Origin of the sequence: Pseudomonas sp. BBP2017 (assembly GCF_003024385.1) — a bacterium.
Lineage (GTDB): Bacteria > Pseudomonadota > Gammaproteobacteria > Pseudomonadales > Pseudomonadaceae > Aquipseudomonas.
This window is the reverse complement of sequence record NZ_PVZN01000026.1, coordinates 1-44,271: the sequence shown is the minus strand read 5'-3', so window position 1 is coordinate 44,271 and position 44,271 is coordinate 1. Positions and strand designations below refer to the sequence as shown.

42 protein-coding genes are annotated in these 44,271 nt (G+C 60.4%); 22 read left to right on the top strand and 20 right to left on the bottom strand.

Annotation, left to right across the window (positions count from 1 at the left end):
- Positions 1 to 290: 290 nt before the first annotated feature.
- Positions 291 to 1,490: a tyrosine--tRNA ligase gene (gene tyrS, locus C6382_RS22650; protein ID WP_107026546.1), complete on the bottom strand. Its 1,200-nt coding sequence runs from the start codon at positions 1,488 to 1,490 to the stop codon at positions 291 to 293.
- A gap of 209 nt (positions 1,491 to 1,699) precedes the next feature.
- Between tyrS and C6382_RS22640 the strand changes: the two genes are divergently transcribed.
- Both C6382_RS22640 and C6382_RS22635 read left to right on the top strand, forming a co-directional pair.
- Positions 1,700 to 3,124 carry a peptidoglycan DD-metalloendopeptidase family protein gene (locus C6382_RS22640; RefSeq protein ID WP_107026545.1) on the top strand — a complete coding sequence of 475 codons (1,425 nt, stop codon included), beginning with the start codon at positions 1,700 to 1,702 and terminating at the stop codon, positions 3,122 to 3,124.
- 3 nt (positions 3,125 to 3,127) lie between these two features.
- Positions 3,128 to 4,219, top strand: a complete 1,092-nt coding sequence (locus tag C6382_RS22635; RefSeq protein ID WP_107026544.1) for an anhydro-N-acetylmuramic acid kinase — start codon at positions 3,128 to 3,130, stop codon at positions 4,217 to 4,219.
- Positions 4,220 to 4,279: 60 nt separating this feature from the next.
- Here C6382_RS22635 and erpA read toward each other — a convergent pair whose 3' ends face one another.
- The gene (erpA, locus tag C6382_RS22630; protein ID WP_028942121.1) at positions 4,280 to 4,630 is read right to left on the bottom strand and encodes an iron-sulfur cluster insertion protein ErpA; all 351 of its coding nucleotides are present in this window, start codon (positions 4,628 to 4,630) and stop codon (positions 4,280 to 4,282) included.
- 165 nt (positions 4,631 to 4,795) lie between these two features.
- Positions 4,796 to 5,830 (bottom strand): N-acetyl-gamma-glutamyl-phosphate reductase, encoded by a 1,035-nt coding sequence (argC, locus tag C6382_RS22625; RefSeq protein WP_107026543.1) that lies wholly within the window; start codon positions 5,828 to 5,830, stop codon positions 4,796 to 4,798.
- 142 nt (positions 5,831 to 5,972) lie between these two features.
- Between argC and hemJ the strand changes: the two genes are divergently transcribed.
- From hemJ to C6382_RS22590, 7 genes are all read left to right on the top strand, one after another.
- Positions 5,973 to 6,398 carry a protoporphyrinogen oxidase HemJ gene (hemJ, locus tag C6382_RS22620; protein ID WP_107026542.1) on the top strand — a complete coding sequence of 142 codons (426 nt, stop codon included), beginning with the start codon at positions 5,973 to 5,975 and terminating at the stop codon, positions 6,396 to 6,398.
- A 33-nt stretch (positions 6,399 to 6,431) separates the two neighbouring features.
- Positions 6,432 to 7,388, top strand: a complete 957-nt coding sequence (locus tag C6382_RS22615; RefSeq protein WP_107026541.1) for a nitronate monooxygenase family protein — start codon at positions 6,432 to 6,434, stop codon at positions 7,386 to 7,388.
- A 31-nt stretch (positions 7,389 to 7,419) separates the two neighbouring features.
- Positions 7,420 to 7,869 carry a DUF805 domain-containing protein gene (locus C6382_RS22610; protein WP_107026540.1) on the top strand — a complete coding sequence of 150 codons (450 nt, stop codon included), beginning with the start codon at positions 7,420 to 7,422 and terminating at the stop codon, positions 7,867 to 7,869.
- An 87-nt stretch (positions 7,870 to 7,956) separates the two neighbouring features.
- The gene (locus C6382_RS22605) at positions 7,957 to 8,730 is read left to right on the top strand and encodes an SDR family oxidoreductase (RefSeq protein ID WP_107026539.1); all 774 of its coding nucleotides are present in this window, start codon (positions 7,957 to 7,959) and stop codon (positions 8,728 to 8,730) included.
- Positions 8,731 to 8,801: 71 nt separating this feature from the next.
- Complete coding sequence (locus C6382_RS22600; protein WP_107026538.1) at positions 8,802 to 9,140, top strand: histidine triad nucleotide-binding protein; 339 nt, start codon at positions 8,802 to 8,804, stop codon at positions 9,138 to 9,140.
- A 65-nt stretch (positions 9,141 to 9,205) separates the two neighbouring features.
- Positions 9,206 to 9,853 carry a 2-polyprenyl-3-methyl-6-methoxy-1,4-benzoquinone monooxygenase gene (gene coq7 / locus C6382_RS22595; protein WP_107026537.1) on the top strand — a complete coding sequence of 216 codons (648 nt, stop codon included), beginning with the start codon at positions 9,206 to 9,208 and terminating at the stop codon, positions 9,851 to 9,853.
- Positions 9,854 to 9,861: 8 nt separating this feature from the next.
- Positions 9,862 to 10,902: a DUF2157 domain-containing protein gene (locus tag C6382_RS22590; protein ID WP_107026536.1), complete on the top strand. Its 1,041-nt coding sequence runs from the start codon at positions 9,862 to 9,864 to the stop codon at positions 10,900 to 10,902.
- Between the two features lie 78 nt (positions 10,903 to 10,980).
- On the opposite strand, the gene C6382_RS22585 is transcribed toward C6382_RS22590, so the two are convergent.
- Entirely contained in the window at positions 10,981 to 11,403 is a 423-nt protein-coding gene (locus C6382_RS22585) for an OsmC family protein (RefSeq protein ID WP_107026548.1), read from the bottom strand.
- 189 nt (positions 11,404 to 11,592) lie between these two features.
- Here C6382_RS22585 and crp point away from each other — a divergent pair, with 189 nt between their 5' ends.
- Positions 11,593 to 12,237: a cAMP-activated global transcriptional regulator CRP gene (gene crp / locus C6382_RS22580; protein ID WP_107026535.1), complete on the top strand. Its 645-nt coding sequence runs from the start codon at positions 11,593 to 11,595 to the stop codon at positions 12,235 to 12,237.
- Here the strand turns inward: crp and C6382_RS22575 are convergent.
- The 13 genes from C6382_RS22575 to C6382_RS22515 all read right to left on the bottom strand — a co-directional run bounded on the left by C6382_RS22575 (position 12,234) and on the right by C6382_RS22515 (position 26,397).
- Positions 12,234 to 12,938 carry a lipoate--protein ligase family protein gene (locus C6382_RS22575; RefSeq protein WP_107026534.1) on the bottom strand — a complete coding sequence of 235 codons (705 nt, stop codon included), beginning with the start codon at positions 12,936 to 12,938 and terminating at the stop codon, positions 12,234 to 12,236. The genes crp and C6382_RS22575 overlap by 4 nt on opposite strands.
- A gap of 53 nt (positions 12,939 to 12,991) precedes the next feature.
- Positions 12,992 to 13,828, bottom strand: a complete 837-nt coding sequence (gene trpC / locus C6382_RS22570) for an indole-3-glycerol phosphate synthase TrpC (protein ID WP_107026533.1) — start codon at positions 13,826 to 13,828, stop codon at positions 12,992 to 12,994.
- Positions 13,825 to 14,874, bottom strand: a complete 1,050-nt coding sequence (gene trpD / locus C6382_RS22565; RefSeq protein ID WP_107026532.1) for an anthranilate phosphoribosyltransferase — start codon at positions 14,872 to 14,874, stop codon at positions 13,825 to 13,827. Before trpD ends, trpC begins: the two co-directional genes overlap by 4 nt.
- Positions 14,875 to 14,883: 9 nt before the next feature.
- Positions 14,884 to 15,477, bottom strand: coding sequence for an aminodeoxychorismate/anthranilate synthase component II (locus C6382_RS22560; RefSeq protein ID WP_107026531.1), 594 nt, complete (start codon positions 15,475 to 15,477; stop codon positions 14,884 to 14,886).
- A 77-nt stretch (positions 15,478 to 15,554) separates the two neighbouring features.
- Positions 15,555 to 17,036, bottom strand: coding sequence for an anthranilate synthase component I (gene trpE, locus C6382_RS22555; protein ID WP_107026530.1), 1,482 nt, complete (start codon positions 17,034 to 17,036; stop codon positions 15,555 to 15,557).
- Positions 17,037 to 17,105: 69 nt separating this feature from the next.
- A complete protein-coding gene (locus C6382_RS22550) occupies positions 17,106 to 17,924 on the bottom strand; it encodes a phosphoglycolate phosphatase (protein ID WP_107026529.1) in 819 nt (272 codons plus the stop codon).
- Positions 17,921 to 18,595, bottom strand: coding sequence for a ribulose-phosphate 3-epimerase (gene rpe / locus C6382_RS22545; RefSeq protein ID WP_107026547.1), 675 nt, complete (start codon positions 18,593 to 18,595; stop codon positions 17,921 to 17,923). Before rpe ends, C6382_RS22550 begins: the two co-directional genes overlap by 4 nt.
- Before the next feature lie 160 nt (positions 18,596 to 18,755).
- The gene (locus C6382_RS22540; RefSeq protein WP_107026528.1) at positions 18,756 to 19,583 is read right to left on the bottom strand and encodes an ABC transporter permease; all 828 of its coding nucleotides are present in this window, start codon (positions 19,581 to 19,583) and stop codon (positions 18,756 to 18,758) included.
- Positions 19,584 to 19,594: 11 nt separating this feature from the next.
- Positions 19,595 to 20,842 carry an ABC transporter permease gene (locus C6382_RS22535; protein WP_107026527.1) on the bottom strand — a complete coding sequence of 416 codons (1,248 nt, stop codon included), beginning with the start codon at positions 20,840 to 20,842 and terminating at the stop codon, positions 19,595 to 19,597.
- Positions 20,843 to 20,906: 64 nt separating this feature from the next.
- Positions 20,907 to 21,941, bottom strand: coding sequence for an ABC transporter substrate-binding protein (locus C6382_RS22530; RefSeq protein ID WP_107026526.1), 1,035 nt, complete (start codon positions 21,939 to 21,941; stop codon positions 20,907 to 20,909).
- Between the two features lie 40 nt (positions 21,942 to 21,981).
- On the bottom strand, positions 21,982 to 23,106 hold the full coding sequence (locus tag C6382_RS22525) for an ABC transporter ATP-binding protein (protein ID WP_107026525.1): 1,125 nt from the start codon (positions 23,104 to 23,106) through the stop codon (positions 21,982 to 21,984).
- Positions 23,107 to 23,366: 260 nt separating this feature from the next.
- Positions 23,367 to 23,999: a response regulator transcription factor gene (locus C6382_RS22520; protein WP_178082826.1), complete on the bottom strand. Its 633-nt coding sequence runs from the start codon at positions 23,997 to 23,999 to the stop codon at positions 23,367 to 23,369.
- 7 nt (positions 24,000 to 24,006) lie between these two features.
- The gene (locus tag C6382_RS22515; protein ID WP_107026523.1) at positions 24,007 to 26,397 is read right to left on the bottom strand and encodes a PAS domain S-box protein; all 2,391 of its coding nucleotides are present in this window, start codon (positions 26,395 to 26,397) and stop codon (positions 24,007 to 24,009) included.
- A gap of 94 nt (positions 26,398 to 26,491) precedes the next feature.
- Here C6382_RS22515 and C6382_RS22510 point away from each other — a divergent pair, with 94 nt between their 5' ends.
- Positions 26,492 to 27,496, top strand: a complete 1,005-nt coding sequence (locus C6382_RS22510) for an alpha/beta hydrolase family protein (RefSeq protein WP_107026522.1) — start codon at positions 26,492 to 26,494, stop codon at positions 27,494 to 27,496.
- Here the strand turns inward: C6382_RS22510 and C6382_RS22505 are convergent.
- The 3 genes from C6382_RS22505 to C6382_RS22495 are packed head-to-tail and all read right to left on the bottom strand — an operon-like array spanning position 27,493 to position 29,952.
- Entirely contained in the window at positions 27,493 to 28,257 is a 765-nt protein-coding gene (locus C6382_RS22505) for a TerB family tellurite resistance protein (RefSeq protein ID WP_107026521.1), read from the bottom strand. The genes C6382_RS22510 and C6382_RS22505 overlap by 4 nt on opposite strands.
- Before the next feature lies 1 nt (position 28,258).
- Positions 28,259 to 28,930 carry an N-acetylmuramate alpha-1-phosphate uridylyltransferase MurU gene (murU, locus tag C6382_RS22500; RefSeq protein WP_107026520.1) on the bottom strand — a complete coding sequence of 224 codons (672 nt, stop codon included), beginning with the start codon at positions 28,928 to 28,930 and terminating at the stop codon, positions 28,259 to 28,261.
- Positions 28,927 to 29,952 carry an aminoglycoside phosphotransferase family protein gene (locus tag C6382_RS22495; RefSeq protein WP_107026519.1) on the bottom strand — a complete coding sequence of 342 codons (1,026 nt, stop codon included), beginning with the start codon at positions 29,950 to 29,952 and terminating at the stop codon, positions 28,927 to 28,929. The genes murU and C6382_RS22495 overlap by 4 nt, the downstream gene beginning before the upstream one ends.
- 130 nt (positions 29,953 to 30,082) lie before the next feature.
- Here C6382_RS22495 and C6382_RS22490 point away from each other — a divergent pair, with 130 nt between their 5' ends.
- From C6382_RS22490 to C6382_RS22440, 11 genes are all read left to right on the top strand, one after another.
- Positions 30,083 to 32,896, top strand: a complete 2,814-nt coding sequence (locus C6382_RS22490) for an LPS-assembly protein LptD (protein ID WP_107026518.1) — start codon at positions 30,083 to 30,085, stop codon at positions 32,894 to 32,896.
- Entirely contained in the window at positions 32,877 to 34,193 is a 1,317-nt protein-coding gene (gene surA, locus C6382_RS22485; protein ID WP_107026517.1) for a peptidylprolyl isomerase SurA, read from the top strand. The genes C6382_RS22490 and surA overlap by 20 nt, the downstream gene beginning before the upstream one ends.
- Positions 34,190 to 35,179 carry a 4-hydroxythreonine-4-phosphate dehydrogenase PdxA gene (gene pdxA, locus C6382_RS22480; RefSeq protein ID WP_107026516.1) on the top strand — a complete coding sequence of 330 codons (990 nt, stop codon included), beginning with the start codon at positions 34,190 to 34,192 and terminating at the stop codon, positions 35,177 to 35,179. The genes surA and pdxA overlap by 4 nt, the downstream gene beginning before the upstream one ends.
- Positions 35,176 to 35,982 carry a 16S rRNA (adenine(1518)-N(6)/adenine(1519)-N(6))-dimethyltransferase RsmA gene (rsmA, locus tag C6382_RS22475; protein ID WP_107026515.1) on the top strand — a complete coding sequence of 269 codons (807 nt, stop codon included), beginning with the start codon at positions 35,176 to 35,178 and terminating at the stop codon, positions 35,980 to 35,982. The genes pdxA and rsmA overlap by 4 nt, the downstream gene beginning before the upstream one ends.
- Positions 35,983 to 36,087: 105 nt before the next feature.
- Entirely contained in the window at positions 36,088 to 36,468 is a 381-nt protein-coding gene (gene apaG, locus C6382_RS22470; protein WP_107026514.1) for a Co2+/Mg2+ efflux protein ApaG, read from the top strand.
- A complete protein-coding gene (locus tag C6382_RS22465) occupies positions 36,468 to 37,343 on the top strand; it encodes a symmetrical bis(5'-nucleosyl)-tetraphosphatase (protein WP_107026513.1) in 876 nt (291 codons plus the stop codon). The genes apaG and C6382_RS22465 overlap by 1 nt, the downstream gene beginning before the upstream one ends.
- 14 nt (positions 37,344 to 37,357) lie before the next feature.
- Entirely contained in the window at positions 37,358 to 37,687 is a 330-nt protein-coding gene (glpE, locus tag C6382_RS22460; RefSeq protein WP_107026512.1) for a thiosulfate sulfurtransferase GlpE, read from the top strand.
- A gap of 282 nt (positions 37,688 to 37,969) precedes the next feature.
- Positions 37,970 to 39,892, top strand: a complete 1,923-nt coding sequence (locus C6382_RS22455; protein WP_107026511.1) for a PrkA family serine protein kinase — start codon at positions 37,970 to 37,972, stop codon at positions 39,890 to 39,892.
- Positions 39,893 to 39,996: 104 nt separating this feature from the next.
- On the top strand, positions 39,997 to 41,268 hold the full coding sequence (locus C6382_RS22450; RefSeq protein ID WP_107026510.1) for a YeaH/YhbH family protein: 1,272 nt from the start codon (positions 39,997 to 39,999) through the stop codon (positions 41,266 to 41,268).
- Positions 41,265 to 42,827, top strand: a complete 1,563-nt coding sequence (locus C6382_RS22445; RefSeq protein WP_107026509.1) for a SpoVR family protein — start codon at positions 41,265 to 41,267, stop codon at positions 42,825 to 42,827. The genes C6382_RS22450 and C6382_RS22445 overlap by 4 nt, the downstream gene beginning before the upstream one ends.
- A 55-nt stretch (positions 42,828 to 42,882) precedes the next feature.
- The gene (locus tag C6382_RS22440; protein ID WP_107026508.1) at positions 42,883 to 44,112 is read left to right on the top strand and encodes a multifunctional CCA addition/repair protein; all 1,230 of its coding nucleotides are present in this window, start codon (positions 42,883 to 42,885) and stop codon (positions 44,110 to 44,112) included.
- Positions 44,113 to 44,271 lie beyond the last annotated feature (159 nt).

Below are 44,271 nucleotides of genomic sequence, written 5' to 3'. Positions count from 1 at the left end.
TTTCAGAATTTCTCTTTCAACTTCAAGCGCTTAACTCGCTGCGATCTCTCGTCAGCGGGAGGCGAATTCTACAGCGTTTCAATCCGCTGTCAACCACCTTTTTCACCGCTGCCGATCTTTCGATCGAGCCCTTCCGACACTACCTGGAACATCTAACTCGTTGAATTTCAAGGAGTTTTCCGTTCCGACTACGCCGGAAGTGGGGCGAATTATAGAGAGATTAAACGGGGCGTCAAGGGTTAATTTCAAAGTACCGCAAAACAACCTGCGCCCCACTCTATATAGATACGTTACTCAGCCTTCAAAGTAATACGCGCAAAGGCTTTCTTACCGGCCTGGCAAACATGAGTGGCGCCCAAGGCAAATACGAAACCACGATCAACCACTTCGCCATCAACCCGAACACTTCCAGCAGCAAGAAGATCGCGAGCGGCTGCCGAGTTCTTCACCAGTCCCGCCTTATTAAGGACAGCAGAGATTGGCATCTCCTCACTCGCCAGCACTTCGACGTCCGGCAGATCTTCCGGCAGCTCACCATCCTTCATACGGTTACCAGCACCACGGTGCGCATTCGCCGCTGCTTCTTCGCCATGGAAACGCGCAACGATCTCTTGCGCCAGCTTGATCTTGATGTCGCGCGGGTTAGCACCGGCAGCGACATCCGCACGGAACGCCTCGATTTCTTCCATCGAGCGGAAGCTCAGCAGCTCGAAGTAACGCCACATCAGCGTGTCAGGGATCGATACCAGCTTGCTGTACATCACGCCCGGCGCCTCCTGGATACCGACATAGTTACCCAGCGACTTGGACATCTTCTTGATGCCATCGAGACCTTCAAGCAGCGGCATGGTCACGATGCACTGCGCTTGCTGACCGTAGGAGCGCTGCAATTCACGCCCCATCAGCAGATTGAACTTCTGGTCGGTACCACCCAGCTCGACATCTGCCTTGAGCGCTACCGAGTCATAGCCCTGCACCAACGGGTAGAGGAACTCGTGAATGGCAATCGGCTGGTTGGCGGTGTAGCGCTTGTCAAAGTCGTCGCGCTCAAGCATGCGCGCCACGGTGTACTGCGAAGCCAGGCGAATGAAGTCAGCCGGTGTCAGCTTGTCCATCCAGGTGGAGTTGAACGCGACCTCGGTCTTGGCCGGGTCAAGAATCTTGAACACCTGCTGTTTATAGGTCTCGGCATTATCCAGGACCTGCTCGCGGGTCAGCGGTGGACGCGTGGCGCTCTTGCCGCTCGGATCACCAATCATGCCGGTGAAGTCGCCGATAAGGAATATCACCTGATGCCCCAGATCCTGGAACTGGCGCAGCTTGTTAATAAGGACGGTATGCCCCAGGTGCAGGTCGGGTGCGGTCGGATCAAAACCCGCCTTGATCCGCAGCGGCTGCCCGCGCTTGAGCTTCTCGACCAACTCGGACTCTACCAGTACCTCTTCCGCACCACGCTTGATCAGCGCTAGCTGCTCTTCAACCGACTTCATAACAGACCCGCAGGCTCAGATTCAAAGGGCCCCAACCATACAAGATCAGCCATCAATTACAAGTTTTTGCCCCGGATGTGACCCCGTAGCCGACTGATGACGTCTGCGCCCTTGCGCCAGAAGGGATTTGGTTATATTTTATACAGTTATTTCATCTTCATCATGTCATTCATCTTTTCCAATTCATCCATTTCAAAGTCAATTCATCTATGACCAACGAACCGCCTAAAGCGCCCCCGCTTTATCCGAAGAGCCATCTGTTGGCCGCCAGCGGCATCGCCGCCTTACTCAGTCTGGCCTTGCTGGTGTTTCCATCCAGCGAGGTAGAAGCCAAGAAAACCACCTTGAACCTCGAGCTGGAGAGCCCTGCCGAGCAGCTCAAGCAAGAACCGGACGCACCACTGGCGCAGAACGCAGAGGCATCCGCCGCCTCACCGTTTGCCCAGATCGACAACAGTCCTGCGCCCACCGAGGAGACCGCCAAGGTCGAGCCGGCTACAGCGCCATCTCCTGCCGCTGCAGCCAAGGATCCTGGCCATCGCGAAGTGACCGTGAGCCGTGGTGACACCCTGTCGACGCTGTTCGCCAAGGTCGGCCTGCCGGCGAGCGCCGTGCAAGAGGTACTGTCCAGTAACAAACAGGCAAAACAGTTCAGTCAGCTCAAGAGCGGCCAGGTGCTGCAGATCGAGCTGGACAAGGACGGTCAGTTGGCCAGCCTGCACAGCAAGGTCAGCAACCTGGAAACCATTCGCCTGACCAAAGGCGCAAACGGTTACGCCTTCAACCGTGAAGTCAGCAAACCAGTAGTACGCTCGGCCTACGCCCACGGCGTGATCAAGAGTTCGCTGTCGGCCTCTGGCCAGCGCGCCGGTCTGCCCCACAATCTGACCATGGATATGGCACGGATCTTCGGCTACGACATCGATTTCGCCCAGGATATCCGCCAGGGCGACGAATTTGATGTGATGTACGAGCAAAAGGTCATAGACGGCAAGGTGGTTGGCAACGGCAACATCCTTTCTGCCCGCTTCACCAACCGCGGCAAGACCTTCACCGCGGTTCGCTACACCAACAAGCAGGGTAATACCAATTACTACACCGCTGACGGCAACAGCATGCGCAAGGCCTTCATCCGTACCCCGGTTGATTTCGCCCGCATCAGCTCGCGCTTCTCGGCCGGTCGCAAGCACCCGATCCTCAACAAGATCCGCGCCCACAAGGGTGTTGATTACGCCGCACCACGTGGCACCCCGATCAAGGCTGCCGGTGATGGCAAGGTATTGCTCGCCGGACGTCGCGGCGGATACGGCAACACCGTAATCATCCAGCATGGTAATCGCTACCAGACCCTATACGGCCATATGCAGGGCTTCGCCAAGGGCGTGAAAACCGGCGGCACCGTCAAGCAGGGCCAGGTCATCGGCTACATCGGCACCACCGGCCTGTCCACCGGACCGCACCTGCACTATGAGTTCCAGGCCAATGGCGTTCACGTCGATCCGCTGGGGCAAAAGCTGCCAATGGCCGATCCGATCGCCAAGGCCGAGCGTCAACGCTTCCTGCAGCAGAGCCAACCACTGGTGGCGCGCATGAACCAGGAAAAAGCCACCATGCTCGCTTCCAACAAGCGCTAAGCAATGGCTCTTTATCTGGGGGTCATGTCCGGGACCAGCCTCGACGGCCTGGACATCGCCTTGATCGAACAGGAGCAGAGCACCCGCCTGCTCGCTACCCACTACATCCCCATGCCCGCCAGTCTGCGCCAGGACTTGCTGGACCTGTGCGCCAGCGGCCCGGATGAGATCGCCCGCGCCGCGTTGGCAGAAGCACAGTGGGTCACGCTGGCAGCTCAGGGTATTGAACACCTGCTGGCCGCCAGAAACCTCAAGCCGACCGATATCCGTGCCATTGGCAGCCATGGCCAGACCATTCGCCATGAGCCGGCGCGCGGTTTCACCGTGCAGATCGGCAATCCAGCTTTGCTCGCGGAGCTTAGCGGTATCTGTGTGGTCGGTGATTTTCGGCGCCGCGATGTTGCCGCTGGTGGCCAGGGCGCGCCGCTGGTCCCAGCCTTTCATGAGGCACTGTTCGAGCACCAGGGACAGCGTCTGGCAGTGCTCAACGTCGGCGGTTTCAGCAACCTCAGCCTGATCGAGCAGGACAAGCCGGTCAGTGGTTTCGATTGTGGCCCGGGCAACGTGCTGCTTGATGCCTGGATTCACCAGAAACAAGGCCGCAGCTACGACGCCGACGGCACCTGGGCCGCCAGCGGCCAGGTGCATAGCGGCCTGCTTGCCAGCCTGCTCAGCGACCCGTTCTTCGCCGGTACCGGCCCGAAAAGTACAGGCCGCGAAGTATTCAACCTGCCTTGGCTCATGCATCACTTGGCCACACAGCCGGCGATTGCCGATGCCGATGTCCAGGCAACGCTGCTTGAGCTCACCGCCCACAGCATTGTCAGCTCCTTGCAGACCGCCCAGGGAAATACCCAGGCACTGCTGGTCTGTGGTGGTGGCGCCCACAACGGCACACTGATGAGCCGCCTGGCCGCTCTGCTACCTCGCGCTCGTGTCAGTAGCACGGCAGCCCATGGCATTGACCCGGACTGGGTCGAAGCCATGGCCTTTGCCTGGCTCGCCCACTGCTGCCTGCAAGGCATCCCGGGTAACCGCCCTAGCGTCACGGGTGCCCGCGGCCTGCGGGTGCTTGGCGCGATTTACCCTGCCTGACCCGCACACAGCAAAACGCCGCGCATTAGCGCGGCGTTTGCGGTGCAACTTACCCTGCGATCAGATCGAGAACGACGAGCCGCAACCACAGGTGGTGCTGGCGTTCGGGTTCTTGATGACAAAGCGCGAGCCTTCCAGGCCTTCCTGGTAATCCACTTCGGCTCCTGCCAGGTACTGGAAGCTCATCGGATCGACCACCAGGGCCACCCCTTCGCGCTCGACGATGGTGTCGTCTTCAGCGACATCTTCATCAAAAGTAAAACCATATTGAAAACCCGAGCAACCGCCCCCGGTCACGAACACTCGCAACTTCAGGCGATCATTGCCTTCTTCATCGACCAGGGTCTTCACCTTGTGCGCTGCACCCTCAGTGAACTGCAATGCCACAGGGGTGAAGGATTCGACGCTCATGCTGACTATCTCCCGGCGCTATGCCGCCATAATGCGTGATGACGCGCATTATCCGCTTCTCCGAGAAAATCGGTCAAGAATACAAAAGCCGCAAGCGGTTAGCTGCAAGCTATAAGCAGATCACGCACGGCTTTAACTTGCAGCTTGTATCCTGCCGCTTGAGGTTTAGGGCAGCAGGCCCGCGTGAGCAAGGCCCATGCGCTCATCCAGCCCGAAGAGGATGTTGAGGTTCTGTACCGCCTGGCCCGACGCGCCCTTGACCAGGTTGTCGATGACTGACAGCACGACAACCAGGTCACCGCCCTGCGGCCGGTGCACGGCGATACGGCAGACGTTGGCACCGCGCACGCTGCGGGTTTCCGGGTGGCTGCCGGCTGGCATCACGTCGACGAACGGTTCATCGGCATAGCGTTTTTCGAACAGCGCCTGCAGGTCAACCGAGGTGTCAGCAACCGTTGCGTACAGGGTGGAATGAATGCCACGGATCATCGGCGTCAGGTGCGGAACGAAGGTCAGACCGACATCACTTCCTGCTGCCCGGCGCAGGCCCTGGGTAATCTCTGGCAGGTGCCGGTGTCCTTTGACCGCATAGGCTTTCATGCTTTCGCCAGCTTCGCAAAACAGCGAACCAACAGACGCGCCACGACCCGCACCGCTAACGCCCGACTTACAGTCGGCAATCAAGCGCGAGGTGTCGGCGATTCCAGCCTCCAGCAGTGGCAGGAAGCCCAACTGGGTGGCAGTCGGGTAGCAGCCCGGCACGGCGATCAGGCGAGCCTGGCGAATCTGTTCGCGGTTAACCTCTGGCAGGCCGTAGACCGCGTCCTTGAGCAACTCTGGTGCGCCATGGGGCTGGCCGTACCACTTGGCCCACTCATCGGCATCCTGCAGACGGAAGTCAGCAGACAGGTCGATGACCTTGGTGCCTGCCGCCAACAGTTCGCCAGCCAGGGCATGGGCAACACCGTGAGGGGTAGCGAAGAACACCACGTCACAGGCCGCCAGGGTTTTCACGTCCGGCACGCTGAACGCCAGGCCGTCGTAATGGCCGCGCAGGTTCGGGTACATATCGGCAACCGCCAGGCCGGCTTCGGAGCGTGAAGTGATGACCGCTACCTCAGCCTGTGGATGCTGTGCCAACAGACGCAGCAGCTCGACCCCGGTGTAACCCGTGCCGCCAACGATACCGACCTTGACCATAACGCGTGCCCCTTATCAACGAACCTACAGGAAAGCCCACGATAATAGGGGGCCTGAAACACACCCACAACTGTTGAGATGGCCCGCCAGGCGCCTAGCCACTACTATCTGACGACCGTGAACCCCGAAGGAACTCAACTCCATGCTTTTTCTCTGGATCAAAGCGCTGCATATCGTCAGCGTAGTCTGCTGGTTTGCCGGGCTGTTCTACCTGCCCCGCTTGTTTGTCTACCACGCACAAAGCCAGGACAGTATCAGCCAGGAACGCTTCGTGACCATGGAGCGCAAGTTGTATCGCGGCATCATGCTCCCGTCGATGATTGCTACTCTGGCCTTCGGTATCTGGCTGATGAGCCTGACCCCGGGCTTTCTCAATCAGGGCTGGATGCACGCCAAGCTCACCCTGGTGATCCTGCTGATCGGCTACCACCATATGTGCGGCGCCCAGCTCAAGCGCTTCGCCCGCGGTGAAAACACCCGCAGCCATGTGTTCTACCGCTGGTTCAACGAAGTGCCGGTGCTGATCCTGCTGGCCGTGGTCATTCTGGTGGTGGTCAAACCGTTCTAACCTAAACCCTTACTCAGCCTCGGGATGCCCGCCATGTCATTGCCTGCCCTGCTCGAACAACGCTTGCGTCTGCCGGTGGTTGCGGCACCGATGTTTCTGATCTCCAACCCGCAACTGGTTTTGGCCTGTTGCGCCAACGGGATCGTCGGCAGCTTCCCGGCGCTGAACCAGCGTGACAGTAGCGGCTTCAAAGCCTGGCTTGAGGAAATCGAGACAGGTCTGGCCGCTGTGGACAAACCTGCGCCCTACGCGGTCAACCTGATCGTGCACCAGAGCAATCCGCGTCTGCAGGCAGATCTGGCACTGTGCGTCGAACACAAGGTACCGATCGTCATCACCAGCCTTGGGGCGGTGCAGGAGCTGGTCGATGCCGTGCACAGTTATGGCGGCCTGGTGTTCCATGACGTAACCACCCGACGGCATGCCGAGAAAGCGGCTCAAGCAGGGGTCGATGGTTTGATCGCCGTTGCGGCAGGCGCCGGCGGCCATGCCGGCACCTGGAGCCCATTTGCGCTGATTGCCGAGATTCGCCAGTTCTTCGACAAGACATTATTACTGGCGGGTTGCATCAACCGCGGCCATGAAATTCTCGCCGCACAGCTTCTCGGCGCAGACTTGGCCTACCTGGGCACCCGATTTATCGCCACCCACGAAAGCCAAGCCCCAGGCCCTTACAAAGAAATGATGCTAGAGGCCAAGGCTGCCGATATCATCCACACCGCTGCGGTTTCCGGGGTGCCTGCCAGCTTCATGCGCCAGAGCCTGGAAAACGCCGGTTTCGACATGACCGCCCTGCGCAGCCACACCGAAACCAAACTCAAACCCATTAGTGATGAGGCCAAGGCCTGGAAGACCGTATGGTCGGCAGGGCAAGGCGTCGGCGCCATCGACAAGCTGTGCGCTGTCGAGCAACTGATTAACTGTCTTGACACTGAATATCGCCAGGCACAAGCCTCGGCCAAAGCCCTGAGCCAGCACTGGCCGGGTTGACCGATGAATTACGAAGGCAAAGGAAGCCCGTATGAATACCACCTTGGTCTCTGCAGACTCGAGCAAGCCAAAGTTCATGAGCACGAAGGGGCGAATAGGCCGAGTGCGCCTGCTGGCCTGGAGTCTGGCGCTGGCTGTAGCAACGATCAGTGGCCTGGTTGTACTGAGCGGGGTGTACAGCGCAATGCCGTCGATTCTGGTCGGCCGACTGGTCATCGCTGGTTTGCTCATCGTCCAGATCCTGACCATGCTACCTGTCATCCAGCGCCTTCACGACCTGAACTGGAGCGGCTGGTTTTGCTGGCTGGGATTGATACCCTGGATAGGCTTGGTCTTTGTCTTGATCTTGGTACTGATGCCAGGTAGTCGCGCAGACAACCGCTTTGGCCCAGTACCAATGCCCAACAGTACCCTCGAGGGGATTCTGGCCTGCCTATGGCCGCTACTGATCCTGAGCTTTATCGGTATCGCCGCGCTCTAAACCGGAATCTAGGGCCCGCCTGCAGCGCTCGGGCTACCGTACCTGTAAACTGGGGGCTTTAGCCGCCCTTTCCGATTGGAGAACTGCATGACCCGTTACGCCATGATCACTGGTGCCTCCAGTGGCCTGGGCCTGGCACTGGCCGAGGCGCTGGCACGTCGGGGACGCAATCTGATCCTGGTGGCCCGCCAGCGTGACCCACTGGAAAGCATCGCCATCGAGCTGACCCAGCGTTTTGGCGTCGAAGTGCTGTTTCGCGCCTGCGATCTGGGCGAACCACTGCGCCTGTCCGGTTTCCTGCTGGAACTTGAGGAAAGCGAGCGCCACATCGACCTGCTGGTCAACTGCGCCGGCATTCGCTCCTACGGACCGTTCCTGGCCCAGGAATGGGGCGACGAGCAGGACCTGATCGAAGTGAACATCCTCGCCCTGACCCGACTTTGCCATGCGCTGGGTAACGCCATGGCGGTTCAGGGCGGCGGGCAAATTCTCAATGTCGCGTCTGTTGCAGCCTTTGCTCCCGGACCGTGGATGAGCAGCTATGCGGCCAGCAAAGCCTACGTGCTGAGCTTTTCCGAAGGTTTGCGCGAAGAGCTCAAACGCACCGGCATCAAGGTTTCGGTACTCTGCCCGGGCCCGGTCCGCTCGCCGTTGCGACGCATCCCGCGCCTGGAAAAGGGCCAACACTGCCTAAGCCCCGAGGAAGTCGCCCTGTACACCGTCCGCGCCCTGGACAAGAACCGTGCGCTGATCATTCCCGGTCGGCACAACCGCTGGCTGGCATTCAGCCCGCGCCTGCTGTCGCGCTGGATGACCCGCAAGCTGGCGGGTGCCATCAATCAAGCCTATTGCCCGCGCTGACTGCGCGGGGCTGGGCGTCGATACCCAGCCTGAGTACACTCAGGCCCGATCCCTCACATGGAGCAACCGTAGTGGAAACTCTGTTCACCAAGATCATCAACCGGGAAATCCCGGCCAAGATCATCTACGAGGACGACCAGGTTCTGGCCTTCCACGATATCGCCCCACAGGCGCCGGTGCATTTTCTGGTCATCCCGAAGAAGCCTATCCGCACGCTCAACGATCTGACCGAAGACGACAAGGGCCTGGCTGGACACATCCTGTTCACTGCCCAGCGGCTGGCCAGGGAGCTGGGCTGTGAAGACGGGTTCCGCGTAGTCATGAACTGCAATGAACTGGGCGGCCAGACGGTCTACCACATCCACATGCACGTACTGGGTCAGCGTCAGATGCACTGGCCGCCGGGCTGATCCAGGGCAAGCCCGATCATCTCGATTGCGGTAAACTGTCGGGCACATTCTTGCGGAGGTGCCCGATGGCTACCGAACGTCACTATTCGCCGCTCGACCGCTTGTTGCTGCAGGCCGACACCGCCATGCGCACCTTGCTGCCCTTCAGCGGCCAACCTTCCCGCCCGTCGCCGGCCATCATCCAGCCGGATGTGACCCTGGACGACACCCAGACCCGCCACGTGGCCGGACTGATGCGTATCAACCATACCGGTGAAGTCTGCGCACAAGCGCTATACCAAGGCCAAGCCCTGACCGCCAAGCTGCCACAAGTACGCAAGGCTATGGAGCACGCGGCCGAAGAAGAGATTGATCACCTGGCCTGGTGCGAACAGCGTATCCGCCAGCTCGGCAGTCACCCAAGCGTACTCAACCCACTGTTCTACGGTATGTCATTCGGCATCGGTGCACTGGCCGGCCTGGTCAGCGACAAGGTCAGCCTGGGGTTTGTTGCCGCCACCGAGCATCAGGTGTGCAAGCACCTGGACGAGCACCTGGAGCAGATTCCGAGTGAAGATGAAAAATCCCGGGCCATCCTTGAGCAGATGCGCGTCGACGAAGAACAGCACGCCGAATCGGCCCTGGAGGCTGGCGGCTTGCGCTTCCCTGCCCCAGTACGTTTTGGCATGAGCCTGATGGCCAAGGTCATGACCAAAAGCACCTACCGTATCTAGGACATGCCATGACGGAACGCTTCGATGCCAAGGACCTGGCCCGCGCGGTAAGCGCAGGCGTTCTGAACCCGGGCCAGGATCAGGCCCTGCTTGAATTTCTCAAGCGCCAACCGAGCACGCAGGCCAGCTTCCAATTGGCTCATGTAGCATTCTACCTCGGCGCACTGCTGATCATGGCCGCCATGGGCTGGCTGCTCAACGAGGCCTGGATGCGTATCGGCGACAGTGCTTTGCTGCTTATCGCCGTGGTCTACATTGCCGTTTTGACCCTGGGCGGGTTGTTCATGCAACGCCGCGGCCAGATCATCCCCGCCGGTGTGCTCGGCGCGGTTGCCGTCAGTATTGTGCCTCTGGCGGTGTTCGCAGTGGAGCGGCTCACCGGTTTCTGGCCGCTTGACGACACCCAGACCGGCTACCACAACTACTACACCTATGTGCAGGGTGGCTGGCTGCTGATGGAAGCGGCAACGGTTGTCGCCGGCTTGCTGATGCTGCGGGTGATCCCCTTCCCTTTTATCGTCATGCCGATCGCCTTGGCCCTGTGGTTCATGTCCATGGACCTGAGCGAATGGTTCTACGGCCATACCTTCAACTGGGAACAGCGCCTTGCCGTGTCGTTGTGGTTCGGCCTGGTGGTGCTGGCTATATTCCTGGTGGTCGATGGCCGCACCCGCCAGGACTTTGCCTTCTGGGGATACCTTGCTGGTCTTCTGGCCTTCTGGCTGGGGTTGAGCCTGATGGAAAGCGACAGCCAGCTGGGCAAAGCCCTGTACTGCCTGATCAACCTCGGCCTGATGGGGTTGGCGGTATTGTTGCGCAGACCGATGTTCATGGTCTTCGGGGCCATGGGCGTGGCAGCGTATCTAGGGTATCTGTCCTACGAAGTGTTTGCCGATTCCCTACTGTTCCCGCTGGTACTGACCTTGATCGGCCTGGGCGTGATCGGCCTGGGTGTGCTTTATCAGAAGCATCGCGAAGATTTGAGTGCACGCTTTCGAGCGCAACTGCCCAGTGGCCTGCAGAAGTGGCTACCAGGACTGCGCCGCTGAGGTTGCTGCAGAGCAGATCGCGGGGCAAGGCCCGCTCCTGCAGTGGGGTTACTCTTCTGCAGGAGCGATGGCTGTAGATCAGCCGAGCTCAACAACCTCATAGCTATGGGTGATTTCAACCCCAGCCCGCCCGAGCATGATCGACGCCGAGCAATATTTTTCCGCCGACAGCTCTACTGCGCGCTTCACTTGAACGTCCTTGAGCCCACGGCCCTTGACCACGAAGTTCAGGTGAATCTTGGTGAACACCTTCGGATCTTCGCTGGCGCGTTCGGCTTCAAGGAAGGCTTCGCAGCTTTCCACTGCCTGACGGGATTTTTTCAGGATGCTGACCACGTCGAAGTTGCTGCAGCCACCCAGGCCCAGCAAGAGCATTTCCATAGGCCGTACACCCAGGTTACGCCCGCCGGCCTCGGGTGGACCGTCCATGACCACGACATGGCCACTGCCCGATTCGCCGAGAAACATGGCTTCACCTGCCCACTGGATACGCGCCTTCATCATCCGGACTCCCTTGCTTGAAAAAGGCTGCCAGCTTAGACCCAGATGCGCTGACGGAAAAGCTCAAGCGTGCAAGTAAATCTGCCGATACAACGACAAGTGTCTGATAAGCTGACGCCAAATCACTGGCACGTTGCGCCAGACTACCTATAAAAGTGTACAGGCGTTGCCACTTACCGGGATTCAGCCATGGTTGCCTCAGCCCTTCCAGCCAAGATCAAAAACATCGACAAGCTGCTTGCTCATTGCCAGCGGCGCCGATTTGCAGCCAAGAGCAATATCATGTGTGCCGGTGATAAAGCCGATAGCCTGTCATTCATCGTCAAAGGCTCAGTGACGATCCTGATCGAGGACGACGATGGTCATGAGATGATCATTGCCTACCTCAACAGCGGTGATTTTTTTGGCGAGCTGGGCCTGTTCGAACCTGCTGGACAGGAACAGCAGCGTAGTGCCTGGGTACGGGCAAAGAGCGAATGTGAAGTCGCGGAAATCAGCTATGAGAAATTTCGCGAGCTGGCTCGTCAGGACCCTGACATTCTCTATGCCTTGGGCAGCCAGATGGCCCAGCGCCTGCGTAACACTACGCGTAAGGTCGGTGACCTGGCATTTTTCGATGTTACCGGACGCGTTGCACGCTGCTTGCTGGAACTGTGCAAGCAACCGGATGCGATGACCCACCCCGACGGCATGCAGATCAAGATCACCCGTCAGGAGATCGGTCGTATCGTCGGTTGTTCACGGGAGATGGTCGGCCGCGTTCTCAAGGATCTTGAGGAACGCAGCCTGGTACACGTCAAAGGCAAGACCATGGTGGTCTTCGGCACCCGCTAGTCGCTGGCGATACGCTCGATCACTTCAGCGTAAGCCTGGCCAAGACGCTCGAGTAAAGGCGCCTTAGGCACCACCTCGTGCAGGGCGATATGGCTGTCGGCCAGACAGCGCTGCTCCAGCTCGCAACATTCGTTGAAGCGGTTGACCGCCGCCACCATCGATTCTCGCTCGTTGTCCACCAGCAGCGCACCGTGAACCAGCACGACCGGACGCTTACCACCCAGGCCCTGGCGCCAGCGCTGGGCGGTGCCCACCAATTTGCGGCCATTGAGATTGACGTTGTAGCGACCGTCACAGAACGCCCCTTCGATTTCGCCTACCGAGGCCAGCCCGCCCCACTCACGCAACACATCACACAAAGGCAGGCACAGACGTTCGTAGGCGTTTTCGATGCGTCCATGATCGCCTTCGCTACGCGGTGCCACATAGATAAGGGCAATGTTGATCACCGCTGGCGATTGCGGCACCGGTTCACCGCCTGTTTCTCGCAACAAAACCGGCCAGCCGGCAATCGCAAGCTCAGCACAGGCCGCCTCGAAACCCTCCAGGCGACTCATGCGTCGCGGCATGACCAATGCCCGATCGCTCGGCCGCCAGAACAACAAGCCATAATCCTTTTCACCCTTGCACACCGCCGCCAGCAGATCCTGTTCGGCATGCAGGCCGGCCTCGACAGTCACATCCAGTAGTTGCTCAGTCATCGCGAAAACCTTGTAGGTACAAAAAAGCCGGCAATGCCGGCTTCAGCGTCGAATCAGTCCAGGCCTGGCACCAGATTCTGCACCGTGCGCTCAGGGAAGAACAGACGCTGCAACTCCAGCCCCGGGTGCTCAGCGCGCATGAAGGCTTCACCGACCAGGAACGAATAGACCTCGTTGATTTCCATCAACTCGACATCCGCGCGATTGAGAATACCGCTCTCGGTGATCGCCAGGCGGTCGCGAGGAATCCGCGGCAACAGGTCGAGGGTGGTTTCCAGGCTGACCTCGAAGGTATGCAGGTTGCGGTTGTTGACGCCGACCAGCGGGGTGTCGAGGGTTTTCAGCGCCCGCTCCAGCTCATCGCCGTCGTGCACTTCAACCAGCACATCCAGGCCGACGCTTTTCGCTGTGGCAGCCAACTCGGCCATCTTCACATCATCCAGCGCCGAAACGATCAACAGCACACAGTCGGCGCCCAACGCGCGCGCTTCAACGATCTGATATGGATCGATCATGAAGTCCTTGCGGATCACCGGCAGCTTGCACGCCGCGCGAGCTTGCTGCAGGTAGATATCGGCGCCCTGGAAATAATCGACGTCGGTGAGTACCGACAGGCAGGTCGCGCCACCTTTCTCGTAGCTGACAGCGATCTCGGCCGGCACGAAGTTCTCGCGGATCACACCTTTGCTCGGCGAAGCCTTCTTGATCTCGGCAATAACCGCCGGCTGCCTGCGCTTGGCCTGCTCGATCAGCGCCTTGGCAAACCCGCGTGGCGCATCGGCGGCGGCAGCCAGGCGCTCAAGTTCGGCGAGGCTGACTCGGGCACTGCGCTCGGCAACTTCCTGAACCTTGCGCGCCAGAATGTTTTCCAGAACCGTCGATACACTCATCCTTCATTCTCCAGCTTGAATACGGCGGTGAAAGCGCCCAGCTCTTCGAGTTTTTCCCGGGCAAGGCCGGTGTGCAGTGCGTCGTGGGCAAGCTCGACACCTTGCTTGAGACTCATGGCATGGTCAGCGGCATACAGTGCGGCACCGGCATTGAGCACGATCATTTCCGCAGCCTTCTGGCCATTCTCGGTCTTGCGCCTTCCTAAGGCATCGCGGATCAATTCCAGAGACTTTTCCGGACTCTCGACCGCCAGGCCATGCAGGCTCTGGCTCTTCATGCCGAGGTCTTCGGGCTCGACCCAGTACTCGGTGATCTGGTCATTTTTCAGCTCGGCAACGAAGGTCGGCGCCGCCAGGCTGAACTCGTCCAGCCCGTCCTTGGAGTGCACCACCAGCACATGCTTGCTGCCCAGGCGCTGCAGTACTTCAGCCAATGGCCGGCAGAGGGCTTGAGTGAAGACACCCACCACCTGGTGCTTTACACCGGCCGGATTCGTAAGCGGGCCGAGCATGTTGAACAGTGTACGCAGCCCCAGGTCGCGACGCGGAGCGGCGGCAAACTTCATGGCCTTGTGATGCGTCTGGGCAAACATGAAGCCGATGCCGACACTGTCGATGCAACGGGCAACCTGCACGGGCGTCAGGTTCAGGTAGATGCCGGCAGCTTCGAGCAGGTCGGCACTGCCGCTCTTGCCCGAGACCGCACGGTTGCCGTGTTTGGCCACGGTGCAACCGGCGGCGGCTACAACGAAGGCCGAAGCGGTGGAAACGTTGAAGATGTTTGCGCCATCACCGCCCGTGCCGACCACATCGACTACCTGATCAAGCGTATTGAGCTCGACCTTATCGGCCAACTCGCGCATCACCGAGACTGCGCCGACGATTTCGTCGATGCTTTCGCTCTTCATGCGCATACCCATCATGAAGGCACCGATCTGCGCTTCACTGCACTGACCGGTCATGATCTCGCGCATCACATCGCGCATTTCTTCGGTGCTCAGGTCCAGGTGGCCGACGATGCGGCTGAGCGCGCTCTTGATATCCATGATCGATCCTTAGCGGCGGCCGCCGGTCTGTTTGAGGAAGTTGGCGAACAGCTCGTGGCCCTGCTCGGTGAGAATCGACTCGGGGTGGAACTGCACCCCTTCTATATTCAGGGTCTTGTGCCGCAGGCCCATGATCTCGTCGACCGAACCGTCTTCAAGGGCAGTCCAGGCCGTCACTTCCAGGCACTCGGGCAAGGTTTCACGCTTGACCACCAGCGAGTGGTAGCGGGTCACGGTCAGCGGGTTGTTCAAGCCAGTGAATACGCCCAGGTCCTTGTGCAAAACCGGGCTGGTCTTGCCGTGCATTACCTGGCGGGCACGCACGACATCGCCGCCAAAGGCCTGGCCAATGGACTGGTGCCCCAGGCAGACACCGAGAATCGGCAGCTTGCCGGCAAAGTGCAAAATGGCATCGATGGAAACGCCGGCCTCGGTCGGGGTGCACGGGCCAGGGGAAACCACAATGCGCTCGGGGTTCAGCGCTTCGATCTGGGCGATGGTCAGTTCGTCATTGCGAATGACTTTGACCTCTGCACCCAGCTCGCCGAGGTACTGCACGACGTTGTAGGTGAAGGAGTCGTAGTTGTCGATCATCAGTAGCATCTGGGTTCAACCTCTAGAATCAAGTTCGCCGAGTGGACAGGCGCAAGACGGCGCGCTGCGGGCGCCGTGGGTTTCGATCAGCTGCGTGGCGTCTGTTCGGCCAGCGCCACCGCCCGGAACATCGCCCGGCGTTTGTTGATGGTTTCTTCCCATTCCAGTGCAGGCACCGAATCGGCGACGATACCGCCACCGGCCTGTACATGCAGCTCGCCATCCTTGATGACCGCTGTACGGATCGCGATGGCGGTGTCCATGTTGCCGTTCCAGGCAAAGTAACCGACCGCACCACCGTAGACTCCGCGCTTGACCGGCTCAAGCTCATCGATGATTTCCATCGCGCGGATCTTCGGTGCCCCGGACAAGGTCCCGGCGGGCAGGATGGCGCGCAACGCATCCATGGCGCTGAGGCCTTCTTTCAGCTCACCGGTGACGTTGGAAACGATGTGCATGACGTTGGAGTAACGCTCGATCACCATCTTCTCGGTGACCTTGACCGTACCGGTCGCCGACACCCGACCGGCGTCGTTGCGGCCCAGGTCGATGAGCATCAGGTGCTCGGCGATTTCCTTGTCATCGGACAGCAGATCTTCTTCCAGCGCACGATCGGCCTCTTCGCTGGCGCCACGTGGACGCGTGCCGGCGATCGGGCGTACGGTGACCAGGTTGTCTTCGACCCGTACCAGCACCTCCGGCGAGCTGCCCACCACGTGGAAATCGCCAAAGTTGAAGAAGTACATGTACGGCGTCGGGTTAAAGCAACGCAACGCCCGGTACAGGTCGATAGGCGCGGCCTTGAAGTCGATCGACATACGCTGCGACGGCACTACCTGCATGCAGTCGCCGGCGAGGATGTATTCCTTGATGGTATCGACCGCACGCTCGTAATCGCTCTGGGTGAAACTGGAGCGGAAGGCCGGCTCGGCGGCTTGCGGGCCACCCAATTCCAGGCCACGACGCGGGGTGATCGGCTGACGCAGTTGTTCAAGCAGGTCTTCCAGGCGTGCCAGGCCGTTTTCGTAGGCCTGCTCCTGAGCCGGATCGACCAGTACGATGGCGTGCATCTTGCCCGCCAGGTTATCGAACACCACCACAGCGTCGGACACCATCAGCAGTATATCCGGCACGCCCAGCGGATCAGGGTTTGGACACTTGCCAAGACGCTTCTCGACATAGCGCACGCAGTCATAGCCGAAGTAGCCCACCAGGCCGCCGTTGAAACGCGGCAAACCGGCAATACTCGGGACGTTGTAACGCGCTTTGAAGGACTCGACGAAGGTCAGCGGATCTTCCACGTCGTGACGTTCGATTTCGACATCGTCATGGGTGATTCGCACCTGATGGTCATGCACTCGCAGCACGGTGCGGCACGGCAGACCAATGATCGAGTAACGCCCCCACTTCTCGCCGCCCTGCACAGACTCAAGCAGGTAGGAGTTGGGCTGATCGGCCAGTTTCAGGTAGATCGACAGCGGTGTGTCGAAGTCGGCCAGCGTCTCGCAGGCCAGGGGAATACGGTTGTAGCCGGCAGCGGCCAGGCGCAGGAATTCTTCGCGGGTCATGATAGCCTCGTGGCAAGCAGCAAATGGGTCAGACAGGCAAACGGGCCGGCAACGGCCGGCAGCGAACAGTCAGGCGCGCCAACGCCAACGGGCCAGGGCCTTGATGACTTTCATCCAGAGTTTGCCGGTAACCGCCACGATGGAATCTCGATCTTTGGGGGAATGAACGTCAGCCAACGTTATCCCAGTGGCCGCATCTAAGCAACCGGGCAACAGCGCACGCAGGTCATCAATCACCAGGCATGGGCCTTCTTCGCTGATCGGCCGTCCGTGATTGTAGCCATAGCTCAAGCCGACGCACTTGACCCCGGCTGCTTTGGCCGCCAGCACATCGCTGCGCGAGTCGCCGACGAACAAGGCGGCTTCAGCCGAGACATTGGCCATTTTCATGACGAACAGCAATGCTGCCGGATCGGGTTTTTTCTGCGGCAGGGTGTCGCCGCCGATGATCCAGCGGAAATAACGACCGATCTTCATCTGGTCGAGCAACGGCGCGACAAAGCGCTCCGGCTTGTTGGTGATCAGGGCCATTTCCACGCCCTGTTTGTGCAACCACTTGAGCGTGTCGCGCACGCCGGGGTACACCACGGTCAACTGGTGGTTGTCGGCATAGGCCTGCATGAACAGCTCCAGGCCCCTCTCTGCCTCGTCTTCATCGACGCAGGCATGATCCAGGCCACCGGCCAGAGCCCGGCGCACCAGCACCGGCGCACCATTACCGACCCAGTGGCGCACCGCCTCAAGGCCTGCGGGCTTGCGCCCCATTTCGAGCAGCATGTTATCCACCGCCGCTGCCAGGTCCGGTACCGAATCGATCAGGGTACCGTCCAGATCAAACATCACCAGTTTGGGCAGTGCGCCGGGGAACAGCTGCTCGAAGCCACTCATGCGCGGGCCAAAGCCAGTTCGGCACGCATCTTGGCAATCACTTCCTGGTAGTTCGGGGTGTTGAAGATCGCCGAACCGGCCACAAAGGTATCGGCACCGGCGGCAGCGATCTCGCGAATGTTGTTCACGTTCACCCCACCGTCGATTTCCAGGCGAATATCACGGCCGCTGGCATCGATCAGCGCACGGGCTTCGCGCAGCTTGTCGAGGGTGCCGGGAATGAATTTCTGACCGCCAAAGCCTGGGTTGACGCTCATCAGCAGGATCATGTCGACCTTGTCCATCACGTACTTGAGGGTGTCGAGCGGAGTTGCCGGATTGAACACCAGGCCGGCCTTGCAACCACCGTCACGAATCAACTGTAGTGAACGATCGATGTGCAGGGTGGCTTCCGGATGGAAGGTAATGTAGCTGGCGCCTGCTTCGATGAAGTCGCCGATGATGCGGTCGACCGGGCTGACCATCAGGTGCACATCGATCGGCGCAGTAATGCCGTACTTGCGCAGTGCGGTGCAGACCATCGGGCCAATGGTCAGGTTCGGCACGTAGTGGTTGTCCATTACGTCAAAGTGAACAATGTCGGCACCAGCGGCCAACACATTGTCGACCTCCTCGCCCAGGCGGGCGAAATCGGCAGAAAGAATCGAGGGGGCAATAGCGTAGGGCTGCATGGCGCACCTGTAGGGCAGAATCACGGTGGCGCGCATTGTACCTCAGGGAACCGAACTGAGGCTGACTGGTATCAAAGTGCTCGACGGATGTCGCAATCGCGGGGCAAGCCCCACAGGTCCAGCAAAATCCCTGTGGGGGCGGGCTTGCCCCGCGATGAATTCAACCCGGCTGCTGGGTCCGCAGTTTCTCGCTACGCCCGCGCAACCACTCCAGGGTCAGCAACAGCACCACCGAAAAGGCGATCAGCAAGGTTGCCGCCGCGGCGATGGTCGGGCTGAGGTTCTCGCGGATACCGCTGAACATCTGCCGAGGCAAGGTCGCCTGCTCTGGACCGGCGAGGAACAGGGTCACCACCACCTCGTCGAACGAGGTGGCAAAGGCAAACAGAGCGCCGGAAATCACCCCTGGGGCAATCAGCGGCAAGGTCACCCGGCGGAAGGCAGTCAGCGGCGAAGCACCCAGGCTGGCTGCCGCACGCACCAGATTGTAGTTAAAGCCCTGCAGTGTCGCCGACACAGTGATGATGACGAACGGCACCCCCAACACCGCATGCACCAGTATCAGCGAAATGAAGCTGTTACCCATGCCCAGCGGCGCGAAGAACAGGTAGCTGGCGACACCGATGATCACCACCGGCACCACCATCGGCGAAATCACCAGGGCCATGATCAGCGCCTTGCCGGGGAAGTCACCGCGGGTCAGGCCGATCGAAGCCAGGGTACCGAACACCATGGCCAGCACAGTTGCCGCCGGGGCGACGATGATGCTGTTCTTCAATGCCCGCATCCACTCGGCCGAGGCGAAGAAGTCGTGATACCACTGCAATGAAAAGCCTTGCAGCGGATAGACCAGGAAGCTGCCGGAGTTGAACGACAATGGAATGATCACCAGTACCGGCAACACCAGGAACAACAGGATCAGCCCGCAGAGGATGCGCAAACTGTAGAACCAGACCCGCTCGACGGGCGACATGTAAGGGCTCAGCATGACAACGCTCCTCAGCTCAGACGCAGGCGGCTGGCGCCGACCAGCCAGCTATAGATCAGGTACAGAATGACGGTGGCGAGCAGCAGCAGGCCGCCCAGCGCAGTCGCCATACCCCAGTTGATGCTGGTGTTGGTATAGAACGCCACGAAGTAGCTGACCATCTGATCGTTCGGGCTACCGAGCAGCGCCGGGGTGATGTAGTAGCCGATGGCCAGGATGAACACCAGCAGACAGCCCGCGCCTACACCTGCGTAGGTCTGTGGGAAGTACACCCGCCAGAAGCTGGTGAACGGATGGCAGCCCAGGGAGATGGCCGCACGCATGTAGGTGGGTGAGATGCCCTTCATCACGCTATAGATCGGCAGGATCATGAACGGCAGCAGAATGTGGACCATGGAGATGTACACACCGGTGCGGTTGAATACCAGCTCCAGCGGCTTGTCGATGATGCCCACGGCCATCAGCGCACTGTTGATCAAACCGCCCGATTGCAACAGCACGATCCAGGCGGCAACCCGCACCAGGATTGAGGTCCAGAACGGCAGCAGTACCAGAATCATCAACAGGTTGCTCTGCCGGGTTGGCAGGTTGGCCAGCAAATAGGCCAGCGGATAGGCCAGCACCAGGCAAATGGCGGTGATGACAAAGCCCATCCACAGGGTACGGGTGAAGATGTCCAGGTAGATCGACTGGTCCGGGGTAGCCTTGGCCAGCTCGCCGAGGTCATCGATGCGATGGTCCAGCGCCGCCAACAGGTAGAACGGTGTGACGCTACTGGTGTTACGGCGGATCGCCTGCCAGTAGGCTGGATCGCCCCAGCGCTCGTCCAGCTCTTGCAGGGCTTCTTTATAAGAAGCCGGCTCGGTCTTGAACGGCAAGGCTCGGGCGGTTTTCGCCAGCAGGCTGCGATAGCCGGCCAGCTCCATGTTCAGACGTTTGGAGGTGTCGCCCAGAGTCTGGTTCTTGCGCGCCTGGCCGAGGTCTGCGCTCAGTGCCTTGTACACCGACTCATCCGGCAGGCCCTTACCATCCCACTGCGTGACCACCGCAACAGTCTGCGGCAAGCCTGTGACAACTTCCGGGTTACCGACACTCTTGTAGAGCAGCGCGGCAATCGGCACCAGGAAAACCAGCAGCAGGAACAGCGCCAGCGGCGCGATCAGGGCTTGCGCCTTCCAGCGGTTGACCCGCTCGGCACGCGCCAGACGCTGCTTGAGTGTGGAACCGGCGCCTTCATTCAGGGGCACTGCGATGGCCATAGCGAACTCCGAAATCTTGAGAACAGGAAGCGTCGGCGACGTGCCGACGCTCCATCAGCCGACCTTACTTGGCAGCCCAGGCGTTGAAGCGTTGCTCCAGTTGCTCGCTGTTGTCGGCCCAGAAGGCGACGTCGATCTGCACCTGGTTGGCAATGTTTTCCGGGGTGGTCGGCATGTCTTTCTTGATCTCGTCGGAGAGCAGGCTCACCGCTTTGGAATTGGCAGGGCCATAAGCGATGTTTTCCGAGTAGATCTTCTGTTGTTCAGGCTTGACCGAGTAGGCGATGAACTTCTTGGCTTCTTCGGCATTCTTCGCGCCCTTCGGAATGGCCCAGGCGTCGAAATCGTAGATACCGCCGTTCCATACCACCTTCAGGTTGCTTTCTTTCTGTACTGCAGCGATCCGGCCGTTGTAGGCCGAGCTCATGACCACGTCACCCGAGGCCAGGTACTGTGGCGGCTGAGCACCGGCTTCCCACCACTGGATGCTTGGCTTGAGTTCGTCGAGTTTCTTGAAGGCGCGATCCTGGCCTTCCTTGGTGCCGAGCACCTTGTAGACATCTTTAGGCGCGACACCGTCGGCCATCAGGGCGAATTCCAGGGTGTACTTGGCGCCCTTGCGCAGGCCGCGCTTGCCCGGGAACTGCTTGGTGTCCCAGAAATCGGCCCAGCTGGTCGGCGCGGTTTTCAGTTTGTCGGCGTTGTACGCCATCACTGTGGACCATACGAAGAAGCCCACGCCGCAAGGCTGGATAGCACCAGGCACATAGTCGGCCTCGTCGCCGAACAGCGCAGGGTCGAGCTCCTCGAACATGCCCTCATCACAACCACGAGCCAGTTCCGGCGACTCTACTTCGACCAGGTTCCAGGACACGCTCTTGGTGTCGACCATGGCTTTGACCTTGGCCATTTCGCCGTTGTATTCGCCCGCCACGATCTTGCCATTGCCGGCCTTTTCCCATGGCTCGTAGAACGCTTTGACCTGGGCGGCCTTGTTGGCGCCGCCGAAAGAGATCACGGTCAGATCGGCCGCCGCCATGGCCTGGCCCGCCGCAAACAGCCCCAGCGTCAGAGCGGTCAACTTCAAGTGCTTTAGCATTATTATTCTCTCCACAGTACAGGGTTGGTGAAGCAAACCTTCAATTGGCTTCCAGGATCGGATCGAGCGCGCGGGCGTGCTCCACTTCCCAGCCAAGCGGTACCACATCGCCCACGGCCAAGGCCGGGTCGAGTTCGGCAATCGGCTGCTTCACGAAGAAATCGGCCTTGCCGCACACTTCCAGGCGAACCCGTACGTGGTCGCCCAGATAGATGAATTCGGCCACCCGCCCGGAGAAGCGGTTAACGCAGCTCTCGCTGTGACCGTTCAGGCGCACACGCTCAGGGCGGATCGACAGGGTGACCGGCTCACCGCTCTGGCCAACATTGACCGCCAATGCCTCGACCTTCTCGCCGCGGGCCAGCTGCACCAGGCAACGCTCGCCGTCCTGACTGATCAGGCGGCCATTGATGCGGTTGTTCTCACCGATGAAGTTGGCGACGAAGGTGTTCTTAGGCTCTTCATAGAGGGTGCGCGGGTCGGCAATTTGCTGGATCTCGCCCTGATGGAATACAGCGACCCGATCAGACATGGTCAGCGCTTCGCCCTGGTCATGGGTGACATACACCACGGTGACGCCCAGACGCTTGTGCAGGTGCTTGATTTCCATCTGCATGTGTTCACGCAGCTGCTTGTCGAGGGCGCCGAGCGGTTCATCCATCAGCACCAGCTGCGGCTCGAACACCAGTGCTCGCGCCAGGGCCACCCGCTGCTGCTGGCCACCGGACAACTGACCGGGGTAGCGCTTGGCGAACGCATCGAGCTGGACCATGTTGAGCACGCGCTTGACCCGCTCGCTGATGTCGGTCTTGCTCAGGTTGCGCACACTCAGGGGGAAGGCCAGGTTCTCGGCCACAGTCATGTGCGGAAACAGCGCATAGTTCTGGAACACCATGCCGATGTCGCGCTTGTGCGGCGGCACGTTGTTGATCGAGCGCCCGGCCAGCTGGATTTCGCCGGCGGTCGGGGTCTCGAAGCCTGCCAGCATCATCAGGCTGGTGGTCTTGCCTGAGCCGGATGGGCCGAGCAAGGTCAGGAATTCGCCTTTGCGAATATCCAGATTGAGGTCTTTGACGATCAGCGACTCGCCGTCATAGCTCTTCTGCACACCGCGGAAGCTGACCAGCACTTCGCCGGCTGCAGCGCTCGAATTCACCTCACTCATACCCGTACCTTCTTGTTGGATGACTGCCGTGTTGACAGCCTAGTGAAGGCGCGAGTCGGCGCAAATCGGGGGTGGAGAGAGATTGGTATCAGCTGGATGGAAGGCTTGAGGTAGGGATTGCCCTACAAGGATGGCGTTTTTGGATAGGTGATCGGCAGGTCAGGCGCTATCGCGGGGCAAGCCCGCTCCCACAGAGTCTGCTTCCTGTAGGAGTGGGCTTGCCCCGCGATAGGCCCCTTCCCATGTCGTAAATGGAACACTCAGAGCAACTTGTGCTCCATGGCGTACTTCACCAACTCCGCCAGCGAGTTCACATTGAGCTTCTGCATCAGGCGCGCCTTGTGGGTGCTGATGGTCTTGTTGCTCAATGCCAGCTGCTGGGCGATGTCGTTGACGTTGGCGCCCTGAGCCAGGCGCTCGAACACCGAAAACTCGCGCTCCGACAGTAGCGAATGCAACGGCCGGGCATCCGTCAATCCAACCTCGAAGACCATCCGGTCAGCCAGCTCCGGATCAATATAACGACCACCGCCGGCCACCCGCCGAATGGCCGTCAGCAGCAAGGCCGGGTCACTGTCTTTGGTCGCGTAGCCAGCCGCGCCGACCTTCAGCGCCCGCGCGGCCATCTGCGCCTCGTCATGCATCGACAACACCAGGATCGCAGGCGGGTTGCTCAAAGCGCGAATCCGCGGAATCGCCTCAAGGCCATTGACCCCGGGCATGGAGATATCCAGCAACACAACTTCGCAGTCGGTATGGCGCAAAGCCTCAAGCAATTGCTCGCCGTTAGCGGCCTCCCCGGCCACCTGCATGTCTTTAGCCAGGCCAATCAGCTGCTTGATACCTTCGCGGACGATGGTGTGGTCTTCGGCAACCAGAACTCGAATCACAATACCGCTCCTATTTCAGGGGAATTGCCACGCTCAGGCTGGTGCCCTCGCCCGGCTCGCTCTCCAGGGTCATTTGTCCGCCCAACATCAGTACCCGTTCTCGCATCCCGACCAGACCGAAAGATGTCGGGCGACTCTCATCCAGCGCAAAGCCGATGCCATCGTCGATAACCGTCAAGCGCAAGGTACGACCGTCCAGGCTCAAGCTGATCTGCACAGTATGCGCCTGAGCGTGACGCATGACATTGGTCAGCGCCTCTTGCAGGATGCGGAACAGGCCAATGGCCTTGGCATCGCTCAACGGCGGCAGGTTTTCCGGGACCTGGACCAGACATGGAATCTGCGTGCGCGCCTCGAAACGCCGTGCCTGCCACTCGATCGCCGAGGCGATACCAGCATCCAGAATCGGCGGTCGTAACGCGGTGGCGACATCTCGAACCAACTGGAACAGCTGGGCAATCAGGCGTTTCATGCTGGCCAGGCGCTCGTTGAGGCCGGGATCAAGGTCGGCGTAGGCCAGCTCACACATGGAGGTTTCCAGCTTGAGCACCGTCAGCATCTGCCCCAGTTCGTCATGCACTTCCCGGGCGATACGGGCTTTCTCTTCTTCACGAACGCTTTCCAGGTGAGCCGATAGATCGCGCAGTTGCTCCTGGGAGCGGGCCAGTTCCAGCTCGACCCGCTTGCTCTGGGTAATGTCCCAGACCACGCCGTCCCAGACCACGCGGCCATCGCCAAGGCTGCGGGTACTGGCCTTGATATCAGCCCAGCGTTGTTCACCCTCGCGGGTCAGGATGCGGCCCTGCCAGGACCAGTCCTGGTCAGTGGCCAGGGCCAGGTCCTGGACTTTGTGGTAATCGGCCCGGTCGTCCGGGTGAACCAGGTTGCGCAAGCCCATGTCCGGGTGCTGCAAGGCTGCCGGGGTATAACCGACCAGGGCCTCGCTGCCTTCACTGATGTAGGGGAACTCCAGCTCGCCTTCAGCCGGGTTGCGTTCAAGCCGGAACACCAGTCCCGGAACGTTGCCGGCAATACCCTTGAGCCTGGCCTCGCTTTCGCGCAAGGCGGCCAGGGCCCGGCGCCGTTCGGTCACGTCGGTGAGAAACACCACCAGATACTCGGCATCGCGAAAGCGCAAAAAGCTCAGCGACACATCCACCGGCAGCAGGCTGCCATCGGCACGCAGGCATTGGGTTTCGAAGTGCAGGGCAACATCGTTGCTGGCCCGCGCGCCTTTCCACAGCTCAAGCCAGCGGTCCATATGCAGGCCAGGCTCGAAGTCGATCAGTGGCCGGTCGACCACCGTGCCCTCGGCATAGCCGAGCATGCTTTCGGCGGCGCGGTTGGCATAACGCACATGGCTATCCCAGTTGACCCAGAGAATGCCCACCGTGCTCTGGTCGATGGAGAACTGACTCAAGCGCAAGGCCTCTTCCCGTGCCTGGCGTTGATTGATAGTCTCCCGCGCCGTCAGCAGGTTGTGCTCCAGCTGATGCAGTTGGCGCCGCTGCCACACCACGATGGCCATGCAGCTGAACAACAGAGCAGCAAGCAGTAACCCCAGGTTCTGCCAGAAACCCGGCGACTCGCTCAAGCGTGGGTACTTGGGTTCCAGCCAGCGCTGGTGCAATTGTTCCAGGTCCTTGGCCGGGATGGCCTGCAGGCCGCGCTCAAGAATCTCCGCCAACTGTGGCCAGTCACGTCGCGAGGCAACGCGCAGCAGTTGCGGCAGGCCGATATCGCCGACCACAGCCAGGTCACTGAACTCGCTTTCTCGCGACAGCCGGCTCAACTGCGCCTCATCCACCACGGCGTAGCGGGCTTGTTCGCTGAGTACCAGTTGCAGCGCCTGACGCTCCTGGGGAACGCCTTGCAAATTGAGGTTCGAGTAGGTGGCGCGCAGATAATCGGCCACCGTGCTGGGCATGCGCACCGCCACCCGTTCATTGTCGCTGAGCTTTTCAAGGTCCACCGCCACCGCTCCACTGCGCGGTCCAACGATCAACTGCGGCACACGCATGTACGGATCGCTGAACAACCACAAGCGCAGGCCGGCCGGTGTCTGGCTCAGGCCGGGAGCCAGGTCGACCTCGCCGGCCACCAGTGCCCGCTCCAGCGCGGCCTGATCCGGGAAGTTACGCCAGGTCAGGTCCAGCCCCAGCGCACGGCCCAGCCAGTTCATCAGTTCGACATTGACCCCATACAGCTGCTGCAGGCGCCGGTCGAACTGGGCAAACGGCGCTTGCAACACCAGCCCGACCCGCAGGCTGCGGTGCTGCTCAAGCCATTGTTGTTGCGCAGGGTCGAGAACCACCGCGGCCGGCGTGCCTGCAGGGGCCGCCCAAGCGATCAAGGACCAGCAGAAACAGCCGATAACCAACAGGCAGCGCAGTGACTTCATCTAAACGCTCATCAAAGAATGGATGGCCACCGAGCATGGCCGTCCCGGACAAATACTATTAGGCTGCCGGTATTATTCTGGCCTGGACCACTCCATGTTCGCACTTTTTCGCACGACGCTTCCGGCGTTTTGCCTTGCATTGATACTACCTTGTAGCGCACAAGCGGCTGCAGATGAAACACCACCAGCCGCCGAAAACACTCCACCGACAACCGTCCAGCGCCAACCGCTGGCTGAACGCAGCCAGGAAGATGCCCTGGCGCTGGAGCGGCAGGTTCCCCAGGCCGAGCAACAAATGCTGCAAGCCGGCAGTGACCATTTCCTCACGCTGTGGAAACCGGCCAACACCAGCGAACCTGACGGTGCACTGATCATCCTCGCCGGTGCCGGCGAAACCGCCGACTGGCCGAAGACCGTCGGCCCCTTGCGCCGCAAGTTTCCAGACGCTGGCTGGCACAGCCTGAGCCTGAGCTTGCCGGACCTGCTGGCCGACAGCCCGCAAGCACGTGCCGAGACTGCACCGGCTCCGAGCCAGCCGGTGGAAAAAGGTCAGAGCGCACCGGCCAAGGACACGCCTGACGACGCCAATGCCAGCGTCGAAAAAGCCACGACCGCCGAGAGTGAAGTCAGCGAAAGTGCAGCCCAACCCGAGGCCCCAGGCATCAACGACAAAGCCGATGCCGAGCGCATCTTCGCTCGTCTCGATGCCGCTGTGGCTTACGCTCAGCAGCACAACGCGCGGAGCATCGTCCTGCTGGGCAATGGCAGTGGCGCCTACTGGGCCGCCCGCTATCTCAGCGAGCGGCAACCGGCACAGGTGCAAAAACTGGTGATGGTCGCAGCACAGACGCCCGCACAAGCCGAACAGAGCCTCGACGCCCTTGCGCCTTCGCTGAAAGTCCCCACCGCTGACTTCTTCTACACCAACCAGTCCCAGGCGCGACGCGCTGCCGAACAGCGTCTGCAAGCCAGCAAACGGCTCAAGGACAACAATTATCGTCAGGTAGGATTGACCGCCATGCCCGGCAACAGCGCGGCGCAACAGGAGCAACTGTTCCGCCGGGTGCGTGGCTGGCTGAGCCCGGAAAAGGTCGACTAGAAACCGCGACGCTGGCGGATGATCGCGTAGGCCTGGTGCAGCTCACGGGTGCGCTCGGTGGCTTCTCGCACCTGGGATGGGCTGGCGCCACTGCCGACCAGCTTGTCCGGATGGTGGCGGCTGACCAGCCGCCGATACGCCTGCTTGATCTGCCCGGGCTCTGCGTGCGCCTCAACGCCGAGCATACGCAAAGCGTCCTGGTATCCAAGGCTGGCGCTGGACAGGCCAGCCCGCTGAGGCTCATATTCCAACGCCAGCGCCTGGACCTTGGGCGCCGACCAGCCCAACTGCTGCCCCCAATCCAGCAACAACTCGCGCTCGTGGCGCCCCGCCCGACCGTCGGCCCAGACCATACGCCAACAGGCGCGTAACATGCCCTCGGCGGCATGGGGTTGTTGCCTCAAGCGACGCAGGTAGACGCCCAGGCGGTCCTTGCCGCCCTTACCGCGGTTGAACGCAGCAATCGCCCGGCGACGCGCAGGCTCGCTCATTTGCAGTCGTTGCATCTCCTGACGTGCCTGCTGAATATGCCCGTCGACCACCCGCCCGTCACACTTGGCCAGACGCCCGAGCAGGACGAACAGCACTTCATCATCACGCAGCACCGGACGCCCGCCCAGGCGCTCACGGACATGGGCCCAACTGTGCAACTGCAAGCGGCGGTCCATCGCCTGACCCAGCAACGCCCCCAGCAATGCCCCTGGAATGCTGGCAATGGCGAAGCCGGCCCCGGCACCAATCACTGTGCTCGGCCACAACATGTCAACGGCGCCCTTTGATCAGTTGTTCAACTTCAGCCAAACGTTCCTGCGTGCCGACATCCACCCAGTGGCCACTGAAATGCTCCCCCGTGACCCGACCCGACGCCATCGCCTCACGCAACAGCGGTGCCAACTTGAAGGCCCCTGCCGTACAGCCATCGAACAAGGCTGGGTCAATGACTGCAATACCGCTGTAGGTCAGGGTGGCAGCGCCGTCCAGGCCATCACTGACCAACCCCTGTTGCAGGCAGAAATCGCCCTTGCCGTGATGGCCGGGGTTATCGACCAGTACCAGATGGGCAAGGCCCGCAGGCTTTGGCGGCAAACGGCTGAAGTCGTAATCGCTCCAGACATCACCGTTGACCAGCACAAAGGGGGCATTGCCGAGCAAGGGCAAAGCCTTGTAGATCCCGCCCCCGGTCTCCAGCGGCTCGCCCTCCGGCGAGTAGCTGATGCTCAATCCCCAACCGGCACCGTCACCCAGATGAGCTTCGATTTGCGCACCGAGCCAGGCATGGTTGATTACCACTTCCTTGAAACCTGCTGCCACCAGGGCGCGCAGGTGGTACTCGATCAGCGGCACGCCCGCCACTGGCAGCAGAGGTTTTGGCGTGTGCAAGGTCAGCGGACGCATCCGCTCACCCTTGCCCGCCGCCAGGATCATCGCTTTCATGGACGCGCTCCGCCCGCAGCCTGCAGGCTCTCGATCAGTTCATCCAGCTCGGCCAGTTCAGGACGGCGGGCAATCACTTCATCTATATAGGCGAAGAAACGTGGTACATCGGTCAGGTAGCGTGGCTTGCCATCGCGGTGGCAGATACGGGCAAAAATGCCGATGACTTTCAGGTGGCGCTGTACGCCCATCAAGTCGCTGGCACGGTGAAAGGCTTCAAAGTCGGCCTGGACCGGGATGCCCTTGGCCTGCGCGCGTCCCCAGTAATCTTTGAGCCAGCTCTGCACTCGCGCTTGCGGCCAGCTCAAGAAGGCGTCCTTGAACAGGCAAGTAATGTCATAAGTGACCGGGCCGTACACCGCATCCTGGAAGTCCAGCACGCCGGGGTTCGGAACGCTCTGCATCAGGTTGCGTGGCATATAGTCGCGGTGAACCAGCACTTTCGGCTGGGACAGGGCACTGTCAATCAACAGGCTGCTGATGCGCTGCCAGGCGGCCAGTTGCGCATCTGTAAAGCCCAGGCCCAGCTCGCGACCGACATACCACTCGGGAAACAGCTCAAGCTCGCGGCGCAACAGGGCCACGTCATAGCTTGGCAACGGCGCGTCCATCGGCAACTGCTGGAAGGCCAGCAGCGCTTCGATGGCGTCATTGAACAAACCATCGGCATTGTCGGCATTGATTACATCAAGATACGTCTGCGTACCCAGGTCGCTGAGCAGCAGGAACCCACGCTGCAGATCCTGCGCGTGAATCACCGGTACATTGACCCTGGCGGTGGCCAGCAGATGGGCGATATCAACAAAGGGACGGCAGTTTTCCTGCGGCGGCGGTGCGTCCATGACAATAAAACTGTGGCCTTCGGCCTGCCAGCGGAAGTAGCGGCGAAAGCTAGCATCGCTGCTCGCAGCGGTCAGGCTAGCCGCTGGAACCGCACCCCAACCCTGTTTATGAAACAGATCGGTCAGTTGTGCATCGAGCCAGACAGTGAGGTGTTGCAGGCGTACATCGTGATCAGGCATTACAAGGGTCTCCGACGGCCCTAGCCGTCAAGCGGGTCATGCTTTATTATCCAGCATCTTTTTCAGACCATCGAGAGGCGTGCGGCCCCACACGCGGGCAGATGGCACGCAGGAAGCCCGGACTAATAAGATGGCATTGAAATCCCCCGCGTTTCGTAAAAAATTCCCGTTGCTGGTCACCGGCGGTCTGCTGGCGCTGCAACCTCTGGCCACCTCGTATGTGGTCGCCGCAGAGCAATTCGACTGCCAAGTGTCCGCTGCCGGAGGCTGGGACTGCAAGCCCAAAGCCAACGCTGCCGCGCTGCCGCCTCGTCCGGTGCATCCGGGTGCAGCTGCCAGCTCGACGGGTGAAGCCAGCGCTGAGACCGGCGAAGCCGTCGAAGAAGCTGGCAAAGGCCCGATGCTCGTTACCGAGAGCAAGGGCCGTGGCCTCAAAACCCGCAGTGATGACTACAGCCACCTGGACTGGGTTCCGCGTGATCAGCTGACCCCTGCCCAGCTCGCCGAAACCGGGCCTTATTGCGCCGGCGCCTACATCGAGCCGACCCGTCCGGGCATGGATGACACCACGCCGAAGGACGAAGCACCGACCTTCATCGGCGCCAAGGTTTCCCGCTACCAGCAGGAGCAGCAGATCGCCACCCTCGCCGGTGATGTGGTCATGCGTCAGGGCAGCATGCAGGTCGAGGCCGACGAGGCCAACCTGTACCAGGCCGAAAACCGCGGCGAGCTCAGCGGCAACGTCAAGATCCGTGACAACGGTTCGCTGGTGGTTGGCGATCATGCCGACATCCAGCTCGACACCGGTGAAGCCAAGGTCGACAACGCCGAATACGTCATGCACAAGTCGCGTGTCCGCGGTAACGCGCTGTACGCCAAGCGTGCCGAGAACGCGATCATCCGCCTCAAGGATGGTACCTACACCACCTGTGAGCCGAACAGCAACGCCTGGCAGCTCAAAGGCAACAACATCACCCTGAACCCGGCTACCGGCTTCGGTACCGCGACCAACGTCACCCTGCGGGTCAAGGATTTCCCGGTGTTCTACACACCGTATATCTACTTCCCGATCGACGACCGTCGTCAGTCCGGCTTCCTGCCACCGTCGTTCAGCACCAGCAGCGACACCGGCTTCATGCTGGTTACGCCGTACTACTTCAACCTGGCGCCAAACTACGACGCCACCTTGTATCCACGCTACATGGCCAAACGCGGCATGTTGATGGAAGGCGAGTTCCGCTACCTGACCAAGTCCAGTGAAGGTCAGTTTGGTGGTGCTTACCTGAATGACAAGAATGATGATCGTAAGGAACAGACTGACTACAAAGATCAGCGCTGGATGGTCAACTGGCAGCACAAGGGTGGCTTGGATGAGCGGCTGCTGGCGGAAGTTGACTACACCGACATCAGCGATCCGTTCTACTTCCAGGATCTGGAATCGGATCAGATTGGGGTCGAGAGCAAAGACGTCGTCAACCAGCAAGGCGCCTTAACCTATCGTGGCGATGACTACGTCGCGCGACTGAACATGCATGCCTATGAGATGGCGACCATCTCCAAGATCACCCCGTATGATCGCCTGCCGCAGATCACCTTCAACGGGATGCTGCCGTATCATCCAGGTGGCCTTGATCTGAAATATCAAACCGAAGCAGTTCGCTTCGACCGCGACCTGAAAAGTGGCCCAGTGTTTGACGAAGACGGCAACCTGGACACCAGCGTGCGCGCAGACGGCGGCCGGATCGACCAGAACGTATTCGGCCTGGCCCGTGCCAATGGCGATCGATTCTATGCGGCGCCAGAAATCAGCCTGCCGCTTACTGCGACCTATGGCTACCTGAAGCCATCGATCAAATACACCACTACACATTACGAGCTGGACCTGGACAGCCAGGGTAAACAGCAGGCGGCGACTGGCTCCGAACTTCGCGGCAGATACAGCAGTACGCAGAATCGAAATGTGCCAATCTTCAACGTCGACAGTGGCCTGTATTTCGACCGTAACACCCAGTGGTTTGGCAAAAACTATCGTCAAACCCTTGAGCCACGCCTGTACTACCTGTATGTGCCCTATGAAGATCAGAAAGACATTCCCGTCTTTGACACTGGCGAGAGCACATTCAATTACAGCTCGCTGTTCCGTGACAATCGCTTCAGCGGTCGCGACCGGATTGGTGACGAGAACAAACTGTCGCTGGGTGTGACCAACCGCTGGATCGAAGAAAACGGCTTCGAGCGTCAACGCTTCAGCGTCGGTCAAGCACTGTACTTCAAAGATCGTAAGGTGCAATTGCCGGGTATCGACTACCGCACCCGCGACGATTCACTTTCTGACGTATCGCCTTACGCGCTTGAGTACCAATATCGCTACAACCGCGACTGGCGCTTCAACTCCGACTTCAACTGGGATCCAGACAGCCGCAGCACCCGTTCGGGCAGTGCGATGTTCCACTACCAGCCTGAAGACAACGTGAACAAAGTCGTCAACCTCGGCTATCGCTACCGCAATGACATGGTTCGCTACGATCAGGCGACAGGTACCTGGTCGGCAGGTGGCAACAGCGACTATGGCACCCCAGGCAGCCCGAACTACGTCAAGGATTACTACAAAATCCAGCAACATGACTTCTCGGTCATGTGGCCGATCGTTCCACAGTGGAACGCAATCGCTCGCTGGCAGCACGACTACAGCCAGAACCGTACCCTGGAAGCCTTTGGTGGCTTCGAATACGACAACTGCTGCTGGAAGCTGCGTCTGATCAACCGTTACTGGATTGACTACGACGACTTTAGCCAGGCAGCTCCGCAAAACGAACAAGGCGACCACGGCGTCTTCCTGCAGATTGTGCTGAAAGGCCTCGGCGGCGTAGTGGGCAATAAGGTCGAGTCTTTCCTCGACAAAGGCATTCAAGGTTATCGTGAACGTGAAGACCAAGCTTACTGATTGTCTGCGCCCGCTGTTGCTGGGCGCTGTATTACTGAGCGGCACGGCGCATGCCGCTGTGCAAACTCTGGATAGCGTTGTGGCCATCGTCGATAACGACGTGGTCATGAAGAGCCAGCTGGACCAGCGCGTGCGCGAAGTCCAGCAGACCATCGCCAAGCGTGGTGGCTCTGTGCCGCCCACTGGCGTGCTCGATCAACAGGTGCTCGAACGCCTGATCGTCGAAAACCTGCAACTGCAGATCGGCGATCGCTCCGGCATTCGCATCACCGACGAAGAGCTGAACCAGGCCATCGGCACCATCGCCCAGCGCAATGGCATGAATCTGGAGCAGTTCCGTGCAGCCCTGGCGCGCGACGGTCTGTCCTATGAAGATGCTCGCGAGCAGGTTCGTCGCGAGATGATCATCAGCCGTGTGCGTCAGCGTCGTGTGGCCGAACGTATTCAGGTTTCGGAACAGGAAGTGAAGAACTTCCTCGCCTCGGACATGGGCAAGATGCAGCTGTCGGAAGAGTTCCGCCTGGCCAACATCCTGATCCCAACCCCGGAGCGCGCAGATTCGGCCACCATCCAGGCCGCAGCCAGGCAAGCCGAGCAGGTTTACCTGCAGCTCAAGCAGGGTGCCGACTTCGCTCAACTGGCCATCGCCCGTTCGGCAAGCGAAACCGCGCTGGAAGGCGGCGAAATGGGCTGGCGTAAAGCAGCTCAATTACCACCTCCCTTCGACCGCCTGCTGAGCTCCATGTCGGTCGGCGATGTCACCGAGCCCGTCCGCACCCCGGGCGGCTTCATCATCCTCAAGTTGCAGGAAAAACGCGGCGGCCAGACCCTGGTGCGTGACGAGGTGCACGTTCGCCATATCCTGATCAAGCCTAGCGAGATCCGCAGCGAAGCGGCCACCAAAGCACTGGCAGATAAACTCTACGAGCGCATCCAGAGCGGCGAAGATTTTGCCCAACTGGCGAAGAGCTTCTCTGAAGACCCGGGTTCGGCCCTCAACGGCGGCGACCTGAACTGGATCGACCCGAATGCACTGGTGCCCGAGTTCCGCGAAGAAATGGCCAGCGCCCAGCAGGGTCAGGTCACCAAACCGTTTAAAACCCAATACGGCTGGCACGTCCTCGAAGTCCTTGGCCGTCGCGCCACCGACAGCACCGAACAGGCCCGCGAGCAACAAGCGATGAACGTGCTGCGTAACCGCAAGTACGACGAAGAGCTGCAGACCTGGCTGCGTCAGATCCGTGACGAAGCCTACGTTGAAATCAAGCTTCCTGGCGCCGATCAGGCCTCCCAGTGAAACTTCAGCGCTTCGCCCTCACACCCGGCGAGCCAGCCGGCATAGGTCCCGACCTGTGCCTGCTGCTCGCCGCGCAAGCCCAGCCTCACCCCCTGATTGCCATCACCAGCCGTGACCTGCTCGCCGAGCGGGCCACGCAGCTGGGTGTGGCCGTCAACCTGCTCCCGGTCAGCCTCGACGCCCTCCCCGACCAGCCCGCCGCGGCGGGCAGCCTGTATGTCTGGGATACGCCACTGCAGAACCCGGTGGTGGCTGGTCAGCTGGACAAGGCCAATGCCGCTTTCGTCCTGGAAACCCTGACCCGCGCAGGCCAAGGTTGCCTGGACGGGCATTTTGCCGGGATGATCACCGCGCCCGTGCACAAAGGTGTGATCAACGAGAGCGGTATCGCCTTCTCCGGCCACACCGAATTCCTCGCCGACCTTACCGGCACCGCACAAGTGGTGATGATGCTGGCCACTCGCGGCTTGCGCGTGGCCCTGGTGACCACTCACCTGCCCCTGCGCGATGTGGCCGACGCCATCACCCCGGAGCGCCTGGAGCGCGTCACGCGCATCCTGCATGCCGACCTGCAACAGAAGTTCGGCATCGCCAACCCGCGCATCCTGGTCTGCGGCTTGAACCCGCACGCCGGTGAAGGTGGCCACCTTGGCCATGAAGAAATCGACACCATCGAACCGACATTGGCGCGCCTGCGCAGCGAAGGCATGGACCTGCGCGGCCCGTTGCCCGCCGATACCCTGTTTACCCCCAAATATCTGGAGCACTGCGACGCAGTGCTGGCGATGTACCACGACCAGGGCTTGCCCGTACTCAAGTACAAGGGCTTTGGCGCCGCCGTCAACGTGACCCTTGGCCTGCCGATCATCCGCACTTCGGTCGATCACGGCACCGCCCTGGATCTGGCCGGCAGCGGCAAAATTGACACCGGCAGCCTGCAAGTCGCCCTGGAAACCGCCTACCAGATGGCCGAGACCCGACTATGAGTGAGCAATACCAACACCGGGCGCGCAAGCGCTTCGGCCAGAACTTCCTGCACGATGCCGGGGTCATTGACCGCATCCTGCGCTCGATCCACGCCAAGGCGGGCGATCGCATGCTGGAAATCGGCCCGGGCCAGGGCGCCCTGACCGAAGGCCTGCTGGGCAGCGGCGCGCAGCTTGACGTGGTCGAGCTGGACAAGGACCTGGTGCCGATTCTCAACCAGCAATTCGCTGGCCGCGACAACTTCCGCCTGCATCAGGGCGACGCCCTGAAATTCGACTTCACCAGCCTGGGCGCCGCGCCGCACAGCCTGCGCGTGGTCGGCAACCTGCCATACAACATCTCCACGCCTCTGATCTTCCACCTGCTGGCCAACGCCGAGCTGATCCGCGACATGCACTTCATGCTGCAGAAGGAAGTGGTCGAGCGCCTGGCTGCAGGTCCCGGTGGTGGTGACTGGGGGCGCCTGTCGATCATGGTCCAGTACCACTGCCGGGTCGAACACCTGTTCAACGTAGGCCCCGGTGCATTCAATCCGCCACCGAAGGTCGACTCGGCCATCGTGCGCCTGGTCCCGCACGAAACCCTGCCGTTCCCGGCCAAGGATCACCGCCTGCTTGAGCGCATCGTTCGCGAAGCCTTCAATCAACGGCGCAAGACCCTGCGCAACACGCTCAAGGCCCTGCTCAGCAGCGAAGCCATCGAAGCCGCTGGCGTCGACGGCAGCCTGCGCCCAGAACAGCTGGACCTGGCCGCCTTCGTCCGCCTGGCTGACAAGCTGGCCGAGCAACAAGGCAGCCACTAAGCTGCTGCCATGGCCAGTCATGCCCGCATGACTGGCCGGCAACCCTGCCAATAGCCTAGACTGAACGCAATTGCCGTATCCGCGTCTGCTTCCAAGGCCCCTTGCATGTCTGATCCCCGCTACCAGATCGACGTCAGCGTCGTGACCCGCTTTCTCAAAGAACAATCCGACCCCGAAAACGAGCGTTTCGCCTTCGCCTACACCATTACCGTGCAGAACAATGGCTCGGTGCCGGCCAAACTGATGTCGCGCCACTGGCTGATTACCAATGGCGACGGTCAGGTCGAAGAGGTAAAGGGCGCCGGCGTGATTGGTCAACAACCGCTGATCGAACCCGGCAAGAGCCATACCTACAGCAGTGGCGCCGTGATCAGCACCCAGGTCGGCACCATGCAGGGCAGCTATCAGATGTTCGCCGAAGACGGTAAGCGCTTCGACGCCATCATTGCCCCGTTCCGCCTGGCCGTTCCCGGAGCCCTGCACTGATGGCAGTGTATGCAGTAGGTGACTTGCAAGGGTGCCTGCAACCGCTCAAGTGTCTGCTTGAACGGGTCAGTTTCAACCCCGCCGTTGACCGCCTGTGGCTGGTCGGCGACCTGGTCAACCGCGGCCCGGAGTCTCTGGAAACCCTGCGTTTTCTGTACGCCATCCGTGATTCGCTGGTCTGCGTACTGGGCAACCACGACCTGCACCTGCTGGCAGCCTGGCATAACATCGAGCGCCTGAAAAAAAGCGACACCCTGCGAGAGATTCTTCAGGCACCGGACGCTGGCGAGCTGCTGGACTGGTTGCGACGGCAAAAGCTGCTGCACTACGACGAACAGCGCGGCGTAGCCTTGGTCCATGCCGGCATCCCACCGCAATGGACCCTGGGCAAAGCGCTGGAGCTGGCAGGGGAAGTCGAGGAAGTGCTGCGCGACGACAACCGCCTCAAGATCTACCTGGACGGCATGTACGGCAACGAGCCGAACAAGTGGAGCAAGGACCTCAGTGGTGTGACTCGCCTGCGGGTGATCACCAACTACTTCACCCGCATGCGCTTTTGTACCAGTGACGGCAAGCTCGACCTCAAGGGCAAAGAAGGTGTCGAGACCGCTCCACCGGGCTACAAGCCCTGGTTCGCCCACAAAGGACGGCGCTCGCGTCATGTGAAAATCATCTTCGGCCACTGGGCGGCACTTGAAGGCCGCTGCAAGGAGCCGGATGTGATTGCCCTGGACACCGGCTGCGTCTGGGGCGGGACGATGACCCTGTACAATGTCGACAGCGGCCAGTTCCATCGCTGTGACTGCACTGCCGAAGGCACGCCGCGCCCTCAGCCAGCGTCGGCACAACCCGCTAGAATGAACGACCAGCCCTGAAGGAAACCGTACCCATGAGCGAATTCAAACGCATCCCTCCCGAGCAGGCCCAGGCGCTGCGTGAGCAAGGTGCGGTCGTGGTCGATATTCGCGACCCGCAAACCTATGCCCTCGGCCACATCACCGGCTCCAGGCATCTAGACAACCATTCGGTGGCAGACTTCATCCGCGGCGCCGACCTCGACGCCCCCACGGTGGTGGTCTGCTATCACGGCAACTCCAGCCAGAGCGCTGCTGCTTATCTGGTCAGCCAGGGCTTTTCTGACGTCTACAGCCTCGACGGTGGCTTTGAGCTGTGGCGTGGCACGTACCCGGCAGAAACCGCCCAAAGCACTGCCGAATAATTTTTTTCATCTCTCGCAGCCCGCGTCCTGTGCGGGCTCGCGCCTGACCAGACAAACGGTCACGGTGAACTTCATGCGCAACCACCCTTGACCTCCCCGATTACCAACTATCCTTAAGCCCAGGCCATCCAAAAAGGGGAGAGCCGGTACACCGGCGTGCGGGTCATCGGTAGCGAGTTCTAGGTGTTCTGGGGGGTATACAGCAGTCGGCATTCGTCGATTGCATGCCAGCATCAGCTGACTGATCCGGCGTCGGCTCCACGTATCGAGCGAGGTGACGTCATGAGTATTTTTAGCCACTTCCAACAACGTTTCGAGTCCACCCGCCAGGAAGAACTTTCGCTGCAAGAGTACCTTGAGCTCTGCAAAACGGATCGCAGTGCTTACGCGTCGGCGGCTGAACGCCTGTTGATGGCCATCGGCGAGCCGGAACTGGTCGACACCTCGCATAACTCCAGGCTGTCGCGCATCTTCTCCAACAAGGTAATCCGCCGCTATCCGTCCTTTGAAGACTTCCATGGCATGGAGGAGTGCATCGATCAGATCGTCTCCTACTTCCGCCATGCCGCTCAGGGTCTGGAAGAGAAGAAACAGATCCTCTATCTGCTCGGCCCCGTGGGTGGCGGCAAGTCCTCCCTGGCCGAAAAACTCAAGCAACTGATGGAGAAGGTACCCTTCTATGCCATCAAGGGCTCGCCGGTCTTCGAGTCGCCTCTGGGGCTATTCAACGCCACGGAAGACGGCGCGATTCTCGAAGAGGACTTCGGTATTCCGCGACGCTACCTCAATACCATCATGTCGCCCTGGGCGACCAAGCGACTGGCCGAGTTCGGGGGCGACATCAGCCAGTTCAAGGTCGTCAAACTGTACCCGTCGATCCTCAATCAGATCGCCATCGCCAAAACCGAACCGGGAGACGAGAACAACCAGGACATTTCCGCCCTGGTGGGTAAGGTCGATATCCGCAAACTCGAGGAGTTCCCACAGAACGACGCCGACGCCTACAGCTATTCGGGTGCACTGTGCCGGGCCAACCAGGGCCTGATGGAATTCGTCGAGATGTTCAAAGCCCCCATCAAGGTCCTGCACCCGCTGCTGACCGCCACCCAGGAAGGTAACTACAACAGTACCGAGGGCCTCGGTTCAATCCCCTACTCCGGGATCCTGCTGGCCCACTCCAACGAATCGGAATGGCACAGCTTCCGCAACAACAAGAACAACGAAGCGTTCATCGACCGGATCTACATCGTCAAGGTGCCTTACTGCCTGCGGGTCAGCGACGAGATCAAGATCTACGACAAGTTGCTGTTCAACAGCTCGCTGGCCAAGGCCCATTGCGCACCTGACACCCTGAAGATGCTTGCGCAGTTCACCGTGCTGTCGCGCCTCAAAGAGCCGGAAAACTCGAACATCTATTCGAAGATGCGCGTCTACGACGGCGAGAATCTCAAAGACACCGATCCAAAAGCCAAGTCGATCCAGGAGTACCGGGACGCTGCCGGGGTGGACGAAGGCATGAACGGTTTGTCGACCCGTTTTGCCTTCAAGATCCTGTCGAAGGTGTTCAACTTCGATCCCCACGAGATCGCCGCCAACCCCGTGCACCTGCTCTACGTGCTTGAGCAGCAGATCGAGCAGGAACAGTTCCCGGCCGAGGTGCGCGAGCGCTACCTGCGCTACCTGAAAGAGTACCTGGCACCGCGCTACATCGAGTTCATCGGCAAGGAAATCCAGACCGCCTACCTGGAATCCTACAGCGAATACGGCCAGAACATCTTCGACCGCTACGTGCTGTACGCCGACTTCTGGATCCAGGACCAGGAGTACCGCGATCCGGAAACCGGCGAAATCCTCAACCGCATCGCCCTCAACGAAGAACTGGAAAAAATCGAGAAACCGGCGGGCATCAGCAATCCGAAGGATTTCCGCAACGAGATCGTCAACTTCGTGCTGCGCGCCCGGGCCAACAACAATGGCAAGAACCCGACCTGGCTCAGCTACGAAAAACTGCGGGTAGTGATCGAGAAGAAAATGTTCTCCAACACCGAAGACCTGCTGCCGGTCATCAGCTTCAACGCCAAGGCGAGCAAAGAGGATCAGCAGAAACACAACGACTTCGTCACCCGAATGGTGGAACGCGGCTACACAGACAAGCAAGTTCGGCTGCTCTCGGAATGGTACCTGCGAGTCAGAAAATCGCAGTGACCGAGCTGTAAGTGGCAAGCCGCAAGCTTTGCGCCAGGCTCTTGTCAGCCGCCTGGCCCGGCTTGCGGCTTGAAGCTTGAGTCTTCAGCTCCCCGGAGGGGCCTATGAGCTATGTGATCGACCGACGCCTGAACGGCAAGAACAAGAGCACGGTCAACCGCCAGCGTTTTCTGCGGCGTTACCGTGACCACATCAAGAAAGCCGTCGAGGAGGCCGTAAGTCGCCGCTCCATTACCGACATGGAGCATGGTGAGCAGATCAGCATTCCCGGTCGCGATATCGACGAGCCGGTGCTTCACCATGGCCGCGGCGGCAAGCAGACCGTGGTGCACCCAGGCAACAAGGAATTCACCGCCGGCGAACACATCGCCAGACCACAGGGCGGTGGCGGTGGCGGTGGGCGTGGCAAGGCCGGCAACTCCGGCGAGGGCATGGACGAGTTCGTCTTCCAGATTACCCAGGAGGAATTTCTCGAGTTCATGTTCGAAGACCTGGAACTGCCCAACCTGGTCAAACGCCACCTGGCCGGCACCGACACCTTCAAGACCGTGCGAGCCGGTATCAGCAATGAAGGTAACCCGTCACGCATCAACATCATCCGCACCTTGCGCTCTGCTCACGCCCGGCGCATTGCCTTGTCCGGCAGCAGTCGCGCCAAGCTGCGCGCAGCTCAAGAGGAGCTGGCGCGCCTTAAACGGGAAGAGCCGGATAATTTCGGCGATATTCAGGAAATTGAAGCCGAAATCGAACGATTGAGCGCACGCATCAACCATGTACCTTTCCTCGATACCTTCGACCTCAAGTACAACCTGCTGATCAAGCAGCCCAACCCCAGCTCCAAAGCCGTGATGTTCTGCCTGATGGACGTTTCTGGCTCCATGACCCAGGCCACCAAGGACATCGCCAAACGCTTTTTCATCCTTCTGTACCTGTTCCTCAAGCGCAACTACGACAAGATCGAAGTGGTATTCATCCGCCACCACACCAGTGCCCGCGAAGTCGACGAAGAGGAGTTCTTCTATTCCCGGGAAACCGGCGGAACCATCGTCTCCAGCGCCCTGAAGCTGATGCAGGAGATCATGGCCGAACGCTACCCGGCCAACGAATGGAATATCTACGCAGCGCAAGCCTCTGATGGCGATAACTGGAACGATGATTCGCCGATCTGCCGCGAGATTCTCACCAAGCAGATCATGCCGTTCGTCCAGTACTACACTTACGTTGAGATCACCCCCCGCGAACATCAGGCATTGTGGTTCGAATATGAACGTATCGGCGAGGCCTTTGCCGATACCTTCGCCCAGCAGCAGCTGGTGTCGGCCGGCGATATCTATCCGGTCTTCCGTGAACTCTTCCAGCGCAGGTTAGTGACATGACCGCTAGAGAGCAGAAGCGCCAACCCATTTCCACCGGTTCCGAATGGACATTCGAACTGATCCAGGCCTATGACCGGGAAATCAGCCGCCTGGCCGAGCGCTATGCCTTGGACACTTACCCCAATCAGATCGAAGTGATCACCGCCGAGCAGATGATGGACGCCTACGCGTCCGTCGGCATGCCCTTGGGCTATCACCATTGGTCCTATGGCAAACACTTCCTCAGTACCGAGAAGTCCTACAGCCGTGGCCAGATGGGCCTGGCCTACGAGATCGTGATCAACTCCGACCCGTGCATTGCCTACCTGATGGAAGAAAACACCATTTGCATGCAGGCCCTGGTGGTGGCGCACGCCTGTTACGGACACAACAGCTTCTTCAAGGGCAATTACCTGTTCCGTACCTGGACCGATGCCAGTTCGATCATCGACTACCTGGTGTTCGCCAAGCAGTACATCACCCAGTGTGAGGAACGCCATGGCATCGATGCAGTGGAGGACCTGCTCGACTCCTGCCACGCCTTGATGAACTACGGTGTCGACCGCTACAAGCGCCCCTACCCGATTTCCGCCGAGGAGGAACGGCGTCGGCAGAAGGAGCGCGAAGAACACCTGCAAAAGCAGATCAACGACCTGTGGCGGACCATCCCCAAGGGCGCCGACAAGAACAGCGATCGTGACAACGCGCGTTTTCCGGCTGAGCCGCAGGAAAACATTCTCTATTTCATCGAGAAACACGCACCGCTGCTTGAACCCTGGCAGCGTGAAATCGTGCGCATCGTGCGCAAGATCGCCCAGTACTTCTACCCGCAACGCCAGACCCAGGTGATGAACGAAGGCTGGGCGACCTTCTGGCACTACACCCTAATGAACGACCTGTACGACGAAGGACTGGTCACCGACGGTTTCATGATGGAGTTCCTGCAGTCGCATACCAGCGTGGTGTTTCAGCCTGGCTTCGACAGCCCCTACTACAGCGGCATCAACCCTTATGCCCTGGGTTTTGCCATGTACCGGGACATTCGGCGCATGTGCGAACACCCAACCGAAGAGGACCGTCGCTGGTTCCCGGAAATCGCCGGCAGCGACTGGCTGTCGACCATCAAGTTCGCCATGAGCAGCTTCAAGGACGAGAGCTTCATCCTGCAGTACCTTTCTCCCACGGTGATCCGCGACCTCAAGCTGTTCAGCATTCTCGATGACGACCAGCGCGATGACCTGCTGGTGCCGGCCATCCATGATGAAAGCGGTTACCGGATCATCCGGGAAACCCTGGCCGCCCAGTACAACCTGGGCAACCGCGAGCCCAACGTGCAAATCTGGAGCATCGACCGTCGCGGCGACCGCTCCCTGACCCTGCGCCACCAGCAACACGATCGCAAGCCGCTGGGTGACTCGACCGAGGAGGTTCTCAAGCACCTGCACCGCCTCTGGGGCTTTGATATCCACCTGGAAACCCTGCAGGGTGACCAGATCATGAAAACCCACCATGTGCCGCCCAAGGGCGAGCATGGCGAAGCCGAGTACGGCCGCCTGGACCTGGCAGTCGTGCACCTCTAGCCAGCCCTCCGTTGCTGCCATACAGGGTATCCTGTGGCATCAACGGAGGATTTTCATGCAGATCTACAAAGTCGGCGGTGCCGTACGCGACCGCCTGCTCGGCCAGCCGGTCAGTGATATCGACTGGGTTGTGGTCGGCGCTAGCGCAGAGCAAATGCAGGCGCTCGGCTATCGGCCCGTGGGTGCCGACTTTCCGGTGTTCATCCACCCCAAAAGCGGCGAGGAATACGCCCTGGCGCGCACCGAGCGCAAGAGTGGCCGCGGTTACGGCGGGTTCACCTTTCACGCCAGCCCCGAAGTAACCCTTGAAGAAGACCTGATCCGGCGCGATCTGACCATCAACGCCATGGCCGAAGATGAGCAGGGTAACGTCAGCGATCCTTATGGCGGCCAGAAAGACCTCGAAGCCCGAATTTTACGCCATGTTTCCCCGGCATTCGCCGAAGATCCTTTGAGGGTCCTGCGCGTAGCCCGCTTTGCCGCGCGCTACGCCGCAATGGGCTTCAAGGTAGCGCCGGAAACCATTGAGCTGATGCGCCAGCTCAGCGAGTCCGGTGAACTCCAGGCACTCACCGCCGAGCGCAGCTGGAAAGAAATCGCCAGGGCACTGATGGAAGATCAACCTCAGGTGTTCATCCAAGCGCTGCGCGATTGTGGCGCCCTCAAAGAGCTGATGCCTGAACTCGACGCTCTGTTCGGCGTACCGCAACCTGAGGCCCACCACCCGGAAATCGACAGTGGTCTGCATACCCTCTCGGTCCTTGAACAGGCCGCCCGGCACCAGCAACCCCTGAGCGTGCGCTGGGCCTGCCTGCTGCATGATCTGGGCAAAGGCCTCACCCCAGAGGAGGAATGGCCTCGGCACATCGCTCACGAGCAACGCGGGCTCAAGCTGATCAAGGCCGTCAACCAGCGCTTCAAGGTGCCACGCGAGTGCCAGGAACTGGCGGCGCTGGTCGGCGAGTACCACACGCACTGCCACCGCGCGTTGGAGCTCAGGGCCTCGACCTTGCTCGAATTGCTGCAAAGCTTCGATGTTTATCGTCGGCCGCAGCGTTTTGAGGAGTTCATTGCTGCTTGCGAAATGGACGCTCGGGGGCGCAAGGGGCTGGAGCAGCGGCAGTACCCGCAAGCCGATTACCTGCGCGGTGCAGCGGCGGCAGCGCGGGCAGTACAGGTGCAACCACTGGTACAGCAAGGACTGACCGGGCAGGCACTGGGAGAAGCGCTCAAGGGTGAGCGATTGAAGGCGTTGAAGGCCTACAAGAACAGCTTCAGTGCTTGAAACCATCGCGGGGCAAGCCCGCTCCCACAGAACCGGTGGGAGCAACTGTCTTCACCATGCTATTCGTCACCGCCATTCGGTACCGTCGCGTAGCATGGCGTTCAGCCTGATCAGCAGTATCCGCATGCAGGCAATGAGCGCGACTTTCGCGCTCTTGCC

What these genes read in the sequence shown, in the direction of transcription:
- hemJ (WP_107026542.1), top strand. Translation starts at nt 5,973, where the DNA reads ATGCTTTTTCTCTGGATCAAAGCGCTGCATATCGTCAGCGTAGTCTGC.
- C6382_RS22550 (WP_107026529.1), bottom strand. Translation starts at nt 17,924, where the DNA reads ATGAGTGGCTTCGAGCAGCTGTTCCCCGGCGCACTGCCCAAACTGGTG.
- trpC (WP_107026533.1), bottom strand. Translation starts at nt 13,828, where the DNA reads ATGAGTGTATCGACGGTTCTGGAAAACATTCTGGCGCGCAAGGTTCAG.
- rpe (WP_107026547.1), bottom strand. Translation starts at nt 18,595, where the DNA reads ATGCAGCCCTACGCTATTGCCCCCTCGATTCTTTCTGCCGATTTCGCC.
- trpD (WP_107026532.1), bottom strand. Translation starts at nt 14,874, where the DNA reads ATGGATATCAAGAGCGCGCTCAGCCGCATCGTCGGCCACCTGGACCTG.
- C6382_RS22560 (WP_107026531.1), bottom strand. Translation starts at nt 15,477, where the DNA reads ATGCTACTGATGATCGACAACTACGACTCCTTCACCTACAACGTCGTG.
- C6382_RS22445 (WP_107026509.1), top strand. Translation starts at nt 41,265, where the DNA reads ATGACCGCTAGAGAGCAGAAGCGCCAACCCATTTCCACCGGTTCCGAA.
- C6382_RS22605 (WP_107026539.1), top strand. Translation starts at nt 7,957, where the DNA reads ATGACCCGTTACGCCATGATCACTGGTGCCTCCAGTGGCCTGGGCCTG.
- C6382_RS22450 (WP_107026510.1), top strand. Translation starts at nt 39,997, where the DNA reads ATGAGCTATGTGATCGACCGACGCCTGAACGGCAAGAACAAGAGCACG.
- argC (WP_107026543.1), bottom strand. Translation starts at nt 5,830, where the DNA reads ATGGTCAAGGTCGGTATCGTTGGCGGCACGGGTTACACCGGGGTCGAG.
- C6382_RS22505 (WP_107026521.1), bottom strand. Translation starts at nt 28,257, where the DNA reads ATGTTGTGGCCGAGCACAGTGATTGGTGCCGGGGCCGGCTTCGCCATT.
- C6382_RS22610 (WP_107026540.1), top strand. Translation starts at nt 7,420, where the DNA reads ATGAATACCACCTTGGTCTCTGCAGACTCGAGCAAGCCAAAGTTCATG.
- C6382_RS22635 (WP_107026544.1), top strand. Translation starts at nt 3,128, where the DNA reads ATGGCTCTTTATCTGGGGGTCATGTCCGGGACCAGCCTCGACGGCCTG.
- C6382_RS22575 (WP_107026534.1), bottom strand. Translation starts at nt 12,938, where the DNA reads ATGACTGAGCAACTACTGGATGTGACTGTCGAGGCCGGCCTGCATGCC.
- C6382_RS22510 (WP_107026522.1), top strand. Translation starts at nt 26,492, where the DNA reads ATGTTCGCACTTTTTCGCACGACGCTTCCGGCGTTTTGCCTTGCATTG.
- C6382_RS22535 (WP_107026527.1), bottom strand. Translation starts at nt 20,842, where the DNA reads ATGGCCATCGCAGTGCCCCTGAATGAAGGCGCCGGTTCCACACTCAAG.
- C6382_RS22590 (WP_107026536.1), top strand. Translation starts at nt 9,862, where the DNA reads ATGACGGAACGCTTCGATGCCAAGGACCTGGCCCGCGCGGTAAGCGCA.
- C6382_RS22525 (WP_107026525.1), bottom strand. Translation starts at nt 23,106, where the DNA reads ATGAGTGAGGTGAATTCGAGCGCTGCAGCCGGCGAAGTGCTGGTCAGC.
- rsmA (WP_107026515.1), top strand. Translation starts at nt 35,176, where the DNA reads ATGAGTGAGCAATACCAACACCGGGCGCGCAAGCGCTTCGGCCAGAAC.
- C6382_RS22585 (WP_107026548.1), bottom strand. Translation starts at nt 11,403, where the DNA reads ATGAAGGCGCGTATCCAGTGGGCAGGTGAAGCCATGTTTCTCGGCGAA.
- C6382_RS22615 (WP_107026541.1), top strand. Translation starts at nt 6,432, where the DNA reads ATGTCATTGCCTGCCCTGCTCGAACAACGCTTGCGTCTGCCGGTGGTT.
- C6382_RS22530 (WP_107026526.1), bottom strand. Translation starts at nt 21,941, where the DNA reads ATGCTAAAGCACTTGAAGTTGACCGCTCTGACGCTGGGGCTGTTTGCG.
- C6382_RS22490 (WP_107026518.1), top strand. Translation starts at nt 30,083, where the DNA reads ATGGCATTGAAATCCCCCGCGTTTCGTAAAAAATTCCCGTTGCTGGTC.
- coq7 (WP_107026537.1), top strand. Translation starts at nt 9,206, where the DNA reads ATGGCTACCGAACGTCACTATTCGCCGCTCGACCGCTTGTTGCTGCAG.
- apaG (WP_107026514.1), top strand. Translation starts at nt 36,088, where the DNA reads ATGTCTGATCCCCGCTACCAGATCGACGTCAGCGTCGTGACCCGCTTT.
- tyrS (WP_107026546.1), bottom strand. Translation starts at nt 1,490, where the DNA reads ATGAAGTCGGTTGAAGAGCAGCTAGCGCTGATCAAGCGTGGTGCGGAA.
- glpE (WP_107026512.1), top strand. Translation starts at nt 37,358, where the DNA reads ATGAGCGAATTCAAACGCATCCCTCCCGAGCAGGCCCAGGCGCTGCGT.
- crp (WP_107026535.1), top strand. Translation starts at nt 11,593, where the DNA reads ATGGTTGCCTCAGCCCTTCCAGCCAAGATCAAAAACATCGACAAGCTG.
- murU (WP_107026520.1), bottom strand. Translation starts at nt 28,930, where the DNA reads ATGAAAGCGATGATCCTGGCGGCGGGCAAGGGTGAGCGGATGCGTCCG.
- C6382_RS22515 (WP_107026523.1), bottom strand. Translation starts at nt 26,397, where the DNA reads ATGAAGTCACTGCGCTGCCTGTTGGTTATCGGCTGTTTCTGCTGGTCC.
- C6382_RS22440 (WP_107026508.1), top strand. Translation starts at nt 42,883, where the DNA reads ATGCAGATCTACAAAGTCGGCGGTGCCGTACGCGACCGCCTGCTCGGC.
- C6382_RS22465 (WP_107026513.1), top strand. Translation starts at nt 36,468, where the DNA reads ATGGCAGTGTATGCAGTAGGTGACTTGCAAGGGTGCCTGCAACCGCTC.
- trpE (WP_107026530.1), bottom strand. Translation starts at nt 17,036, where the DNA reads ATGACCCGCGAAGAATTCCTGCGCCTGGCCGCTGCCGGCTACAACCGT.
- C6382_RS22495 (WP_107026519.1), bottom strand. Translation starts at nt 29,952, where the DNA reads ATGCCTGATCACGATGTACGCCTGCAACACCTCACTGTCTGGCTCGAT.
- C6382_RS22455 (WP_107026511.1), top strand. Translation starts at nt 37,970, where the DNA reads ATGAGTATTTTTAGCCACTTCCAACAACGTTTCGAGTCCACCCGCCAG.
- C6382_RS22640 (WP_107026545.1), top strand. Translation starts at nt 1,700, where the DNA reads ATGACCAACGAACCGCCTAAAGCGCCCCCGCTTTATCCGAAGAGCCAT.
- erpA (WP_028942121.1), bottom strand. Translation starts at nt 4,630, where the DNA reads ATGAGCGTCGAATCCTTCACCCCTGTGGCATTGCAGTTCACTGAGGGT.
- C6382_RS22540 (WP_107026528.1), bottom strand. Translation starts at nt 19,583, where the DNA reads ATGCTGAGCCCTTACATGTCGCCCGTCGAGCGGGTCTGGTTCTACAGT.